This is a genomic window from Nonomuraea sp. NEAU-A123 (genome assembly GCF_018603905.1).
GTDB lineage: Bacteria > Actinomycetota > Actinomycetes > Streptosporangiales > Streptosporangiaceae > Nonomuraea.
On the sequence record NZ_JAHFZZ010000019.1, the window covers coordinates 1 to 54,938 of the forward strand.

60 protein-coding genes and 1 pseudogene (1 of these 61 running past the window's edge) are annotated in these 54,938 nt (G+C 69.9%); 31 read left to right on the plus strand and 30 right to left on the minus strand.

The genetic code is table 11. The features are described from left to right. Window positions 1–86: 86 nt before the first annotated feature. Window positions 87–377, minus strand: a complete 291-nt coding sequence (locus KLK06_RS60590) for a hypothetical protein (protein ID WP_250906873.1) — start codon at window positions 375–377, stop codon at window positions 87–89. Here KLK06_RS60590 and KLK06_RS63280 point away from each other — a divergent pair. From KLK06_RS63280 to KLK06_RS42405, 5 genes and pseudogenes are all read left to right on the plus strand, one after another. Beyond that, a pseudogene (locus tag KLK06_RS63280) lies at window positions 325–837 on the plus strand (serine hydrolase domain-containing protein); the annotation flags it as partial. The gene KLK06_RS60590 and the pseudogene KLK06_RS63280 sit on opposite strands and share 53 nt — an antisense overlap. Before the next feature lie 124 nt (window positions 838–961). Further along, a complete protein-coding gene (locus KLK06_RS60595) occupies window positions 962–1,255 on the plus strand; it encodes a hypothetical protein (RefSeq protein WP_250906874.1) in 294 nt (97 codons plus the stop codon). A 152-nt stretch (window positions 1,256–1,407) separates the two neighbouring features. Continuing rightward, on the plus strand, window positions 1,408–2,250 hold the full coding sequence (locus KLK06_RS42395; protein WP_214641371.1) for a hypothetical protein: 843 nt from the start codon (window positions 1,408–1,410) through the stop codon (window positions 2,248–2,250). Window positions 2,251–2,703: 453 nt separating this feature from the next. Next, on the plus strand, window positions 2,704–2,994 hold the full coding sequence (locus tag KLK06_RS42400) for a hypothetical protein (RefSeq protein ID WP_214641372.1): 291 nt from the start codon (window positions 2,704–2,706) through the stop codon (window positions 2,992–2,994). Then, window positions 2,994–4,844, plus strand: coding sequence for a tetratricopeptide repeat protein (locus KLK06_RS42405; RefSeq protein ID WP_214641373.1), 1,851 nt, complete (start codon window positions 2,994–2,996; stop codon window positions 4,842–4,844). Before KLK06_RS42400 ends, KLK06_RS42405 begins: the two co-directional genes overlap by 1 nt. A gap of 238 nt (window positions 4,845–5,082) precedes the next feature. Here the strand turns inward: KLK06_RS42405 and KLK06_RS42410 are convergent, their stop codons facing one another. From KLK06_RS42410 to KLK06_RS42420, 3 genes are all read right to left on the minus strand, one after another. Then, window positions 5,083–5,949, minus strand: coding sequence for a hypothetical protein (locus KLK06_RS42410; protein WP_214641374.1), 867 nt, complete (start codon window positions 5,947–5,949; stop codon window positions 5,083–5,085). A 39-nt stretch (window positions 5,950–5,988) separates the two neighbouring features. Then, window positions 5,989–6,258, minus strand: a complete 270-nt coding sequence (locus tag KLK06_RS42415; RefSeq protein WP_214641375.1) for a hypothetical protein — start codon at window positions 6,256–6,258, stop codon at window positions 5,989–5,991. A gap of 777 nt (window positions 6,259–7,035) precedes the next feature. Continuing rightward, window positions 7,036–7,278, minus strand: a complete 243-nt coding sequence (locus tag KLK06_RS42420; RefSeq protein WP_214641376.1) for a hypothetical protein — start codon at window positions 7,276–7,278, stop codon at window positions 7,036–7,038. 127 nt (window positions 7,279–7,405) lie between these two features. On the opposite strand from KLK06_RS42420, the gene KLK06_RS42425 reads away from it, so the two are divergent. After that, window positions 7,406–7,678: a hypothetical protein gene (locus tag KLK06_RS42425; protein WP_214641377.1), complete on the plus strand. Its 273-nt coding sequence runs from the start codon at window positions 7,406–7,408 to the stop codon at window positions 7,676–7,678. Window positions 7,679–7,690: 12 nt separating this feature from the next. Next, window positions 7,691–7,921 (plus strand): hypothetical protein, encoded by a 231-nt coding sequence (locus tag KLK06_RS42430; protein WP_214641378.1) that lies wholly within the window; start codon window positions 7,691–7,693, stop codon window positions 7,919–7,921. Between the two features lie 145 nt (window positions 7,922–8,066). Here the strand turns inward: KLK06_RS42430 and KLK06_RS42435 are convergent, their stop codons facing one another. Beyond that, entirely contained in the window at window positions 8,067–8,243 is a 177-nt protein-coding gene (locus tag KLK06_RS42435; RefSeq protein WP_214641379.1) for a hypothetical protein, read from the minus strand. Window positions 8,244–8,509: 266 nt separating this feature from the next. On the opposite strand from KLK06_RS42435, the gene KLK06_RS42440 reads away from it, so the two are divergent. From KLK06_RS42440 to KLK06_RS42465, 6 genes are all read left to right on the plus strand, one after another. Further along, window positions 8,510–8,809 carry a hypothetical protein gene (locus tag KLK06_RS42440; RefSeq protein ID WP_214641380.1) on the plus strand — a complete coding sequence of 100 codons (300 nt, stop codon included), beginning with the start codon at window positions 8,510–8,512 and terminating at the stop codon, window positions 8,807–8,809. Between the two features lie 40 nt (window positions 8,810–8,849). Further along, complete coding sequence (locus tag KLK06_RS42445; protein WP_214641381.1) at window positions 8,850–9,131, plus strand: hypothetical protein; 282 nt, start codon at window positions 8,850–8,852, stop codon at window positions 9,129–9,131. A 21-nt stretch (window positions 9,132–9,152) separates the two neighbouring features. Next, complete coding sequence (locus KLK06_RS42450; RefSeq protein ID WP_250906875.1) at window positions 9,153–9,536, plus strand: HIT family protein; 384 nt, start codon at window positions 9,153–9,155, stop codon at window positions 9,534–9,536. Next, window positions 9,533–10,048, plus strand: a complete 516-nt coding sequence (locus KLK06_RS42455) for a nucleoside 2-deoxyribosyltransferase domain-containing protein (RefSeq protein ID WP_214641382.1) — start codon at window positions 9,533–9,535, stop codon at window positions 10,046–10,048. The genes KLK06_RS42450 and KLK06_RS42455 overlap by 4 nt, the downstream gene beginning before the upstream one ends. Window positions 10,049–10,333: 285 nt before the next feature. Then, on the plus strand, window positions 10,334–10,924 hold the full coding sequence (locus KLK06_RS42460; protein ID WP_214641383.1) for a hypothetical protein: 591 nt from the start codon (window positions 10,334–10,336) through the stop codon (window positions 10,922–10,924). Between the two features lie 123 nt (window positions 10,925–11,047). Continuing rightward, window positions 11,048–11,569 carry a hypothetical protein gene (locus tag KLK06_RS42465; protein ID WP_214641384.1) on the plus strand — a complete coding sequence of 174 codons (522 nt, stop codon included), beginning with the start codon at window positions 11,048–11,050 and terminating at the stop codon, window positions 11,567–11,569. 854 nt (window positions 11,570–12,423) lie between these two features. Here KLK06_RS42465 and KLK06_RS42470 read toward each other — a convergent pair. Next, complete coding sequence (locus KLK06_RS42470; RefSeq protein ID WP_214641385.1) at window positions 12,424–12,975, minus strand: RICIN domain-containing protein; 552 nt, start codon at window positions 12,973–12,975, stop codon at window positions 12,424–12,426. A 140-nt stretch (window positions 12,976–13,115) separates the two neighbouring features. On the opposite strand from KLK06_RS42470, the gene KLK06_RS42475 reads away from it, so the two are divergent. Beyond that, entirely contained in the window at window positions 13,116–13,334 is a 219-nt protein-coding gene (locus KLK06_RS42475; protein ID WP_214641386.1) for a hypothetical protein, read from the plus strand. Window positions 13,335–13,919: 585 nt separating this feature from the next. Here the strand turns inward: KLK06_RS42475 and KLK06_RS42480 are convergent. The 11 genes from KLK06_RS42480 to KLK06_RS42530 form a co-directional block, all read right to left on the minus strand. After that, window positions 13,920–16,379, minus strand: a complete 2,460-nt coding sequence (locus KLK06_RS42480; protein ID WP_214641387.1) for a beta-glucosidase — start codon at window positions 16,377–16,379, stop codon at window positions 13,920–13,922. Between the two features lie 123 nt (window positions 16,380–16,502). Further along, a complete protein-coding gene (locus KLK06_RS42485) occupies window positions 16,503–16,760 on the minus strand; it encodes a hypothetical protein (RefSeq protein ID WP_214641388.1) in 258 nt (85 codons plus the stop codon). A 56-nt stretch (window positions 16,761–16,816) separates the two neighbouring features. Beyond that, window positions 16,817–17,800 carry a LacI family DNA-binding transcriptional regulator gene (locus tag KLK06_RS42490; protein ID WP_214641389.1) on the minus strand — a complete coding sequence of 328 codons (984 nt, stop codon included), beginning with the start codon at window positions 17,798–17,800 and terminating at the stop codon, window positions 16,817–16,819. A gap of 78 nt (window positions 17,801–17,878) precedes the next feature. After that, complete coding sequence (locus KLK06_RS42495; RefSeq protein ID WP_214641390.1) at window positions 17,879–18,265, minus strand: DUF2255 family protein; 387 nt, start codon at window positions 18,263–18,265, stop codon at window positions 17,879–17,881. Window positions 18,266–18,412: 147 nt separating this feature from the next. Then, window positions 18,413–19,432, minus strand: a complete 1,020-nt coding sequence (locus tag KLK06_RS42500) for a zinc-binding dehydrogenase (protein WP_214641548.1) — start codon at window positions 19,430–19,432, stop codon at window positions 18,413–18,415. A gap of 375 nt (window positions 19,433–19,807) precedes the next feature. Further along, entirely contained in the window at window positions 19,808–20,827 is a 1,020-nt protein-coding gene (locus KLK06_RS42505; protein ID WP_214641391.1) for an ABC transporter ATP-binding protein, read from the minus strand. Then, window positions 20,820–21,812: an ABC transporter ATP-binding protein gene (locus tag KLK06_RS42510; RefSeq protein WP_214641392.1), complete on the minus strand. Its 993-nt coding sequence runs from the start codon at window positions 21,810–21,812 to the stop codon at window positions 20,820–20,822. The genes KLK06_RS42505 and KLK06_RS42510 overlap by 8 nt, the downstream gene beginning before the upstream one ends. Then, a complete protein-coding gene (locus tag KLK06_RS42515; protein ID WP_214641393.1) occupies window positions 21,809–22,744 on the minus strand; it encodes an ABC transporter permease in 936 nt (311 codons plus the stop codon). Before KLK06_RS42515 ends, KLK06_RS42510 begins: the two co-directional genes overlap by 4 nt. Window positions 22,745–22,758: 14 nt before the next feature. Beyond that, window positions 22,759–23,685, minus strand: coding sequence for an ABC transporter permease (locus KLK06_RS42520; protein WP_214641394.1), 927 nt, complete (start codon window positions 23,683–23,685; stop codon window positions 22,759–22,761). 11 nt (window positions 23,686–23,696) lie between these two features. Beyond that, complete coding sequence (locus tag KLK06_RS42525) at window positions 23,697–25,256, minus strand: ABC transporter substrate-binding protein (protein ID WP_214641395.1); 1,560 nt, start codon at window positions 25,254–25,256, stop codon at window positions 23,697–23,699. A gap of 45 nt (window positions 25,257–25,301) precedes the next feature. After that, the gene (locus KLK06_RS42530; RefSeq protein ID WP_214641396.1) at window positions 25,302–26,234 is read right to left on the minus strand and encodes a 5-dehydro-4-deoxyglucarate dehydratase; all 933 of its coding nucleotides are present in this window, start codon (window positions 26,232–26,234) and stop codon (window positions 25,302–25,304) included. Window positions 26,235–26,328: 94 nt separating this feature from the next. Between KLK06_RS42530 and KLK06_RS42535 the strand changes: the two genes are divergently transcribed. Then, a complete protein-coding gene (locus tag KLK06_RS42535; protein ID WP_214641397.1) occupies window positions 26,329–26,940 on the plus strand; it encodes an IclR family transcriptional regulator in 612 nt (203 codons plus the stop codon). On the opposite strand, the gene KLK06_RS42540 is transcribed toward KLK06_RS42535, so the two are convergent. Continuing rightward, entirely contained in the window at window positions 26,941–27,612 is a 672-nt protein-coding gene (locus tag KLK06_RS42540; RefSeq protein WP_214641549.1) for an NADPH-dependent F420 reductase, read from the minus strand. A 17-nt stretch (window positions 27,613–27,629) separates the two neighbouring features. Between KLK06_RS42540 and KLK06_RS42545 the strand changes: the two genes are divergently transcribed. Beyond that, window positions 27,630–28,091 (plus strand): TetR/AcrR family transcriptional regulator, encoded by a 462-nt coding sequence (locus KLK06_RS42545; RefSeq protein ID WP_214641398.1) that lies wholly within the window; start codon window positions 27,630–27,632, stop codon window positions 28,089–28,091. Here the strand turns inward: KLK06_RS42545 and KLK06_RS42550 are convergent. Continuing rightward, on the minus strand, window positions 28,088–28,870 hold the full coding sequence (locus tag KLK06_RS42550; RefSeq protein WP_214641399.1) for a DeoR/GlpR family DNA-binding transcription regulator: 783 nt from the start codon (window positions 28,868–28,870) through the stop codon (window positions 28,088–28,090). The two genes, KLK06_RS42545 and KLK06_RS42550, sit on opposite strands and share 4 nt — an antisense overlap. 237 nt (window positions 28,871–29,107) lie before the next feature. On the opposite strand from KLK06_RS42550, the gene KLK06_RS42555 reads away from it, so the two are divergent. From KLK06_RS42555 to KLK06_RS42565, 3 genes are read left to right on the plus strand one after another with little or no spacing between them, the layout of a single operon-like run. Continuing rightward, a complete protein-coding gene (locus KLK06_RS42555) occupies window positions 29,108–30,412 on the plus strand; it encodes an extracellular solute-binding protein (RefSeq protein ID WP_214641400.1) in 1,305 nt (434 codons plus the stop codon). A gap of 8 nt (window positions 30,413–30,420) precedes the next feature. Next, window positions 30,421–31,341, plus strand: coding sequence for a carbohydrate ABC transporter permease (locus KLK06_RS42560; RefSeq protein ID WP_214641401.1), 921 nt, complete (start codon window positions 30,421–30,423; stop codon window positions 31,339–31,341). Beyond that, window positions 31,338–32,150, plus strand: a complete 813-nt coding sequence (locus KLK06_RS42565) for a carbohydrate ABC transporter permease (RefSeq protein ID WP_214641402.1) — start codon at window positions 31,338–31,340, stop codon at window positions 32,148–32,150. The genes KLK06_RS42560 and KLK06_RS42565 overlap by 4 nt, the downstream gene beginning before the upstream one ends. A 17-nt stretch (window positions 32,151–32,167) precedes the next feature. Here the strand turns inward: KLK06_RS42565 and KLK06_RS42570 are convergent, their stop codons facing one another. Genes KLK06_RS42570 through KLK06_RS42580 form a run of 3 tightly spaced genes read right to left on the minus strand, consistent with a single transcriptional unit; the run spans window position 32,168 to window position 35,226 of the window. Then, window positions 32,168–33,394, minus strand: coding sequence for an amidohydrolase family protein (locus tag KLK06_RS42570; RefSeq protein ID WP_214641403.1), 1,227 nt, complete (start codon window positions 33,392–33,394; stop codon window positions 32,168–32,170). Window positions 33,395–33,400: 6 nt separating this feature from the next. Continuing rightward, entirely contained in the window at window positions 33,401–33,838 is a 438-nt protein-coding gene (locus KLK06_RS42575) for a GAF domain-containing protein (protein WP_308168706.1), read from the minus strand. After that, window positions 33,835–35,226, minus strand: a complete 1,392-nt coding sequence (locus KLK06_RS42580) for an MFS transporter (protein ID WP_214641404.1) — start codon at window positions 35,224–35,226, stop codon at window positions 33,835–33,837. Before KLK06_RS42580 ends, KLK06_RS42575 begins: the two co-directional genes overlap by 4 nt. Before the next feature lie 143 nt (window positions 35,227–35,369). Here KLK06_RS42580 and KLK06_RS42585 point away from each other — a divergent pair, with 143 nt between their 5' ends. Beyond that, a complete protein-coding gene (locus KLK06_RS42585; protein ID WP_214641405.1) occupies window positions 35,370–36,266 on the plus strand; it encodes a MurR/RpiR family transcriptional regulator in 897 nt (298 codons plus the stop codon). A gap of 6 nt (window positions 36,267–36,272) precedes the next feature. Here the strand turns inward: KLK06_RS42585 and KLK06_RS42590 are convergent, their stop codons facing one another. Continuing rightward, the gene (locus KLK06_RS42590; RefSeq protein WP_214641406.1) at window positions 36,273–38,309 is read right to left on the minus strand and encodes a spermidine synthase; all 2,037 of its coding nucleotides are present in this window, start codon (window positions 38,307–38,309) and stop codon (window positions 36,273–36,275) included. 183 nt (window positions 38,310–38,492) lie between these two features. Between KLK06_RS42590 and KLK06_RS42595 the strand changes: the two genes are divergently transcribed. Next, entirely contained in the window at window positions 38,493–39,857 is a 1,365-nt protein-coding gene (locus KLK06_RS42595) for a S8 family serine peptidase (RefSeq protein WP_214641407.1), read from the plus strand. Window positions 39,858–39,911: 54 nt separating this feature from the next. Here the strand turns inward: KLK06_RS42595 and KLK06_RS42600 are convergent, their stop codons facing one another. Next, the gene (locus KLK06_RS42600; protein WP_214641408.1) at window positions 39,912–40,637 is read right to left on the minus strand and encodes an ABC transporter permease; all 726 of its coding nucleotides are present in this window, start codon (window positions 40,635–40,637) and stop codon (window positions 39,912–39,914) included. Further along, a complete protein-coding gene (locus KLK06_RS42605) occupies window positions 40,637–41,377 on the minus strand; it encodes an ABC transporter ATP-binding protein (protein WP_214641409.1) in 741 nt (246 codons plus the stop codon). Before KLK06_RS42605 ends, KLK06_RS42600 begins: the two co-directional genes overlap by 1 nt. Window positions 41,378–41,444: 67 nt before the next feature. On the opposite strand from KLK06_RS42605, the gene KLK06_RS42610 reads away from it, so the two are divergent. Continuing rightward, window positions 41,445–42,143: a TetR/AcrR family transcriptional regulator gene (locus KLK06_RS42610; protein ID WP_214641410.1), complete on the plus strand. Its 699-nt coding sequence runs from the start codon at window positions 41,445–41,447 to the stop codon at window positions 42,141–42,143. Here the strand turns inward: KLK06_RS42610 and KLK06_RS42615 are convergent. After that, the gene (locus KLK06_RS42615; RefSeq protein ID WP_214641411.1) at window positions 42,078–42,383 is read right to left on the minus strand and encodes a DUF4190 domain-containing protein; all 306 of its coding nucleotides are present in this window, start codon (window positions 42,381–42,383) and stop codon (window positions 42,078–42,080) included. The two genes, KLK06_RS42610 and KLK06_RS42615, sit on opposite strands and share 66 nt — an antisense overlap. Before the next feature lie 92 nt (window positions 42,384–42,475). Here KLK06_RS42615 and KLK06_RS42620 point away from each other — a divergent pair, with 92 nt between their 5' ends. Beyond that, on the plus strand, window positions 42,476–42,952 hold the full coding sequence (locus KLK06_RS42620; RefSeq protein ID WP_214641412.1) for a nitroreductase family deazaflavin-dependent oxidoreductase: 477 nt from the start codon (window positions 42,476–42,478) through the stop codon (window positions 42,950–42,952). 53 nt (window positions 42,953–43,005) lie between these two features. Next, entirely contained in the window at window positions 43,006–43,797 is a 792-nt protein-coding gene (locus KLK06_RS42625) for an ion transporter (protein WP_214641413.1), read from the plus strand. Between the two features lie 86 nt (window positions 43,798–43,883). On the opposite strand, the gene KLK06_RS42630 is transcribed toward KLK06_RS42625, so the two are convergent. Together KLK06_RS42630 and rpsD are read right to left on the minus strand one after the other, a co-directional pair. Continuing rightward, on the minus strand, window positions 43,884–45,104 hold the full coding sequence (locus tag KLK06_RS42630; protein ID WP_214641414.1) for a low temperature requirement protein A: 1,221 nt from the start codon (window positions 45,102–45,104) through the stop codon (window positions 43,884–43,886). 2 nt (window positions 45,105–45,106) lie between these two features. After that, window positions 45,107–45,721 (minus strand): 30S ribosomal protein S4, encoded by a 615-nt coding sequence (gene rpsD / locus KLK06_RS42635; RefSeq protein ID WP_214641551.1) that lies wholly within the window; start codon window positions 45,719–45,721, stop codon window positions 45,107–45,109. A 76-nt stretch (window positions 45,722–45,797) separates the two neighbouring features. On the opposite strand from rpsD, the gene KLK06_RS42640 reads away from it, so the two are divergent. After that, complete coding sequence (locus KLK06_RS42640) at window positions 45,798–46,499, plus strand: DUF2470 domain-containing protein (protein ID WP_214641415.1); 702 nt, start codon at window positions 45,798–45,800, stop codon at window positions 46,497–46,499. 89 nt (window positions 46,500–46,588) lie between these two features. Next, window positions 46,589–47,101, plus strand: a complete 513-nt coding sequence (locus KLK06_RS42645; protein WP_214641416.1) for a hypothetical protein — start codon at window positions 46,589–46,591, stop codon at window positions 47,099–47,101. A 65-nt stretch (window positions 47,102–47,166) separates the two neighbouring features. On the opposite strand, the gene KLK06_RS42650 is transcribed toward KLK06_RS42645, so the two are convergent. Next, window positions 47,167–48,357: an ROK family transcriptional regulator gene (locus tag KLK06_RS42650; protein ID WP_214641417.1), complete on the minus strand. Its 1,191-nt coding sequence runs from the start codon at window positions 48,355–48,357 to the stop codon at window positions 47,167–47,169. A gap of 142 nt (window positions 48,358–48,499) precedes the next feature. Here KLK06_RS42650 and zwf point away from each other — a divergent pair, with 142 nt between their 5' ends. The 5 genes from zwf (at window position 48,500) to KLK06_RS42675 (ending at window position 54,119) form a co-directional block, all read left to right on the plus strand. Then, entirely contained in the window at window positions 48,500–49,975 is a 1,476-nt protein-coding gene (gene zwf, locus KLK06_RS42655; RefSeq protein WP_214641418.1) for a glucose-6-phosphate dehydrogenase, read from the plus strand. Between the two features lie 58 nt (window positions 49,976–50,033). Continuing rightward, window positions 50,034–51,974, plus strand: a complete 1,941-nt coding sequence (edd, locus tag KLK06_RS42660; RefSeq protein WP_214641419.1) for a phosphogluconate dehydratase — start codon at window positions 50,034–50,036, stop codon at window positions 51,972–51,974. Window positions 51,975–52,023: 49 nt separating this feature from the next. After that, window positions 52,024–53,034, plus strand: coding sequence for a glucokinase (gene glk / locus KLK06_RS42665; RefSeq protein ID WP_214641420.1), 1,011 nt, complete (start codon window positions 52,024–52,026; stop codon window positions 53,032–53,034). Beyond that, on the plus strand, window positions 53,031–53,642 hold the full coding sequence (gene eda / locus KLK06_RS42670) for a bifunctional 4-hydroxy-2-oxoglutarate aldolase/2-dehydro-3-deoxy-phosphogluconate aldolase (RefSeq protein WP_214641421.1): 612 nt from the start codon (window positions 53,031–53,033) through the stop codon (window positions 53,640–53,642). Before glk ends, eda begins: the two co-directional genes overlap by 4 nt. 96 nt (window positions 53,643–53,738) lie before the next feature. Then, window positions 53,739–54,119, plus strand: coding sequence for a hypothetical protein (locus KLK06_RS42675; RefSeq protein WP_214641422.1), 381 nt, complete (start codon window positions 53,739–53,741; stop codon window positions 54,117–54,119). A 12-nt stretch (window positions 54,120–54,131) separates the two neighbouring features. Here KLK06_RS42675 and KLK06_RS42680 read toward each other — a convergent pair whose 3' ends face one another. Further along, on the minus strand, window positions 54,132–54,938 hold the 3' portion of the coding sequence (locus KLK06_RS42680) for an RtcB family protein (RefSeq protein ID WP_214641423.1). The gene runs 348 nt beyond the window's last position; 807 of the gene's 1,155 nt are visible here — the last part of the coding sequence; its start codon lies beyond the right edge, outside the window — the gene reads right to left on this strand; it ends in the stop codon at window positions 54,132–54,134.

Genomic DNA, 54,938 nt, shown 5'->3' on the forward strand with positions numbered 1-54,938 from the left:
GCGAGTCCTTCCGCATGAAACAGGCACGAACCCGGACAGGCAGACGCCTCACCAAGAAATAGTCAACTACGAAGACGTGGGGACCTTTACTTGGCCACCAGCGGCGACACGCACCCGACCATTGACACTGCTGCTGTCGCCTGTTCCCTGGTCCTCACCCTCGTCGCCCCCGCCTTCGCCGCCGCAACGCCCGCGCCGCAGTCCCGCCTTGACCTGCTCACCACCGGGGACGGCATGGCGGGCGCGTTGAGCCAGGTGCGGAGTCCGGGCGGCGCGAGCGTGACCCGGCGTTCCGGCACCGCGGAGCGGGGCACCGGGAAGGCGATGATCGGCCCCCAGGGTCGGTTCAGGATTGCCAGCGGGAGCAAGCCGATCATTGCCGCCACGGTGCTGCGGCTGGTCGATCAGAGGGAGATCGACTTGGACGCGAGGGTGGAGCGTTACCTGCCCGGGGTGCTGCGTGGCACCGGCGACGGGGCCGAGATCGACGGTCGAGAGATCACCGTACGGATGCTGCTGCAGCAGACCAGCGGCCTGCCCGAGTTCCTCAACGCGATCAAGTGGAAGGAACCCTTCCCGGACTTCCTGAAGGTGGCGCTGACGCTCAAGCCCACGCCCCGCGGCTCCTTCGCCTATGCCAACACCAACTACCTGGTCCTCGGCATGATCGTGACCGCGGTGACCGGTAAGGACTTCCGCCAGGCGAGCCGGGATCTGATCCTCAAGCCGTACGGGATGCTGGACACGTACTGGCCGGCCAAGGGCGACTACGGCATCCGCGGGCCGCACGCCCACACCTACGGGGTGCACCCCGGCCAGCCGCGGGGCGGTGAGGTGGACCTGACCGACCAGTTGCCCACCTACGAGTTCGGTCCCAGCGGCGGCCTGGTGTCCACCCGCCACCGACCCCGACCGCGCCCGACGAGACCCTGCCCGGCGCCGGATCTTCGTCACCCGCTACATGCGCGCCGGTCACGGCGACGAGTTCAGCGCCCGCGACGCCATGGCCGCCGCCCGAGCGGCGATGACCTCGGTCAAGGACATGCACCGCGCCACGACGTTCGAGGCCGCCAACCCCCGCTCGATCGCCCGCGGGGAGTTCGCCACCATGGCCCAAGCCGCCGACGAGTGCATCACCAAGGTCGTCGGCATCGACAAACTCGGCCCGCAAGCGGTCCGGCACGAGAACACCAGCCTGCTCACCCAGATGATCGCCGACCTGGAAGCCCGGCTCACCGAGACGGCGGCGGGCTGACGATGGGTCCAGCACCGGCGATGAGAAGAACCTGCCACAGGCTGATTTTCGGGGCGTTTGTGCTGGTGGGACTTCTCGACTGATAACCGTCAAGATGGGAGGAACCTTCGAGAGGGCCCTCGGCCTGGCGGGGCGAACCTACAATCACGCGAATGGGACGCCCCCGGAACCTTCTGGCGCTGGCCGTCATCTTCCTCGCCAGCGCACGCGCAGCCCAGCGCCGCAAGTCCACGCAGCCCACCGATCAAGCGGCGCACCGGCCGGGCAGCACGTCGGCGACGCAGACCGCACCGACCGGCAGCACCGACGCCACCGGCCGCGTGGTCTCCCTCTGGACGATGATCGGCACCGTGCTCGCGGGCGTCGCCGCCCTGGCCGCCCTCGTGGTCTCCGTCATGACCTTCATCCTTCAGCAGCAGCAGAACGACGACCAGCGGCAGCGCAGACTCGCCGGCTTCGCCTCCAAGGTCACCTGGTGGACCGAGCACACCGCCCAGGACCAGGTCATCCTCGCGATCCAGAACAGCGGCTACGAACCCATGCCCGCATCCGTCGGGCTCAGCAGCAGCCTCGTGTTCACTGATCCTGGGACCAATCTCATGCTGCTAATGCGCCGCTCCTCCTTCCCGTCCAGCATGTCGGTATCCGGCGCAACGTCGAGCATGTCGAGCGTGATGGACATCGGCGCACTTCCTCCTTGCAGTATCAGCAGGCTGAGGCTGACTTTCCGAGACAAGGGCGCCGGCCCCGGAGTGGTTCCGGCCGTCGACTACGTCACCGTCGTTGATCCCGCTGGCATGGCATGGTCTCGCATGCCCTCTGGCCTGCTCGTTCGAGGTGAAGTCACCCCCAGAGATAGTTTCGAGACCATATTAAGTTTCGAGACCATGTTAAGGAGTGCCGGGATTCGCATCAAAGCTAATGAGCGCTCCGTGACGCTGACCAACGAACTCGAGCGCACTACCGCGCCCTCCTGCTCCGGGTCCGCCGACTAACCCCGGTGCTACTCCGGCATCCCTGACGCGGGGTCTCGTCGTCGAATATTGCAAGTCAACTTGCCTAACGTGGCTTACAGACCTTCACGCGGATGACCAGCTAGTTCGCTTGACAACCCCAGATAATCCCGGTTATCTACGGCGCGGCCTGGGTCGTCTGGCACGTCAGGCACAGGGGCGGATTGGAACGTGCCTGACCGATATCCAGGGGTCGTAAGGCATGTTGGCCATGTACGGAAGCGTCGACCGGGAGACCTCCACGCCTTTGCTGAATGGTGGACTCGGACAGGTTGTCCGCGAATGCCCCGCAGTTGTGCGGGCTTGGGTCCGGAACGCCGCACTCCTTCCCCACTCCCATGTCCTGCAGCGGCTGGTCTGCAGTGCAGGCCGTAGCCTGAGGCCCTGGCGTGGCGGCTGATCCCGGCGAACAATACCTTTCAGGGACGGGGAGGGATGATGGTGAAGCGGAGTGTCGCCGCCGCGCTAACGGTTGTGATGGCCGCGGCTGTCAACGTGACCACCGGGATGCTGACCCAGCGCTGGGGCTGGGCATGGCTGGCGGCCACGATCGTGCTGGTCACTGTGGGCGCGGTCAGCCAGGTCTGGCTGACCCTGGCAGACCGCGCAGACCGCACAGGCGGGGCCGAACCGAGTGAGGGTGTCACCGTGACCGGCGACGTCTCGGGCATCCTCTCGACCGGAGCCGACGCGACCAACATCCAGATCAACCCGCCCGGTGCCTGATGGCGGGGAAGATCTGGGTCTGGACCAACAGGGGCAACATCTCTTCCGGGCCGGACGCCATCAACATCGTCAACAACACCGTCCAGGCTCCGCCGCCGGTTCCGGCCGCCAGCGTGGAGAGCCCGCCTGGCATCGTGCGGCTGCGTTCGACGCCAGCGGCCACGCGCCTGTTCGTCGGGCGCGAGAAGGAGTTTGCGGCGCTGGCCAAGACCCTCAGAAGGCGCTCCGGCGGGAACGCCCAGGTTCTGACGGGGCTCGGTGGGATCGGGAAGTCCACGCTCGCTGCGCAGTACGCGATGACACAGCGCGGCAAGCGCAACCCCATCTGGTGGATCGACGCAGAGGATCCGGCCCAGATCGACCTCGGTCTGGAAGCACTCGCCAGGCAACTGTATCCGGGGAACTCGCCGGAGCGGCCCGTCGAGTGGGCCAAGGAGTGGCTGGCCGGTCACAAGGACTGGCTGGTGATCCTCGACAACGTGACCCAGCCGTCGGTGGTCGCGGAGCTGATCGGCTCGCTTCCCAGCGGGCGGTTCCTGGTGACCAGCCGCCAGACCGTCGGCTGGGAGGGCGTCGCCCCTCCCATCCAGCTGGGCGTGCTGTCCACCCACGAAGCCGTGCAGATGATGGCCAGGCGCGTAGCCGACCGCGACCTCCTCGACGGCGCCGAGGAGGTCTGCCTGGCACTGGGCGGGCTGCCGCTCGCCATCGAGATGGCCGGCCACTACATCTCTCAGAACCGCGTCCCCGCGCGGACCTACCTGAGGCGCCTTTCCGACGACGACGGCGCGGTGCTGGACTGGACGCATGCGGGCGGGGAGCTCGACCGGACTGTGAGGTGGACCTGGCAGGTCACCTTGGACCGCCTTACCGCTCAGCACGGGCCGTTACCAAGGCGGCTCCTGGGAATCCTGGCCTGGGTCGCTCCCGACGACATCCCGATCAGCCTGCTCCCCGGAGAAGCCGAGATCGCCGTCGGCCACCTCGCCGCATACGGGCTGGTCACCCGGTCGGAAAACACGCTCTCGGTGCACCGGCTGGTGCAGGCGGTCAGCCGGAACCCCGAGTCCCGGCGCGCGGCGGGCCAGGCCCTGCGGACCGCGTGGAAGGACGGACCGGAGCCGTCGAGCCGGCTGGCTCCACACCTCGCCGCGTACATCGCGGCAGGCGGCCTCGCCGAGCTCGACGACGCTTCGGCCTGGCTCGCTGACGCCTTCGGCTTCCACCTGGAGCGCACGGTGTCGGCGCAGGAGGCCATCGCCTTCTTCGAGAAGGCGATGGCCGAGCACGTGGGATCTGACCACCCGGCCCTGCTGTCGATGCGGACGAGCCGGGCCATCCTACGTACGCCACTCGATCCACTCGATGTCACGATCGGCGAGTTCGAGCGGATCGTCGCGGACAAGCAGCGGGTACTCGGCCCCGATGATCTCGACACCTTGGAGACCCGGCTCGAACTCGGCAGCCTCTTAGAACGGCGAAAGCAGTACCGCCAAGCCTTCGCCCACTACAGGCAGCTCATCACAGACGCGGAACGAGCCCTGGGCAGGCACCACTCCCTCACCCTGCTGGCCAAGTGGAACCTTGCCGAGGCCTACGTGAACGCGGAAGACCTCAAGTGGCACGTCGGCCACACGTTCCTGGTGCTCTTGCTCTGGTGGGAGGTCCTCACCGGCCTCGCGGAATCCCGCGGCCCCCATGACGAGACGACGCGCGACTTCGGCATGAGGATCAGGAGGTACGTGACCATGCTCGCGCACGACGATGACCCGAAGACCAGGTGGATCGTCCGCATGTTCAACGCCGGGGCGCACCTCCCCTCTCGCGTGCGGAAGGTGTTGAAAGGGTAGCCGCCGAACATCATCCGCGAGGACCGAGATCCGCTCGGAGTTCAGCCGATAGCAGTCAGAACTCCGCGCTTTCGCCGACCGTCTCGCCACAACGTGCCTCACGTGCCGGACAAGATCATCCTCCTTTGACCTGGGGAAAGAGGTCAACAGCCCAAGATAACGATCGAAGACCCTGCGACATGCCACGAGACCACGGGCAGTCCGTGGTCCCGTGGCATCTGGCCAGGAACGTCACGCCTCAGGCCTGGTCGCCGTCGCCGCTGAGCACCGCGGTCAGGCGTGCGCCGAACTGCACCTCCGCCTGCTTCCGCTCGTGCGGTCCGAGCCGGGCGTCCACCCCCACCGCGCCGTCCACCTGCAGCGCCGTGCTGAGTGCCTTCTCAGCGGCCCACAGACGCGCGTTCAGGTGGGGCCCGCCGTGCGCTGGGTCGTCGGCCAGAGCGCGCAGGTCAATGGCGACCGCACGGGTGCCGTCCACATCCCACTGGTAGCCGCTCGCGCCCTGCTGGACGACCTGCTCCAGGATGTCGGCGGCCAGGCGCAGCAGCTCCGGCTCCGGGCGTTCTTCGGCGCGGTGTGCCTGGTTCACCAGGTCCTGCGCGTCCCGGGTGACCTGCTGGCGATGGTCGTGCACCATCACCCGGTCGCCAACGGTCGCGGTGTCGTCGCCGGCGACGTGCTCGAGCAGGGCCATGGCCCGCCGCCAGCGCCGGGCCAGCCGGGCGTGCATCGGCTCGACCGGGTCGGCGAGCCGCGGCGGGATCTCCTCCAGGACGTCGACGATCTCCACAGCCGCGTCCGGCACGAAACCGGTGAGGTCAATGTCGCTGCTCGTCTGCCAGGTGCTCGTGTCGATCGGCCACCCCTCGCGGCCGGACTGCTGCAGGGTCAGCACCTTGCCCGCGCGGCGGTGGGTCGGCCGGTCGACGTACGGGCTGCCCGTGGTCACATCCTGGGCCAGGCGCACCATGGCGTACCGCCACCAGTCGCGCTCGGCGATCTCCGGGCCGTGCTCGCCGTGCTCGATGGCCAGCTCGCCGAACTGGTCGACGTCGGCGGCCGGGGCGAGCTCGGCCGTGGCGGTGACGACGGGGCGGCCGCGCATCACCCCTTCCGGGGCCGGGCGACCGCTCTGATGCGACGCTCACCGGCCGTCTTCGGTGCGATGGGCCATCATGGCGGCCAACCAAGCCCGGTCAGCGGCGACCGAGGCGTCGTCGGACGGGTCGGCGAGAGCGCGACCGCCCAGTTCGGACGTGATGCCGGTGTGCGCCGCCGCGCCGGGCCGCCGGTGCCGATCGAGCACCTCCCGCTGGAAGACCTCTTCGGGCTCTGTAGCGCTGACTAGCGGTGCGTAGGGGACCTCGTGACGGCGTACAACCTCCCGCTGGAAAACCTCTTCAGGCTCGGTCATGATCCGGCCCGGCACGACGGGCGCTGAGCGGGCCCCCGCTGGCCGCTGGGGTCCGCTCCCGGCCTTCTTGGACTGACGGGGCGTGGATTGATCGGCTTTGGCGGCCGCTGAGGCGCTGTCATTGGGGTCTTCCCCAGAACGACTGTCGATCATGAGCTTCGAGCCCCTACTTCACGTCGCTCAATGAGTCACTTCCAGGTTGGAGAATACCGACGTCTCGGTTCGCCGCACGCGGAGCCGCCGCCGCTTGGTGGGCGAGTTCACCGACGCCCTCTCGGTCTTCGTCGACATCGGGCGAGACCTCGACGTCGACAACGCAACCTGATCGACATGGCCCGGCGCCGCGGCGTCGCCTGGGCGGAGATTGCCCCCCGCCTCGGTCTCCGCGACGGGGCCGCCACCGCCAGTTCGTCGACGAAGGTACACCGGGACTTGGCCCGTCGTTCGGCGCGACCGCTCAGGCAGCCCTTTGATTTTTGATGACGGACGGGCGAAGCCCGTGCCTTTGTGATCCTTTGGATACGATCTTGTCTTAATCGACGCCCTTTACAAAGTAGATTTCCTAGGGGGAGGGAGCGGGCGGCTATGCCGCCCGCTCCCTCAAACACCTCAAGAAGGAACGGGCTTCGCCCGTACGTCTTAACCCCAGCCGAGCCCCGCCGCAAACCCGCTCACCGATGCGGACGTTCCCGCCTCACACCGCTGTCGCGATGTTGCCGCCGTTCATCATGGCCGAGGTCGCAGTCCGCACCATCTGGATCGAGCCGTGGCCGATGTTCATGACCGGTACGGCCGGGCCTGCCAAGTCCGATCGCTGTCGATCGGCTCGAGGACGTAGTCGGTGCCCTCCACCAGATCGATCGCGGTCGGCCCGGCCACCTTGGAGACGACCACGTCGGTGACCCGCTGGTAGCCGATCTCATAGTCGCTACGGCCGCCGGGCAGGTTCATCCGGAACTGCTCGCCGAAGTCTTCCAGGGCGTTGCGGACCCGTACGGTCAGAGCGGACATATCAGCCATACAACAATCATCAGATCATGACGCTCAAAAGTGGTAAGGTCCAGGTCCCCCGGCCGCGAGGAACGGTCCATGAACAACTCCGGTCAGTACAACGGGGACGGGCTTCGACTCGAGCTGGGAGCACCGCGTGAGCGGGCTCGGCGAGTACCAGGACGACCGCTACGACCATGGCCACCACCACGGGCACCACACCAGCTGGGTCGACTACCGCAGCCGCCGACTGGCCGATGAGGCGATCGAGATGCAGATCCTGCGAGCCATGGACGACGGCATTTACCCCGAGCGGCAGCGCACCACCTCCAAGGAGATCAAGGCGATCCTCATCACAGCCGCCGTGATCTTCACCCCGTTCGTGATCCTCGGCACCCTCAGCTGGCTGGGTGTCCTCAGGGCCTACTGACAAGGAGCCACCTTGTCCCACAGGGATGACCCGTACGACCGAATGCATGACGCCTTCTACGACGCGCTGGAAGATCGCGACATCGCGCGCGAGATGGAGCGCCTGGAGGCCGAGGGCCGCTTGCCGGACCCGAGCGAATACCCCAAGCGCCGTGTGACCCTGGCGGGCGCCATCGGCTACGGGCTGTTCTTCGGCTTCATCGGCCTGTTCATCGCGATCTTCCTGATCAAGTACTTCGACTGACGGCGCGACAAGGCCCCCGCACGAGACCCGATGACAAGTCAGTATGGTGCGGAGGCCTCGCCATAACCATCCCGGTGGTAGCGAGGGACCGGGTAGATCGTCAGCCCATCGACAGGGTCAGCTTGTTCTGACCCATTTGCAGGGCCTAGCCGTTGACAGCCTGCTCGGCACCAGCGAGACCGGCGATCCAGGCGGGCCGGTTGGCGGTGACATTGTCCGGAAGGTAGTCGCTGACGACATTGACCGGCAGGCCGATCACGATGCCGAGCATCACGAGCGTGGCCGTCCCCAGGGCCGGTGCGAGTGTCCTGCGGCGCGCCATGGGTCACCCCCGCTTACCTTAACGCCATGCTGCGCCGCACAGGTCATCCAAGTGCTAGCCCTCTGGAAGGAGAAGGCGGGGGATGAGTAGGGGGTACAGAGTTACGAAGGTGAGTGTCGGCGCTAGGTAGCAGCTGGAGACGCCTTCGATGGGACTCACTCGAGACCGAGTCCAAGCTGGGCCAGGACCTGACGATCTACCTCCACCGCGGCATCGCCTCGGCGGCATGACCTTCAGCACCCCGTCAGAGTGACACGTTCGGTCAGGTGGAGATCGGGATGGTCTCGCGCATCACCGGCGCCGCGCGCGACTGGCTGCGCGCCACGCTGCAGGCAGTTCAGGCCCCGATGGGCGACGACATGGGCTCCCTCTTCCTGCCGAGCGCCACGTACACCTGGTGGGCGGTCGGACTGCACCTGGCGCCCGCGCCGAGCCTGTGCGACGCCTACCGGCTGACCTACAGCGGCGCCTACACCACCATTCACGAGCCCGGCTACCGAGCTAGCGTTGCCGTCTTGACGCTGCCCGCGGGCTGGCGAGCCGACCATGGCGGCGAATACCGATAGCCCCCACAGAGAGGGCGCGCCCAGGAAGGCACGATTCCCCATGACGACACTGAAACTGATCTCGTTCGGCTACCTTCACCTCGACGGCGGCCCGTCGCTGGAGGCCAGCCGGACCAAGGACGTACGAGACCGGCTGAGCAACCCCGCGGCCGCCCGCGACATCCTCGGTCCGGACGGTCGGCACCCGCGCGGCCAGCGAGTCGTGCTCGGCACTGCCGGTGTCCCCGAGCTCACCGACAATCTCGTGAGGTACAAGATGCCCCCCTGCGGGCCGACACACCATCGCGATCAGGTGCGCTGGCAGCAAGCACCGAGCCATTGACCGCACCAAGGAGTCCTGACGATGGCTGCCCAGCCTTTAACCTGCGTGTTCTGCGCCATCGCGGTCGGAGAGGCCCCGGCCACCGTCGTTCGGCGGTGGGACGATCGCGGAGTGATCGCCATCCGCCCACGCGGCGGCGTCAACGACGGGCACGTCCTGGTCATCCCCACCACGCACGTAGCGGACGCCGGAGTCGACCCCGACGTGTCCGCCCGCACCATGGCCTGCGCCGCCGAACTGATGGCCGAGCATCCAGACGCCAACATCATCACCTCCAAAGGCAGCAAGGCCACCCAGACCGTCTTCCACCTCCACATCCATGTCGTCCCCCGCGAGCAGGGTGACAAGCTCCCGCTGCCCTGGACCCCGCAGCAGACCGCCGCGAAGACCGGAGGCACCCGATGACACACACCATGACCGTGGTCTACGCCCGCGAGCCGATCCCGGCCTGCGGCCCCAAGGTCTTCCTGGCCGGGCCGACCCCTCGGGCCGGCGGCGACGTCGAATCCTGGCGCCCCGCCGCCATCGAGGAGCTGGCCGCCCAGTGGACTGGCCAGAAGCTCACCGTCCTCACACCCGAATCGCGAGGCGGCAAGCGCGCCGAGCACTACGACGACCAGGTCGGCTGGGAGACCGACGCCCGCGCCGCCGCCGACGCCATCCTCTTCTGGATCCCGCGCGACCTGCGCACCCTGCCCGGTTTCACGACCAACGTTGAATTCGGCCTCGATGTCGCGACCGGCCGCGCCGTCCTCGGCTGCCCGCCTGACTGCCCGAATCCCGAGCGGAACCGGTACCTGATCTATGTAGCCCGCCGCCACGGTGTGCCCGTGCGCGCGACGCTGCATGAAACCGTGGCCGCGGCCCTGGCCATCGTCGCCACGCCGACCCGCCCGCAGCACTCAGTAGTCCGGTAAAGCGCGGTCGGCCTAGTGGAAATCCCGGATGGCCGCGCTCGAGCGCCGTCGAGCACCGCCACGTGCGCCTGCCCCCAGCGTCTCGAATAGGACGTCCGGGACCAAGGGCCAGAGGCTCCCTGTGCCGATCTCACCTCGGGACTGTTGGCACCGTCGGCCGCGGCCGAAGCTGCTGAGCCTGGATGAACACTGGCCAAACTATCCGGGGTTGCCGTGCTTCCCGGCACGTCACCGACCTCTTGAGCGAAAGGACGCCATGGCGGACTCTGGACGCAGGAGGCCACGATGCCGAACAAGCGCCCCCGCGGGCCGCAGCCGCATTGGCGGCCCAAGCGGGAAACCCTCCGGGTGCTGGCGGCGGTCGACGCCGTCCTCGATCGCTACCGCGACCACCGACCCGTCTCCCTCCGCCAGCTGTTCTACGTGCTCCTCAGCGACGGCATGCTGGCGAAAACCGAACGCGAATACAAGCGCCTGTGCGAATACGTCGGCATGGCCCGCCGCTCCGGCCGCATCACCTGGGACGTGATCCGCGACGACACCCAGATCGCCGTGCAGGCCCCGCCCGCCTTCACCGGCCCCGAAGACTTCTGGACGGCCGTGGAGACGACGGTCGACGACTACCGCGTTGACCGGCAGGCCGGCCAACCCGTCCGGCTGGAGCTGTGGTGCGAGACCGCGGGCATGGTCCCTCAACTCGTGCGAATCGGAGAGGAGTACGGCATCTCCTGCTTACTCCGGCGGCGGATTCGACGGACTATCCGGCAAACACGACGCGGCCGCGCGAGCAACCGCCGACGGCACCAAACCCGTATCCTCCACCTCGTTCTCCCCGGTGCACAAGAGTGTCGTGGGACGTTGCACACCGCGGGTTGACCTGGGGTTCTGCTACGCATCTCTGAGGCTGTCACCTTCTGTAGTGGCATGTTGCAGACGAGATCGGAGCGGAGCTTGTGAGCTTTCCCAGTTCGACTGCCGTCGGGGGTCGGGTACTGGACGGTGCTAGATGACGAGCTGGCGGTAGTGCCGGAGGCGGACGCGTTCCTTCGCCACGTACGGTTCGGCCGGGACCAGGCGGAGCTGACGACCCATGCGTACGCCGGGCACATCGCGTTCTACCTGCGCTGGTGCGTCCGGACGGGCCGGGACTGGCGTACGGCGGCCGCCGACCTGGCGCTGTTCGTGACCTGGCTGAGATACGGGTCGAAGGAGACCACGGGCATTGAGCCGTCGTCGTCGGGGCTGGTGCTGGCCGTGCCCGGCGCCGGGCACGCCCGCGGGGCGGCCCGGATCGAGAACGTGCTGACCGACGTACGGCAGTTCCTCTGCCATGGGATCACGGTCAAGACGGTTCCGGGGGAAGTGCTCGCCCCCGGCCTGCTGCGAAGCCGACTCAACGATGCGATCGAGACCCTGGTCGACGACGTCCGGCAGTGGAACATCCAGTCCAGGACCGAAGAGGCCGAGCGGAAACTGCTGCACTCCCTGCAAGCAGCAGTGAAGAAGAGGCGACGAGTCTGAGTGGCCCGCTTCTCCGCTGGCGAGGAGCGCACCGGTCCCCGGCGCTTGGCTGAGCAGATAATTGAGCCACCTTCGAGGGGGTCGATCAGGTTATTGAGCCAGGTCACGACTTGTGCGTGTCGCCTGGACTTGGTTCTCGGTGTCCATGATCCTTCTGCTGGTCCCTTCAAGGGGTTTCGGGGGGATGCCGATGATGGCGCGAAGGTCGTTCCACGTGATCGATTGTGACGTGCCACGGTTGATGTCGCTGTTTCTGCCGCGCTCTTGTCGTGGCGGTTCGGCAGCTGGTTGGTGACTGGTGGGCGTTATGAAGGCCGCTGCCCGGCTCCTGAGGACACTCGGGGCGGGTGTGACGCTTTCACGTGACGGCTGTGCGGTCTGCCCTGCGGTACGTCGGCGCGCCCGCCAGTAGGCGGAACGGCAGGCATGGGTGTCGCAAACGGTCGCGCCGACGCCCGAACGTCCCCGGGATGACCAACGCCCGCAGCCCCGGCAGCCCACCGCTCGTCCCGCTTGCAGGGGACGTCGGAAGTCGTTGATGTCGAGCGCCTTCGTGCCGGGCGCGAGGTGGTAGACGACGGTCACGTCCCCGAACTCCGTGCGCGGGGCGGCGTTCAGGGTGGCCGACGTGAACCGGTCCTCTGTGATCGTCTGCCCCACGGCCGACCCGATTGGGCTGTAGGCCTGTTTCGCGGTGGCGGCCCAAGTAGCACGCCCGGGCCGCGTCGAAAACCCGGTGCACGGCGTCGGAGACGTGCTCGGCGGCGTCGGCGCTCAGCCGCGCGGTGATCGCAGGGCACGTCGGAGGGGGCCTGGTGCTGGATGCCGCGCTGCAGGAACGCCTGTTTCGATTCTCAGTCGCGGATGAGTTCGAGCCTCCAGCGCTGGGCGGCGGATCCGTCTGCGCCGCGCAGCCTCACATCGCCTCGCGGGATCACCGGGGGCTCGGCGTTCCAGAGCAGGTCATCATTCGGCACCTTGATGACGAAGGTGCCGCCACCAGCCGGTCTGATGGACCAGGTCGTCGGCGCGCTGCCGGTGACGACCGGCTCACCCTGCTCTGTCTGCCGTGCCGAGGCGTTGGCGGGGGGCCCGTTGAGACTGAGACCGACGTTCTTGATCGTGTATCCGTCCTCGGCCTGGGCGATCTCCCACAGCTCGAAGGGGCCCGGGTTCTCCAGGGTGCTGGAGACGAAGATCGTCCCGCCCGATTTGTAGGCCCGCAACGCAGTGCCGGACGCCGCATTGACGATCCGGTAGACGCCAGGTCCCTGAGCTGGGGCCTGGGCGCTGTCGGCGGTGGCTGTGGCGGCTAGGCAGCCCATTGCCGAGAAACTGAGCAGCAGGACCGCCATCATCGCGAGGCCGCGCATACTGCGGCGCGGCCCCTGGTGTGTCTTCCTCAAACCACTCTCCCCTGTAATCGATTGACTTCGGAGAGTGACATTCTTTCGGATGGCCAAGCAGCGACAACATGCCTTCGGAGGTAGGTGGCCGATGGCCCCCGGAGAGGTACGCCTTACCTCTCCGGGCATCCTTTCGTGCTGTGTACCGAGTCAGGCGTCTCGCCAGCCCCTCGCCGTTCGCGCCGCTGCGCGGCGACCTGCACACCCTCACCTCATGGACCACGACGGGGGGCGTCCCCGTCGTCGCGGTGTTCGCCGCGTTCGCGCTGCGGCGCGCGGCCAGGGCAGGCCGGTGGGCGACGGTCCTGACGCTGATCGCGTTCGTCGGGCCCCGCCCGGCTCCTGGCGCTCGCACTTGATGTCATACGCGATTGGTGCGAGTCAACCAGTCCTGTAGCTCGCGGTGTCGGAACTGGTAGCTCGCCCCGGCGACACGCAGCAGACCGGCGTCACATGCCCACCGGCAAAGTGCCGCAAAGCGCCAAGGTAACCGCCGTCGCAGTGCCGCGCAGACCAGCCCGCACGCGTATCTTGCTCCACTATTTCCGATGCCAAGACCGACGCCAAGGCCAATGCCAAGCCCAATGCCAAGCACCTGCGTGGACTCGATTACAGAGCCGAGCGTAATGCTGATCACTAGGCTAACCGTTAGGCTGGCTATGAGTGCACCCGCCAGGCCGAACGCGAGATCACCCCGTACGGCGCGCTGCGGGGAGCGAAGACCGACTGCGAAGTCCCGCCCCCGCTCACTCCCCTTTACGCCGAATGCGATGGCTCGGTCATGCTTCTCCCCATTGGGTGTGTGAGGTCACCCGGCCGAGGTGGGCCGGGGCACATCCCCGCGAGCGCGGGGAGAAGACCTGCCGAGTGTACTTGTTGGCCCACGCGGTTGCGGAGGCCTCCAGCCGACGGCCTCTTCCTGATCACGCACGTGCGCCGGTACGTCAGAAGGTGAGACCCGGCGCCTCGGAAAGGGTCTTCGCCGCCGAGGAGGAGCCGACCTCCAGCCGGAAGGTGCCCGGCTCGACGGCCCAGCGGCCCGCCGCGACGTCCCAGTGCTCGACGGCCCGCCGCCGGACGGTCACCGTCACCGCGACCTCCTCGCCTGACGCGGCATCGACCGTGGCGAACCCGGCCAGCCAGCGCGGAGAACGCTCGATGGCGCTGTCGGGGCGGCTCGCGTACACCTGCACGACCTCGCGTCCGGGCCGGTCACCGGTGTTCCGCACCAGGACGGTGACCTCGGCCGTCGCACCGTCTTGGCGAACCTTCGCGGGGCCGTACTCCCAGGTCGTGTAGCCGAGGCCATGACCGAAGGGGTAGAGGGCCTCGACCTGGCCGCGGTAGCCGATCGCCGGCCCCTCGTCGTAGGTGAGCACGCCGTCGACCGGCTGCGTGGCGGCGTGGTCCCCCTCCCGGAGCGGCCACGAGGTGGGCAGCCGCCCGCCGGGCTCCACTCGTCCGAACAGCACGTCGGCCAGCGCGTTGCCGTACTCCTGCCCCGGGAACCAGGTGAGCAGGACCGCGGCGACCTCGTCGTGCCAGGGCAGCAGGACGGGGGCGCCGGAGTTGACCACGACGATGGTGCGCGGGTTCGCGGCGGCGACGCGGCGGACGAGCTCGTCCTGCCGCCCCGGCAGGGCCAGGCTCGTCCGGTCGAACCCCTCGCTCTCGACCTCCTCGTTGGTGCCCACGACCACCACGGCGACATCGGCATCGCGGGCCAGCGCGACGGCCCGCTCGATCTCCTCGTCGTCCGTGCCGTGGGGCGTCTCCAGGTTGAGCTGAAGCGTGAGGCCGGGCAGCATGCCTTCCGCCCGGACGAGATCATGTACCAGCGTGACCTCGATGCTCTCCCCCGCCGCCAGCCGTACGGGGTGGGTCCGCTGCGGCGGCGTCAGCATGGCCTCGACGATGTCGGCGCCCGGCGGCAGCGTGAGCACGACGTCATAGACCTCCTGGCCGGCGACGATCAGCCGGTGACGGCCGAGCCCCGAGGAGCCGATCAGGTACGTGCCCGCCTCCGTGGCCCTGATCAGGGCGCGGACCTCGATCGTGGCGAGCCGCTCGCGCGCGACGGCCTCGGGGAAGGAGCCCATCACCCAGTTGAACGCGCCTCCGTCGCGCGGCTCCACGGCGAGCACGGACCCGTCGCCGTCGAGGTACCGCACCTCGGCGCAGTGGCCCGACCCGTCGGTGCCACCGCCCGATCCGTCGGGCAGGGCGAGCCAGGGAGGCCGCGCGATCGGCGTGCGGGTGTGTGCGACGACGCCGATGGCGTGCGTCACCTCGACACCGTCGCCGACCGCGGCCCGCAGACCGTCCAGCGGGGAGACCGTGTACGGCGGGAACACGGTGGCGCTCCCACCCCCCAGAGTCCTGGCGACCTCCGCATTGGGTCCCAGGACGGCGACCCTGCGCAGCCCGGAGTGCCCGAGCGGCAGCACGCCACCCTCGTTACGGACCAGCACGAACCCAGCCGCGGCGGCAGCACGCACCTCCGCCGCAACCCGCTGCTCCGTGTACGCCTCGCCACCCAAGGCGGTGTCGGCGGTGTCCAGGGCGCCGACCCTCGCGGCCAGGCGGAGGATTCGCAGCACCTTTTCGTCGACGGCCGCCTCCGGCACCGCGCCCGCCCGCACCGACGCCACCAGCGCCTCACCCCACGGACCCGACGGCCCGGGCATGACCAGGTCAAGCGCGGCGTTGGCGGCCGCCTCCGTGGAGCCGGTGGCGAACCAGTCGGACATCACGACCCCGTCGAACCCCCACTCGTCCCGCAGGACGTCACGCAGCAGCGGGTTCTCGGTCATGGTCGCGCCGTTCACACCGTTGTACGCGGCCATCACCGCCCACACCTCGCCCTCCCGGACAATGGCCTCGAAAGGCGCCAGGTAGAGCTCGCGGAGCGTCCGCTCGTCCACCCGGGCGTCGAGAGTCATCCGCTGAGTCTCGGAGTCGTTGGCGACGAAGTGCTTGACCGTCGCGCCCACCCCCCCGCCCTGCACGCCCCGCACGTACGCGACGCCGATCCTGGCGGTCAGCAGCGGGTCCTCGCTGAAGCACTCGAAGTGGCGCCCGCCGTACGGGGACCTGTGCAGGTTGACGGTGGGGGCGAGCAGGACGTCCACGCCCTTGCGCCGCGCCTCGGCCGCCAGCAGGCGGCCGATCGCCTCGACCCGGGCCTCGTCCCAGGTGGCGGCGAGCGCGGTGGGCGAGGGCACGTTGACGGAGGTGTCGCGTTCGTCCCAGATCTCGCCACGGACGCCGGCGGGCCCGTCCGAGACGACCAACCGGCGCAGACCCACGGCCGGTTCGGGGTGGAGCGACCAGAAATCGGCGCCGGTGAGCAGCCTCACCTTCTGCTGCAGGGAGAGCGCGGCGACAAGGCTTTCCAGGTTCATGAGGGGGTTCCTGAGCTCGGGGGTGCCAGCTAACTGATACGTAGAAGTAAGACGTTTCGGTAAACGTAGCCGCACCCCCGAGGCGAGCACAAGCGACGATTGAAACGATTTACACCGACACCTTCAGCGTCCGAGCAGCGGACCATACTCGCCCCACACCCGGGCGTCGATCGAGGCATGCCTCGGGGCGTCGCGGGTGTAGAACTCCTTGCCGCACTCCAGGTCCTCCAGATCCAGGTACGGCTTGGCCTGCGCCTGAGTGAGATCCGGCGCCTCATTTCCGGCCTTCTCGCCGCTCAAAGCGAGCAACTCGTCCCAGAAGGCCGCGGATCTGCTGACCTTTTCGCGGGAACGGGGGCGGCGGCCGGTTAAGCGGCCCACCCCGATACGAGGGCAAGCGAAAGCAACCACGTGACACGACGCATGAGATCTCCAGATCAGGCGGACTCGCGGATCACCAGGCTCGCGGTCTCGGTCCGCGGGGACTGCGGCGACCGTGCGCCGTCAGCCCGCAGGATCATCTCCGTCAGGTGCCCGGCCACGGTCTGGGTGTGCTGGTCGACCGTGGTCAGGGGCGGCATGGCGAAGGGCGCCAGCGGGATGTCGTCCACGCCGATCACCGCGAGGTCGCCGGGAGCGGTCAGGCCGGCGGCCCGCATCCCGGCCAGCAGCGCGAACGCGGTCTCGTCGTTGTAAGCGCACACGCCGTCGACGCCCGCGGCGTGCCAGGCCCGCACCGCCCCGGCGGCCGTGGCCGCGTCCAGCGGGACATCCCGTACGTCCGGCGGCTCCAGCCCCAGCTCGGCACAGGCTTGGCGGACCCCGCCGAGACGCAGGTCGTAGAACTCGCGTACGCGTGGATCGTCCGGCGCCGCGTAGCCGATGCGACGGCGACCGGTGGCGGCCAGGTGTCCGGCCTGCAGGCGGCCGATCTCGGTCTGCGGGACGGTCAGGATGTTCTCCCCGCCACCGTCGAGCCGGGTGCTGACGACCCGGATGCCGGCCGCCCGCAGGCTCGCCTGGTCTTCCGCGGAGATGGGCGTGAACGAGACGATGGCCACCGGTTCCAGCTCGCGGGCCAGCGCCGTCACGGGCAGCCGGCGTTCGCGGCGGGTGATCGCGGTCAGGCCGTGCCGTTCGAGGTCGTCGGTGAGGTGCTCGACGATCTGGGAAAGCGCGACGCCGAGCGGTACGTCGGACAGGACGACCAGCACGAGGTCGCTGCGGCCCCGGCGCAGGGTGCGCGCGGCGGCGGAGGGGGCGTAGCCGAGCTTGTCGACCGCCGCGAAGATCCGGCGCCGCGTCTCCTCGGAGATCTTCTGGTGTGACACGTTGTTGAGCACGTAGCTGACCGTGGTCTGCGAGACCCCGGCCTCCCGGGCCACATCGATCGAGGTGATCCGGCGCGGCCTGGCTGCCATCGACCCCCCAGGCGTCCCGTACGTATCCGGGGTGAATCGTAACAGTCGGGTGATGAGCCCAGAAGGGGCGCCGGCCGGCTACGAGCTTGGCGAGCGGGGCACGAGCTTGATCGTCGCGGCGCGCGCATCGGGGTTGACGACGCCGCCGACGATGTTCGCGCCGTAGCGGCGGTACTTGCCACGGTAGGCGTCGTCGAGCCGGCCGTGAACGTCGGGATCGGCGTCGGCGAAGGTGACGTCCTTGTCGACGCCACCGGCCGAGATGTGGCCTTCGCGGCGCGTCTGGGTGCCGCGGTACCAGGTGCCGTCGCGGCCGTGCATGGAGCGGACGTACAGGTCGTCGCCGTTGCGGACGACCCACATCGTCACCGGGTCGCGCAGGCTGCCGTCACCTCTCAGGGACGCGAGCTCCAGTTCTTCCGCGTTTCCGATCTTGGTGAGCTCATCGCTCGTCCAGGCGGCCATCGGCTCATCTCCTTCGTCGGGTCATGACTGGCGTACGGTCTCGACGTCTTTGCGGGCCCGGCCGACGAGTTCCTCATACAGTCGATGCTCCTGTTCTCGGATGCTCGGGGCCGCCCGGCGCCGGGTTGACCGCGCGGCGCATGGCGCTCAGGGCTGGATGAGCACCTTCAGCGCCTTGCGGTCGGCCATCGCGCGGTAGCCGTCGGACACTTCGTCCAGGCCGACGGTGCGGTCGAAGACGCGGCCCGGCTCGATCTTGCCGTCGAGGACGTCGGGCAGCAGCTCCTCGATGTAGGCGCGGGCCGGTGCCGCGCCACCCGTGAGGGTGATGTTGCGCATGAGCGTGTCGAACCCCATCGGGACCTCGGTGTACTGCGACACGCCGAGCCGGCTCACCACGCCACCGTCGCGGACCACGCCGAGGGCCGTCTCCAGCGACTGCCTGGTGCCGACGCACTCCACGACCGCGTGGGTGCCGTCGCCGCCGGTCAGCTCGCGTACCCGCTCGATGCCTTCCTCGCCGCGCTCGGCGACCACGTCGGTGGCGCCGAAGTCGCGGCCCAGGTCGGTACGGTCGGTGTGGCGGCCCATCAGGATGATCCGCTCGGCGCCGAGCCGCTCGGCGGCCAGCACCGCCGACAGGCCGACCGCGCCGTCGCCGATCACCGTCACCGACCTGCCCGGCGCGACCCGGGACGTCACCACGCCGTGGTGGCCGGTGCACAGCACATCCGACAGCGTCAGCAGCGACGGCAGCAGCTCCGAGTCCTCGCCGACCAGCAGCTTCACCAGCGTGCCTTGGGCCTGCGGCACCCGTACAGCCTCGCCCTGGCCGCCGTCCACGCCGTTCAGGCCCCACTGGCCACCGTGGCGGCAGGACGTCTGCAGGCCCTCGCGGCAGAAGTCGCAGGTGTTGTCCGCCCACACGAACGGCGCCACCACGACATCACCCCGCTTCAGCCCGGACACCCGCGAGCCAACGTCCGCCACGACGCCGAGGAACTCGTGCCCCATGCGCCGGCCCTGCTCCGAAGCCGGCATCGCTCCGTACGGCCACAGATCACTGCCGCAGACGCACGAGCGCAGCACCCGCACCACCGCGTCGGCCGGTTCCCGCAGCACCGGGTCGGGCACGTCCTCCACGCGCACGTCGCCGGCACCGTACATCAAAGTTGCTCGCACGAGGCCCTCCCATGGTCCTTGTCGTTGCCTGCGGATGTCGAACGGCGTGGCGCGATGCGGACGGACCACAGCAGGACCGCGACCAGCCGTCCACCACCCGCTGCGGCCCCGTCATGCCACCGCCCGACCCCCGCCGACGGCCTGCGTCCACTGTGCCGTCACCGCCCGCCGCGCGGCAGGGTGAGCTGTACCGGGGAACGCTGTTCAGGGGTCTGACAGGGCCCCCCACCGCGCGGGTCCGCGGTCACCAGGCGCGTGTAGGGCGACAGATCAAGGGACCTGACGCGCTCTCGATACGACAGCACGCCGCGTTCGGTGCCGCCAGGATGCGCCGACGCTTGGCGGCGCACCCTGGGCGCTTCACCGGGCGGCCGCCTCCTGGAGGGGGAAGTGGCAGGCGGCCGCGTGCCGCTGTTCGTCGCCGGACGGCTCCAGGGGCGGCGGCTCCTGGGCGCAGATGTCCTGCGCCTTCCAGCAGCGGGTACGGAAGCGGCACCCCGACGGCGGGTCGAGCGGGGAGGGCACCTCGCCCTTGAGCAGGATCCGGTCGCGCCGCGCTCCGGGGGTGACGTCGAGCACCGGCGCCGCCGACATCAGCGCGGCGGTGTAGGGGTGCCGTGGCTGATCGAACACCTGCTTCGTCGGGCCCGTCTCGACGATCTTGCCGAGGTACATGACCGAGACCCGGTCGGCGACGTGGCGGACGACGGACAGGTCATGGGAGATGAACACGTACGACACGCCCAGCCTGGCCTGCAGGTCGGTGAGGAGGTTGAGCACCTGCGCCTGGACCGACAGGTCGAGCGCCGACACCGGCTCGTCGCACACGATGACGTCCGGTTCGAGGGCGAGCGCGCGGGCGATGCCCAGCCGCTGACGCTGGCCGCCGGAGAACTCCTGCGGGTAACGGCGGACGTCACTCGCCCGCAGCCCGACCATCTCGAGCAGTTCGGCCACCCGCTTGCCGCGCTCCTTCGCCGGCACCAGGTCACGGTGCGTGCGCCATGGCTCGGCGACGATGTCCTCGGCGCACAGGCGGGCGTTCAGTGACGCGAACGGGTCCTGGAAGACCATCTGGACCCGGCGGCGCCACTTGAGCAGCTCCTTGCCGCGCAGCGCGAACGGGTCCGTGCCCTCGAACCTGACGTGCCCCTGGTCCGGGCGCTCCAGCATGAGCAGCACCCGGGCGAGGGTCGACTTGCCGCAGCCAGACTCCCCGACCAGGCCCAGCGTCTCGCCGCGCTCCAGCCGCAGGTCGACTCCGTCGAGCGCGCGCAGACGGTTGCGGCCGGACGGGCCGCGCGCCACGTGGAAGCTCTTGCTCAGCCCCGCCACGTCCAGCAGGGGAGCCTCCATCGTGGATGTGGCGGGCTCAGTCATCGGTCAGCTCCCTCCAATGGTGACAGGCGGACATGCGCCCGGGTCCGGCCTCGACGAGGACGGGGCGCTGCTCCGCGCACACGTCGCGGGCCATCGGACAGCGCGCGCGGAAGGCGCAGCCCGAGGGCACCGAGTGCAGGTCGGGCGGGCTGCCCGGGATGGACTTCAGGGTGGTTCCGCGCGCCACCTCGGCCGGCACCGAGTCGAGCAGCCCTCGGGTGTACGGGTGGCGCGGCCGGGCGAACACGTCCGCCACCCGGCCGGTCTCGACGATGTTGCCCGCGTACATGACGGCTACATGGTCGGCCTGCTCGGCCACGACCGCGAGGTCATGGGTGATCAGGATCAGCGCGGCCTGCTGCTCGGTGCGCAGCTCGCGCAGCAGCTTCATGATCTGGGCCTGCACGGTGACGTCGAGGGCGGTGGTGGGCTCGTCGGCGAGCAGCACCTTGGGGTGGAGCGCCATCGCCAGCGCGATGAGCAGCCGCTGGCGCATGCCGCCGGAGAACTGGTGCGGATAGGCGCCGACGCGGGCGGCGGGCTCGGGGATGCCGACCCGTTCCATCAGCTCGACGGCTCGCTTTCGCGCCGCGCGGCGCGAAAGTCGCTCGTGGATCCTGAACGGCTCGGCGAGCTGGGCGCCGACCGTCTGGACGGGGTTCAGCGCGGTGAGCGCGTCCTGGAAGACGATGGCCAGGCCGGGACCGGCCAGCCGCCTGCGCTGTGACGGCGACAGGGTGAGGACGTCGGTCCCGTCCAGGCGTACGGCGCCGCCGGCCACATGGGCCACCGGGTCGAGGAGGCCGACGATGGCCTGCGCCGTCATGCTCTTGCCGCAGCCCGACTCGCCCAGGAGCGCCAGTGTCTCGCCGGAGCGTACGGAGAAGCTGACCTCGCGCACGGCGCGTACCGTCCCGGAGGGAGTTCGGATGTCGACCGACAGCCGATCCACCTCCAGCACCGGGGACCCGTTCGACTCGCTCACGCCCGCACCTCCTTGTTCTTGTGGCGGGCTTCGCGGCGCGAGCGGGGCAAGGTGAGCCGCCACCGCTGGCCGGGGTCCATGGCCAGGCGTGCCCAGGACGCGAGGACGGTCGCCGAGACGGTGGTCACCACGATGGCGAGTCCCGGGAAGACGGCGATCCACCAGGCGCTCTGCAGCACCTGCCGTCCCTGGGCGACCATCAGGCCCCAGCTCATGTCCGGCGGCTGGATGCCGATGCCCAGAAAGCTCAGCGACGATTCGGTCAGCATCACGAAACAGAAGTCCAGGGTCGCGACGGTGAACAGAGTGGGCAGTACGGTCGGTGCCACGTGCCTGCCGATGATCGCCCAGCTCTTGGCGCCGAAGGTGCGCGCCGCGTCGACGAACAGCCGGCTCTGCAGCTCGGCCGACTCCGCCCGGGCGGCGCGCAGGTAGATCGGGATCCGCGCGATCGCCAGGACCAGGACGATGTTCCCGGCGCTGGGGGAGAAGACGTACAGCACGACCACGGCCAGCAGCAGCGAGGGGAAGCTGAGGATGACGTCGGCGACGCGCATGGAGACGTTCTCCCGCCAGCCGCGGTGGTAGCCCGCCCACATCCCCCAGATCGACCCGACGACGAGGGAGACCACGACCGCCGGGACGGCGACGGAGAGCGTCGTGCGGCTCGCCACGATGAGCCTGGCGAGCAGGCTGCGGCCGAGGGAGTCGCTGCCGAGCAGGAACGCCCAGCCGTCGTCGAGGCTGAACGGCGGCCGGTTGACCGCCCGCAGGTTCTGCTTCACGGCCAGATCGCCGAGCAGGATCGGCCCGATGAGGGCGGAGGCGGCCACGACCAGCAGGATCACCACCGCCACGCAGGCGAACCGGTCCCGGAGCAGCAGCCGCCACCAAGTAGCCCGCGAGGCGGCAGGAGCGTCACCGGGAGTCATGAGGTCTCCGTTCGTCACGTCGTCACCCCCTGGCGGACCCGCGAGTCCAGGAGCGCGTAACAGGCGTCGATGACGATGTTGAGCGCGAAGATGGTGATCGCGGTCACCAGGACCGCGGCCTGCAGCACCGCGAAGTCGCGCTGCAGGATCGAGGTGATCATCAGCTTGCCGATGCCCGGCCAGCCGAAGATGGTCTCGACGACCACGGCCCCGTTGACCAGCCCGACCGTCAGGTCGCCGGCCACGGTGAGCGCCGGCGGCGCGGCGTTGCGCAACGCGTGGCCGAAGACCACCCGCAGCTCCCCCGCGCCCTTGCTCCGGGCCACCTTGATGTACGGCGCGGACAGCGCCGTGACCATCGCGCCACGCACCACCTGCACGAGCACGCCGAACGGCCGGATCAGCAGGGTGAGCACCGGCAGCACCCAGGCCGCCGCGCTCTCCGTGCCCGAGGTGGGCAGCCAGCCGAGTGCCACGGCGAAGACCAGGACGCCCATGATGGCGAACCAGAAGTCCGGCATGCTGGCCGCGGTCGTCGAGGTGAAGCTGGCGACCCGATCGGCCAGGGAGTTCGGCCGGTAGGCCGCCCAGCTCCCGACGACGATCGCGCCGAGGATCGCCAGGATCATCGTGGCGCCCGCCAGTTGCAGCGTCGCGGGGAACGCCCGCAGCACCGCGTCGGCGGCGGGTTCGGCGGTCCGCAGCGACTCGCCGAAGTCCAGCCGGAACACCTGCGCCAGATAGTCACCGAACTGGACGAGCAGCGGCTGGTCGAACCCGTGCCGGGCGGCGAACTCCGCCCGCATCTCCGGAGTGGCGCTGAGGGGCAGATAGAGATTCGACGGGTCGCCGGTGAGGCGCGCCAGGTAGAACACGCCCAGGATCACGACGACCAGCGGGATCGCACTGGAGGCGATGCGACGCCGCAGGAAGGTCAGCACACCTGTTCCTTTCAGCCGGCCGGGTGCATGTCGGCGAGGCGCATCTCGTCGTTCGTGGCGGCGTTGGGCTTGTAGGTGACCTTCTTCGACAGCGCGAGGATGCCCGTCATGTGCGCCATGACCGCGTCCCGTACGACATCCTTGTTCTGGTAGTCCAGCGCCTTGGCGAACGCCGTCTGGCGCGCCTCGCCCGAGGCCTGCTCGCCGGCGGTGATGAGGTCGTCCAGTTCGGGGGTGCCGAAGCTGCTCTGCGCGCCCTTGCTGCCGTAGATCTGGCCCATGGTGAAGGCCGCGTCACCGGCCTGGTTGCCGTGCTGGGCCTGCAGCAGGGTGGGGCCGGCGTTCTTGGGGAACGGGCGCAGCAGGTACTCCAGCCAGGCGTTCACGTCGAGCATCTGGATCTTCACCGAGAGCCCGGCCTCGTTCAGCGAGTTCTGCACGACCTCCATCGCCTCGGCGGCCTTGGGGTAGATCCCGTTCCGGCCGATGATCGTGATGGGGGTGTCCGTGGGGACGCCGGCCGCCTTGGCCTCCGCGATCAGCTTCTTGGCCTGCGCCGCGTCGTACGGCCAGGGCTGGATCGCGGCGCTATGACCGGTCACGCCTTCGGGAACGAGCTGGCCCGCCGGCTTGCCGAGCCCGGCGAAGACCGAGGCGACGAGCCCGTCCTTGTCGATGGCGTAGTTGATCGCCTGGCGCACGCGGAGGTCGTCGAGCGGCGGCTTGGCGGCGTCGATGCGCAGGTAGGAGGTCTCGTTGTTGGGGAACTGCACGGCGGAGTCGCCGGCGCCGTCCTCGGGGGCGAGGCCGACGGCGAGGTCCGCCTCGTCGCTCTTGACCATGGCCGCGCGGATGCTGCCTTCGCCACGCCAGACGTATTCCGCCGCGGCGAACTCCGGCGCCTTGCCCCAATACCCGGAGAACCGCTCCAGGCGCAGGCTACGGCCGGCGTCCCACTTGGCGATCTTGTAAGGGCCGGTGCCGATGGGCTCGCGGACCTTGCCGGTCGCGCTCGTGGTGGCCGGCACGATCTCGACGAAGGACAGCCGCAGCGGGAGGATCGGGTCCGGCTTGGCCGTCGTCACCTTGAGGGTCGCGTCGTCCACGGCCGTCACCGTGAGCTTGATGCCGCCGAAGACGTAACCGTTCACGTTGCAGTCGATCTTGGAGCCGACGGCGCGGTCGATGGCGAAGGCGGCCGCCTTGGCGTCGAAGGCGGTGCCGTCGTGGAACTTCACGCCCTTGCGCAGGGTGAAGGTCCACTCGGTCGGCGCGCCCTGCTTCCACTCTGTGGCCAGCGCCGGCTGGAGCTGCCCGGTGCTCGGGTCACGCTCGGTGAGCGCCTCGGTGATGTTCGCCCGGGTGACGCGCCCGGTCGCGGTGAGGGAGGCGTCGCACGGCTCCAGCGTCGGGGGCTCTTCGGGCAACACGATACGGACGGTGTTCGCCGCGCCGGAGCCGGACGAGGGCTCCGGACCACTGTTCGCGACCGAGCAGGCGCCGGCTGACAGCAGCGTGCCGAGGGCCAAGAGGGCGGACGCCGCCTGGCGGCGGCGAGGGGTGGTGATCATGGTTCCTCCGAAATCGCCTGCTCCGGGTGGCGGGCAGGCGACGTGCTATGCGACAGGCGTCGCGCTGAGAGCGGCAAGGCCGCGGTCGATGATGTGGGCGAGCTGCTCGCGGTGCTCCGGGGTGACCTGCGCCAGTGGCGAGCGGACGGGCCCGGCGGAGCGGCCGCGGATGTCCAGGCCGGCCTTGACGAGGGAGACGGCGTAGCCGGGAGTCGTATTGCGCAGTTCGGTGAGAGGGGCGTAGAACTCGCGCAGCAGGAGCTGCTGGGTCGCGTCGTCGCCGCTCTCGAACGCCTCGAAGAACGCGACGGCGACCTCCGGGACGAAGGCCAGCGTCGCCGAGGAGTAGGCGCGGGCGCCGAGGCCGGCGTAGGAGCGGGCGAAGACCTCGGCGGTCGGCATGCCGTTCAGCAGGGGGAGCCGTCCGCCGGTCGCGGTCTGAATGAGCTGGAGCAGCTCCATGTCACCGTACCCGTCCTTCAGGGCGACGATGTTGTCCACCTCGGCGAGCTCGGCCACCGCCGCGGGGGTGAAGACGGCCGTGCCACGCTGGTAGAGGATCACGTCCAGATCCGTGGCGGCGGCCACCTCACGGTAGTGCGACACGAGCCCGGCAGACGGTCCGACCTGCAGGTACGGCGGCAGCACCAGCAGGCCGTCGGCCCCGGCGGCCCGCGCGGCACGAGCGAATTCCACTGCTGTCCGCGTGCCGCCGCCGACCCCGGCGAGCACCGGGACCGCCCCGGCCACGTGCTCGGCGGCGGCCCTGACCACCGCCTGGTGCTCGGTGCCCGTCAACGACGCCAGCTCCCCGGTCCCGCAGGCGACGAAGATCGCGGCGGGCTTCGCGGCGAGCACGTCGGTCAGGTGCGTCCTGAAGCGGGACAGGTCCACGTCCCCCGATTCCGTGAACGGCGTGACGGGGAAGGCGAGCAAGCCGGACAGGGAGGCGGCGACTCGCGTGGGAGTGGGGGACATCAACAGCAAACCTCTTGTCTACATATGGAGACGGCGTCTATATTTGTAGCCGAGACATTAAGTGTGTGTTTCCGTACCCGTCAAGAGGTGGTCGATGACGCAACACGTCCTGGAGTCATCGCAGCCGTCCGCCGAGACCGGCGGCGCCGGCAGCTACCGCCTCGGCATCCGCGCGCTCCGCGCCGGGGCCTCGTACGTCGAACGGGACGACGTCGTCCAGCAGGCGCAGCCGGTGATGAACGAGCTGAACGACCAGCTCGGCGAGACCGTCCACCTGGCCCGCCTCGACGGCGCGGAGATCGTCTACCTGGCCACCAACATCTCCCGCCGCTCCCTCACCGTCGTCAGCCGGCCCGGCCGCCGCCTGCCGTCATGGGCGACCGGGCTCGGCAAGGCGATCCTCGCCGCGCGCCCCTGGGAGGAGGTCGACGCGCTCCTGCCGGAGACCCTGGAGGCGCGCACCGTCCACACCTTCACCGACCGGCCGGCCCTGCGCGCCGAGCTCGAGGAGATCCGGCGGCGCGGCTACGCCATCGACGAACAGGAGTCGACCATCGGCCTGCGCTGTTTCGCCGTCGCCCTCGACTTCGCCGCGCCCCCGAACGAGGCCCTCAGCTGCTCCATCCCCATGGTCCGCCTCGACCCGGACCGCGAGGAGGCGATCGTGGCCGCCCTGCTCCGGGCCCGGGCGCGGATCATCCGCTGATCAGGCGCGGACGGCCGTGTCGGCCAGTTCCTTGACCCGGCCGGCGGGCACCGGGACTCCTGGGGTGTCCAAGAACCAGCGGTACGCCTCTTCTTGGCTCGTCCCCTCGGGCCGTTGCGCCGGGAAGTAGGGCTGGACGTAGACCGGCGTGCCGGGTTCGCTGCGCCAACTGTCGGCGAGCGTGCCGATGTCCACCGCGTCGTAGCCGAGGATGTCCAGCAGTCGCGCCACCCGCGCCTTGGCGGCTTCGTCGTCGCCGGCGATGGGCAGGGCGGCGCGGTCGGGGGCGCCGGAGGGGCGGGCGAGGGTGAACAGGCGGTGGAAGTCGATGTTGTTGAACGCCTTGACCACATGAGAGCCGACCAGGTGCCGCTGCACCAGGGCACTGGAGGTCAGCGTCCCGGCGTCCAACTCGGCGAGGTGGCCGTCGCGGTCCGGATAGTAGTTCATCGTGTCGATGACGGTCTTGCCCGCCAGGGCCGTGGCGGGCAGCCGGTCGTAAGCCTTCAGCGGGATGGTCGCCACCACCAGGTCACCCGCCTGCGCGGCTTCGGCGGGCGTGGCCGCCCGTGCGTGCTCGCCGAGTTCGGCGACCAGTCCGGACAGGGCCTCGAGGCCGCGGGAGTTGCTCAGGACGACGTTCAGGCCGGCGGCGACGGCGAGGCGGGCCAGCGCGCCCGGCCGCCGGGGTGTCGCGCAGCACGTTCCTGCGCTACTTCGGCAGCAAGGAGGAAGCCGTCCTCGGCGCTTTCGACACCCAGGCCGAACAGGTCGCCGACGCGCTGCGCGCCCGCCCCGCCGACGAGGACGACTGGACGGCGCTACGGCGCGCGCTCGACACGGTCATCGAGCATTACCACCAGGACCGAGGCGGCGCTCTGGCGTTGACACACCTCGTCCGGGGCACCCCCGCCCTGTGCTCGCGGCAGTTGGAGAAGCAGCACGGCTGGTGCCCCGCCCTGGCCCAGGCCCTCGCCGAGCGCGGCGACTCCTCGCGACCCGTGACCCTGGCCCAGTCCGTACGAGCCGCCGCCGCGCTCGACTGCCTGAACGTCGCCCTCGACCACTGGACCGCCTCCGACGGTCAGCTGGACCTGGTCGACCTCCTGGACGAAGCCTTCGCCGCACTGAGCGACAGCGGACCCCGCTAGCCGGCCACCTCGACGTTGTACTGCCGCTCGCGCAGGCGTTTGACGGCCTCGGCCGGCGCCTGCGCGTCGACCACGATGACGTCGAACTTCTCCAGCGGCGCCACCCGGTGCAGGGCCACCCGGTCGAGCTTGGTGTGGTCGACGGCGAGGATGCACCGCGTCCCCGCGGCCACCATGGCCCGCTTGACCAGCACGATCTCCTGCTCCTGGTGGAAGGCGTGCCGGTCGGAGATGGCCGAGGTGGAGACGATCACCGTGTCGGTGTTCATCGCCTCGACCGCGTCGACGCAGCCGACGCCCAGGAACGAGTCGTGCGTCGGATGGTATTCGCCGCCCAGCGCCATGAGCCGGATGCCGGGCACCGGGGCGAGCAGCTTGATCGCCTCCAGGAAGTTCGTCACCACGGTCAGCGGCGCCACCTCGGCGAGATGCCGGGCGACGGCCAGCGCGGTCGTGGAGTCGTCGATCATGACCGAGCTACCCGGCTCGATCAGCCCCACCACATACCGGGCGATCGCCTCCTTCTCCGTGTTCTGGGCCGTCAGCCGGTAGGCGATGTTGCTCTCGAAGACGCTCGACGCCTGAGCGCTGGCGCCGCCGCGGTACTTGCGCACCATGCCCTGGAGCTCGAGCTCGTCGAGATCGCGGTGCACGGTCATCACACTCACGCGGAAGACCTCCGCGAGCTCGCTCACCGAGGCGGAGCCGTGCCGCATGAGATGCTCCGCCATCGCCTGGCGCCTGGCGACTCCCCTGTCCGCGTGCTGACGTGACTTCACCTGCGCTCTCCCAGTTTCGACGCCAGCGCATCGTAGCGCGGCCCACACCCTTGACACCCCTGCGGAACGACTCGTAGTCTCCTCGCACCTTCACAACTTCACACGATTTAACGTTAGATATAACGTACTTCACGACGACCGTTATTAAAACGTTCGCATTCGAGTCCGGCGAGCAGATCCACCCCGCCGGTGCCCTCGGGGGACCCCCCATTTCGAGTTAGACCGAGGAGACAGAGCATGACCGAGCTGCGCGATGCCAGGCTGAGCCGCGTCCAGTTCTTCCGCATGATGGGCGGTCTCGCGGTCGCCGCCGCGGCGACCGCGTGTTCGACCAAGACGCAGTCCACCGGCTCCACCGGTCAGGGGCAGGCGTCCGCCGTCGAGCTGAGATTCGTCGGCGTGGCCGACCAGAAGGCACCGATGGACGAGCTGGTCGCGGCCTACAAGCAGGCCAAGCCCGGCGTGACGCTGGCCACCTCGTTCGCCCCTACCGACCAGGTGCAGACCTCACTGCGTACGCAGCTCGGCGCGGGCAACGCGCCCGACGTGCACGTGGTCTACCCGGGCAGCGGCAGCGCGATGTCGATGACCCAGATCGCCGGGGCCGGGCTGCTGGCCGACCTGTCCGACCAGGCGTGGACGCAGACGATCCCGACCGGTTTCAAGCCCGCCTTCCAGAAGGACGGCAAGACCTACATCTACTCGGCCGGCTCCTCGGTCATCGGCGCGATCTACAACAAGAAGGTGTTCCAGGAGGCCGGCATCGACGCGCCGCCGACCACCTGGACGGAGTTCCTGGCGGTCTGCGACAAGCTGAAGAAGGCCGGCAAGACGCCGATCGCACTGGGCGCGCAGACGCCGTGGGTCACCCAGCTCATCACCTACGCCCTCGTCCCCTCGACCGTGTACGCCAAGGACCCCACCTTCGACGACAAGCAGGCGGCGGGCCAGACCAGCTTCGCCAAGTCCGGCTGGCGCGAGGCGATGGAGATGTACCTGGAGCTGCAGAAGCGCGGCTTCTTCAACGACAAGCCCAACGGCACCACCTTCGAGCAGCAGATCTCGATGGTGGCCACCGGCAAGGCGGCCATGGCCATCCAGGTGTCCGCGGTGCTGCCGGACTTCCGCAAGTCGGCGGGCAACCCCGACGACCTGTCGATGTTCCCGGTCCCCGGCGCGGACGACGCGGCCCAGGTGTGGATCCCGGCCGGCGTGGTGGTCGGCCTCGGCGCCGCCGCCAAGGGCAAGAACCTGGCCGAGGCCAAGGCGTTCATCGACTTCCTCGGCAAGCAGGAGAACATCAACCGCTGGGCCAAGGCGATCGCGGCCATCCCGCTCACCCAGGACGCCTCCTCCAGCATCGACCCCGCGGTGCAGTCGTTCCTGCCGTTCACCAAGGACAAGGCAGTGCCGTTCATGGACCAGCGCTGGCCGAACGCCGAGGTGCAGCCGGTCCACTTCGCGGTCATCCAGGACCTGCTCGCCGGCAAGATCAAGATCGACGAGGCGTTGCAGAAGATGGACGAGGCCTACGCCAAATGACCCGGCAGATGACCACGACAGCGACGCCTGTCGGACGACCCACCGCCGCGGCCGGCCGGCCGCGGCGGCGGTTCGCCGCGCTCTCGCCCTCGTGGCTGTTCGCGGCGCCCGCCCTGGTGGTGTACGCCGCCGTCGTGCTCTACCCGAGCCTGGCGGGCATGCTCTACGCCTTCACCGACTGGAGCGGCATCGGCGCGGACAAGTCGTTCGTCGGGCTGGCGAACTTCCAGACGCTGCTGCACGACGAGCAGGCCATGGACTCGATCGGCAACACGCTGCTGCTGACCGTGGCGATCGTCGTCGTGCAGAACGGCGTGGGGCTGCTGCTCGCGCTCGGCGTGCACGCCAAGCTGAAGAGCAGGGCGCTGCTGCGGGTGATCTTCTTCGCGCCGGTCGTCGTCAGCCCGGTCATGGTGGCCTTCCTGTGGAAGTACATCTACAACCCCGACCCGTCCGCCGGGCTCAATGGGCTGCTCGGCCTGCAGATCGACTGGCTGGGCGACCCGTCGCTCGCACTGTGGTCGATCGCGGCCACGGTCGTGTGGCAGTACGCCGGCTACTCGATGGTCATCTTCCTGGCCGGGCTCGAGGGCGTGCCGCGTGAGCTGCACGAGGCGGCGATGATCGACGGCGCGGGAACGCTGCAACGCTTCCGCTACGTCACCTGGCCGCTGCTCGCCCCGGCCCTGACGATCAACCTGATGCTCTCCACGATCGGCGGTCTCAAGCTGTTCGACCAGGTCTTCGCGGCGACCAACGGCGGCCCCGGCTACGCCACCGAGACGCTGTCGACCGTGCTGTACAAGCAGGCGTTCGTGTTCGGCAAGTTCGGCTACAGCACGGCGATCGCCCTGGTGCTCGCCCTGTTCGTGGCCGCGGTGTCGCTCGTGCAGGTCTATTACCTGCGCGGCCGGGAGGTGGCCCAATGAGGCGGACGTTCCTGCTGGAAATCGTCATGATCCTGGTGGCGGTGGCGTTCCTGTTCCCGGTGTACGCGCTGATCACGCTGTCGCTGAAGGACCCGGCGCAGATCTCCCAGACACCGCTGGCGCTGCCCGCCCCGCCCACGACGGACAACTTCACCAAGGCGTGGTCGGCCGCCGCGCTCGGCCCGTCCCTGATGAACAGCACCGTGATCACCGCGGTCAGCCTGGTCGCGCTGATCGCCCTCGGCTCCTTCGCCGCCTACTTCCTGGCCAGGGCCAAGAGCCGGCTCGGCTACGGGCTGTACGTGCTGTTCCTGCTCGGCATCGTGCTGCCCTTCCAGCTCGGGATGATCCCGCTCTACCAGCTCGTGACCGACCTGGGGCTGATCGGCACGCACGTGGGGATGATCCTGTTCTACACGGGGATCCAGTTGCCGTTCACGGTGTTCCTCTACACCGGGTTCATCCGCGCGCTGCCGCGGGACTACGCGCACGCCGCCCAGATCGACGGCGCCTCGCATCTGACCGCGTTCACCAGGGTCGTCTTCCCGCTGCTGCGGCCGATCACCGGCACGGTGCTGATCCTCAACGCCGTCTTCATCTGGAACGACTTCTTCACCCCCCTGCTCTACCTGGGCGGATCGGGATTCGAGACCGTGCCGGTGAGCGTGTTCGCCTTCGTCGGCCAGTACGTCTCCGACCACGGTCTCGTCTTCGCCGGGCTGGTGCTCGGGGCGCTGCCGATCGTGCTGATCTTCCTGCTGCTGCAGCGCTACGTGATCAAGGGCTTCTCCAGCGGGCTGAAGGGCTGAGCCTTCGGGAATTGAGCTCAGCCGGAGACGACCTGGCCGCTCTGGACGACGTGGCGGATGTGCTTGGGCTCGGCGAGCACCCCGAGGTCCCGCAGGGGGTCTCCGTCGAGCACGAGCAGGTCCGCCCGCGCGCCCACCGCGAGCGTGCCGATCTCGCCGGCCAGCCCGACCAGGTCGGCCGCGTTGACCGTGGCGGCGCGCAGCACGTCGATCGGCTGCTGCACCTCGCCGCGCAGCCGGAACTCCTGGTTCTGGTGCCGGTGCATGCCACCCAGGAGGTCGCTGCCGTAGGCCAGCCGCACGCCGGCGCGGGCGGCCCGCTCCAGCGCCTGGAGCCCGGCGCCGAGCACCTCGTCGACCTTCCGCCAGCTCGACTCCGACAGGCCGAAGCTCCGGCCCTCCTCCTTCAGCGCCCAGTACGTCACCAGTGTGGGCACCAGGTAGGCGTCGTGCCGCAGGAACAGCTCCACGCTGTGCTCGTCGAGCAGGTTGCCGTGCTCGATCGACCGTACCCCCGCCTCCAGGGCGCGGTTGATCGCGCGGGCCGTGTAGGCGTGCGCGGCGACGTAGCGGTTGGCGGCCTCGGCCTCCTCGACGATCGCGCGGAGCTCGTCCATGGAGTACTGGGTGGAGTCGACGCGGTCCGTGGGCGAGGCGACGCCGCCGGAGGCCATGACCTTGATGTGGTGGGCGCCCTTGCGCAGCTCGTCGCGCGCGGCGGCGCGCACGGCGTCCACGCCGTCGGCGACCCGGCCGACCCCGGCGCAGCACGGGTGGTCGTCGCGCCCGTTCTGGCCGCGTCCACGCTGGTCGCCGTGGCCGCCGGTCTGGCTCAGCCCCTTGCCGCAGAACAGCAGCCGCGGCCCGCGGATCAGCCCCTCCTGCTGGGCGTCGCACAGCCCGTAGTCCGCTCCGGAGGCGTCGCGGACCGTGGTGAAGCCGCGGTCCAGCATCTGCCCCATCAGGCGGGCGCTGTGCGCGGCGACGTACGAGGGCGACATGGCGGACAGGCTGCCCAGGTCGGCGGTGGAGGCGGTGACGTGTACGTGGGCGTCGATCAGCCCGGGAACGACCACACCGCCGCCCACATCGATCACCCGCCCGTCCGCGGGCCCGGCCAGCCCCGGCCCGGCCTCGACGACGCGACCCTCCGCACAGCGCAGGTCGCCTTCGGCGTACTCACCGGTGACAACGTCGAGCACCAGGGCATTACGCAGCAGCAGACTCACTTGATTCCTCTTCATTCGGCATCATTGGGCGGCTTCATGGACGGCGCGCAGGGCGGGCACCGCGAGCGGGGCCAAGGACGCGGCGACGGCGACCGACTCCTCGTCGTAACTGCCCTCGGCGTCCAGGATGTTCAGCACCCCGAGCACCTGGCCCCCATCCTTCACCGGCACGTTGATGATGGCCCCGCACCCCAGGCTCTCGATCAGCTCGTGGTCGGCGAAGATCTCCCGCACGGCGGCCCGGTCCGGGCCGAAGTACGGCTCCCCCGCCTCGATGCAGCGGGCCAGCCAGCCCCGGGCGACCTCGACGGTCTTCTCCCCGCCCACGGGATAGCGCTCGGGATCGCTGCTGTGGACACGGCGCAGCGCCTGCCGTTCGGGGATCCAGGCCAGAACCGTGAACAGCCGCACGCCCACCGACTCCCGGACCTTGTTCTCCAGCTCCGTCAGACCGGTCACTTCGCCATCTCCCCCGCGGTGTCGGCGGGATCGCCCCGCTCGGTCAGATCCTCCAGCGATCGTCCGGCCGTGGCCAGGCCGAAGACGACCACGCAGATCACCCCGACCACCAGCACGGCCGTGGTGAGGCCGAACACGCCGGCGAATCCCCAGCTCGCGGCCATCAGGCCGATGATCGTGGGCGCGAGGATGCTGCCGACGCGGCCGAACGCGCTGGACAGGCCGGTGCCGGTGGCCCGGATCCAGGTCGGGAACACCTCGGGCGTGTAGGAGTAGACGCCCGCGTACGTCCCGTTGAGGAAGAAGGACAGCACCGCGCCCGCGATCGTGATGGCGACCGGTGAGTCCATCTGGGACAGCCAGAACGCGCTGACCGCCGAGCCCGCGAGGTAGAGCGCGATGGTGTTCTTGCGGTCCAGCCGCTCCGACAGCCAGGCGGCGGAGAAGTAGCCGGGGATCTGCGCCAGATAGATGATGATCGAGAACTCGAAGCTCTTCGTCACCGTGATGCCGCGCCCCACGAGCAGGGTCGGGATCCAGGAGAAGAACCCGTAGTAGGAGAAGGTGATCACGAACCAGATCAGCCAGATGACGGCGGTCCGCTTGGCCATGGCCGGGCTCCACAGGAACCGCAGCGCGCTGCTCAGGTTCACCTTCGGCGTGGCCGTCGCGGGCCGCGCGGTGCCTTCGGGCACGGGCGGCAGGACCTGGCCGGTGGCCCGCTCGACGCGGCGTTCGAGATCGACGACCACCGCCTCGGCCTCCGCGTGGCGGCCCTGCTGGAGCAGGAAGCGCGGCGATTCGGGCAGCGAGCGCCGCCACCACAGCAGCATCACGACCGGCACTGCGGTGATCAGCTGCGCGACGCGGAAGCCGTCGTCCATCGTGGGCACCACGAAGCGGCCGATCAGCGCGGCCATGACGAAACCGAAGGAGAAGAACCCGGCCAGCGCGCCGATGAACCAGCCACGCCGCTTGGCCGGGACGAACTCTGACAGGAACGGCGCGATGATCGCGCTCTCGGCCCCGGCTCCGGCCCCGGCGAGGATCCTGGAGCCCAGGAACGCCTCATAGTTCGGCGCGAACGCGGCGACCACGGAGAAGACCGCGTAGAAGGCCAGCGCGTACATCATGACCTTCTTGCGGCCGATGCGGTCGCCGAGCATGCCCGCGATGGCCGCGCCGAACAGGAACCCGAACGGGCTCGCGGAGCCGATCAGCCCGAGCTGGCCGTCGTCGAGGCCCCATTCCGCCCGGGCGCTGGGCAGCAGGAAGGCGACCACGGCGGAGTCCATGCCGTCGAAGGTGTAGCCGAGCCCACCGATGAGAAGCAGGAGATAGTGCGGACGGCTCAGCGGGAGCCGGTCCAGACGGGCCAACAAGGTCATGCCAACGCACCTTCCCAAGGTCACAGCCCTGCAGAACGATTGCCTGGCAACGTATAGTGCAAATCACCAAAATTGCAATGTTCTTTGCACATTCTTCCTGTTACGGACGCGTAGCATGTCTGCCAGCCACGGGAGAGGGACAAGTGACAGAGCGCGCCACGGACAGCTTCCAGGACTGGCTGCGCGACCGGGCGCCCGAGCGCGGGCTGCGCCCCAAGGCCGCGGCGCTGCTGGAGGTGCTCCTGTCCCAGCCGCGCCGGGCGTCGTTCGGCTCGGCCGCCGAGCTCGCCCAGCTCGCCGGCGTGAACGTGGCGACCGTGACCCGCACCGCGCAGGCGCTGGGCTTCGCCGGGTGGCCCGCGCTCCAGCAGGAGTTGCGCGCCCGCTACCTGTCCTCGCTGAGCGCGCCCCAGGTCGCGGCCGAGCACAGCGGTGAGGGCTCGCCCAGCTCCCGATCGCTCCGGCGCGACCTGGACAGCCTCGCGCTGCTCAACAGGCGCCTGGACGAGAGCGTGCTCCGTACCATCGCCGAGGCCGTCGCCGCCGCGGGCCGCACGGTGATCGTCGCGGACGGCAGCTACGCGGCGGTCGGCATGGCGCTCGCGCACAACGCCCGGCTGGCCGGGTACCCCGTCGCGGCGGTGACGTCCGGCGACGCCGAGCTGGCCAACACCGTCTCGGTGATCGGCCCGGGTGACGTGCTGATCGCCATCAGCTTCTGGCGGTTGTACGAGAGCACCGTGCTGGCGGCCAACGAGGCGCGGGCCCGCGGCGCCCGCGTCTTCGCCTTGACGGACGCGGCCAGCCCCGCCCTGGCCGACGCGGCCGAGGAGGTGGTGATGGTCCCGGCCGAGGGGGTGGCGTTCTTCCCGTCACTGACCGCCGGCATGGCCGTCGCGCAGGCGCTGGTCACGCAGCTCGCCACCGTGGACCCGGCCCGGACGAGCGCGTCCATCGAGCGGGCCGAGGGCATGTGGTCGAAGTTCGGGCTCCTGCACCGGCGCCCCGCCCCGCACGCCCCCGGCGACGAACCCGGCTGACCGCCGTTACGTTGCCGCCGCCTTGCGCGGCAGCAGGAGGAAGGCGCCCAGGTAGAGGACGCCGGCCACGATGAGCAGGCCCTTGTAGCCGATCACCAGCGCCAGGTACTCCAGGCAGCCGCCCACCATGGCCCCCAGCAGGTTCGCGCCGAAGGACGTCGTGGCGTCCGCCGAGTCGGAGAAGCGTTTGGCGAAGACCACGTTCGCCGCGAAGATCGGCAGGAACGCCACCGTCACCGCCCCGACCGCCCGCAGGGGTAGCGGCAGCGACAGCAGCCAGCTGTTCGGCACCAGCCAGGCCAGCACCAGCCCGCCGAACAGCACCGCGTACATGACCGGCAGCGGCGGGGTGCGGAAGCGGCGGGTGACCTCGACCGCGGCGAGCACGGCGACGAGCACCCCGGCGAACACGATCGCGTTGACCACCCACGTCGTGCCGAACAGCAGCGCGAAGCCCGTCACGCTCTTGGTCTCCAGCAGCAGGAACGCCACCCCGAGCAGGAACAGGTCGGCGTACGGGCGCATCCGCCGGTAGGGGCCGGCGACCACGCGGACGGCGATCAGGCTGACCGCGAGGATCAGGCCGAGCGTGATGAGGTAGAGCGACGGGATGTCGCCGTCCTTCAGGTAGAGGAACGGCCGGTCGTCACCGGTCGGCGGCGGCGTGCCGGCCGCGGCGCCCGCCCACTCCCCCGCGCACCGCTGCGCGGACGGCGTCGCGCCCGCCGTGATCACGGCCTGCTGGCCCGCCGTGCTGACCACGTCGACGCACGGCTTGTGCCCGAAGGCCTGCTGCACGGTCGAGGCGAGCCGGTCGACGAGCCAGCTCTCGCGGTAGTAGTTGTACATCGAGAAGGTGCCGGTGGGCTTGAGGTGCGCGCGGGCGGCCCGCATGGCCTCCTCGGTGAACAGGTAGCTCTCCAGCCGCAGCGAGCTGGCCCCGGACACGAGCGTGAGCGAGTCGGGCAGGGCGAACAGGATCAGGTCGTACTTGTCGCCGGTGCGTTCCAGGAAGGCGCGCCCGTCGGTGACGTGGGTGGTCACCCGGGGGTCGTCGTAGGGCCGGTCGGGATGCAGTGAGCCGCCCAGTTCGCGAAGCTTGGGGTCGATCTCGACGGCGTCGACGTGGGCGGCGCCCTTGGACAGGGCGATCGCCACGTCCGTGCCGCTGCCCGCGCCGACGATGAGCACGTTCTTGGGCGGCGTGCTCGCCCGCTCGTACGGCAGGCCGTACTGGCGCTCCCACTGCAGCCGGGCGGCGGCGGGCACGGCCTGCTGGTGCGGGATGCCGTTCACGGAGATGTCGGTGACGGGCACGCCGAGCTGCTGGAACTGCTTGTAGGTGACCTTGTAGTACGGCGACCAGAACGCCCCGGCGGTCAGCGTCTCGGCCAGCAGCAGCCCCACGACCGCCAGCGACGGCACGGTGACCAGCCCGAGGTAGAGGACCCGCGGCCGGGGCACCAGCAGCACCCCGTAGGCGATGGCCGCGATCAGCCCCCAGAACACCGGCGGCGCGCTCAGGAACGACAGCGCGGTGAAGAGCGCGATCCCCGAGAGGCTGCCGATCAGGTCGTAGCGGTAGGCCTCCAGGCGGGGCAGCTCGGGAAAGCAGCGCCCGACCAGCTCGGCCGGGCCCATGAGCACGAGCGCGGCCGCGCAGAAGATCACCGGCAGGATCAGCCACGCGGGCGGTCCCGTGGTCGACAGGCTGGTCCAGTACAGGACGCCCTCGGTGTTGCGGTCGACGGTCACGGGGAAGGTCAGCACGACGAAGACCAGGCCGAACAGGATGACCGGCGAGTAGTACGGCTGCCGCCGCGCCCGCCCCACGCGCAGGAACCCCAGGCCGATGCCGAGGAACGAGCCGAGCAGCACGAAATTCGTGAAATAGCTGAGATGCACGATGTTCGATCCGGTCCACCGGATCAGCGCCAGCTCCAGGAAGAGCATGAACGCGCTGGCGAGAATGAGCCTCGGTCGTACCGCCAGCCAGTGGCCGCCGTCCTCGCCTGCGACCGTCTTGTGTGCCTGGAGCGTCATGCCGCCTCACGCTAGTGAACGAAAGCGGATCAAGGAAGCCTGACGACGAGAATGAATATCGTCCCCTTGGCCCTTTTTACGGCATTTCAGCAGGTCAAAGCCCCTGAGATGTGCTGGACACGCCCGGACAGATGAAGGAATCTTGGGAGGTTCAATTCCCTCCGAACATCCCGGTGGTGCCCCATGCGCGTTCTGATCCAGCTGCGCCCCTCCCCCGATCTGGTCACGGCCGTCGCCGATCCCGGCCAGACCGCCACCACTGCCGACGTCGCGGACGGCCTGCCCGGAGTCGAGCTCGACACCGCCTTCACCCCCGTGGCGCTGCCGCGGCCCGTCCCCGCGGCCGGCGGCGACCCGCTGTCGCTCAACCAGCCGCTGGACTTCTCCCTGGCCGCCGAGGACGCCTCGGTGCTGGTCCGCGGCACGATCTCGGACGACGAGCTGACGACCCGGGTGGCCCTGCTGCCCACCCTCCGGCCCGACGTCGTCGGCGTCTACTCCGATCCGGTCGTCGAGTCCTCGCTCACCTGCGGCGGCGACGCGCCGTTCGGCGACTGGCATGACGTCGAACGGCTGCTCAACGTCCCCGGACTGCACGCCGAGGGGCTCGACGGCACCGGGGTGACCCTGGCCGTGCTCGACACCGGCATCAACGCCGCCCACGTCGCCCGGCAGCTCGGCCGGGGCGTCACGCTCGACGCCCAGCGGAGCTGGAACCCCTCGGGCGTCGACGGCCGGCCGGGCGAGTTCGAGGTCGACCACGGCACGATGTGCGCCTTCGACACCCTGATCGGCGCGCCGCAGGTGTCCCTGATCGACATCCCGGTGCTGCGCTCCGCCCGTCCGGGCGGCACGGCGCTCGACGGGCTGCTGTCCGATGCCGTGGCCGCGCTCGCGCACCTGCGCATCGTGCTCGCCATGCAGCCCGAGGCGTCGAGAGCGCTGGTGATCAACAGCTCGTGGGGGTCGTTCTCCCCCGAATGGGACTTCCCCGTCGGCCATCCGGGCAACTACTCGGACAACGCGGCGCACCCGTTCAACCTGATGGTCTCGAGCCTCGACAACGCGGGCGCCGACGTGCTGTTCGCGGCGGGCAACTGCGGGCGCGAGTGCAGGGACGGCCGGTGCGCCTATCCGAATCGGCCGATCGCCGGCGCGAACTCCCACCCCCGGGTCCTGTCGATCGGCGGCGTCGACGTGAGCGGCAAACGGGTCGGCTACTCCTCACAGGGACCGGGCCGGCTGACCGCCCGCAAGCCCGACATCTGCGCCTATACCCACTTCGCCGGGTCCAAGGCGTTCGGCGATGCCGAGCCCGACTCGGGCACGTCGGCCGCGACTCCGGTCGCCGCCGGGCTGGTCGCGGCGATCCGTACGCTCTGGCCGGCCTCGCGGCTGCGGCCCGCGCAGCTTCGCGCCCTGCTCCGCCGTACGGGCGAGGACCGCAGCGAGGTGGGGTTCGACTACGACTACGGTTACGGGATCGTCGACACCGCCGGGATCATCGCCGCGCTCCAGCGCCGGGCCCGAGCGTGTCCTGACGCCTAGCGGATCGACGCGCGAGGCGGCGAGCACGGCTGCGGCCGCGCCCGCCGCCGGCGCCTAGGCGTTCTCCCTGTTGAAGACCCGCGTCCCGATCGTGACGCTGACCAGGGCGAAGACCACGGTCACCGCCACGCCGAGGCCGACCGTGCCGGTGGCGTAGTGCCCGGCGAACAGCTCGCGCAGCGCCTCCAGCACGTACCGGAACGGGCTGATGTGCGAAAGCGCGTCCAGCCAGCCGGGCGCCATCGACATGGGCAGGAACGCGCCCGACAGCAGGCTCAGCGGCACCACCACGGTGCTCATCACCGGCGCGAAGAGCTGGTCGTTGAGTGTCAGCGCGATCGCGTACGACAACGCCGCCAGGCTGAGCCCGAGCACGACCACCAGCACGAGCCCGGCCAGCACCCCGGCGGCCGGGGCGCGCAGGCCGAAGGCGTAGCCCACCGCGACCAGCAGCACGGTCTGGAGGATGAGCGTGACCGCGTTGTTGAGCACCCGGCCGAGCAGCAGGGCCAGGCGGCTGGCCGGGGTGACGCGCATCCGCTCCAGTACGCCCGAGCGTTTCTCGAAGACCACCCCGAACCCGGCCATGCCCGTGCTCATCAGGCCGAGCTGGACGATCAGGCCGGGTACCAGCGTCTCCCAGGTGCCGATCGTGGCGAAGATGGGCCCGAACAGCACGAGGAAGAGCAGCGGCTGGATGACCCCGAAGATGGGGCCGAACTTCTGCCGCAACGTGATGCGCAGATGGTGATGGAACAGCAGATAGGTGTCGCGCAGCATCAGACGCCCGCTTCCTCGCGCAGAGACCTGCCGGTGATGTCCAGGAACACGTCGTCGAGCGTGCGCCCGCCGGTCTTGAGCTCGGCCGGGGTGCCCTCGGCCACGATGCGGCCGTGGTCGATGATCAGCAGCCGGTCGCACAGGGCGTCGGCCTCGTCGAGGTAGTGCGTGGTCAGGAAGACCGTCACGCCGCGCTCGGCGCGCAGCGCCCGGATGTGCTCCCACAGGTTGGCCCGGCTCTGCGGGTCGAGCCCGGTCGTCGGCTCGTCCAGGAAGAGCAGCGCCGGCCGGTGCAGCAGGCCGAACGCGATGTCGAAGCGGCGGCGCTGACCGCCCGACAGGGCGGCCCCCGGCCGCGGCTCCAGGCCCTCCAGGTCGAGCTGGGCCAGCACCTCGGTCATCCGGGTTCTGGCCTCGGTCCGGGACAGGCCGTACAGCATGGCCTGGAGTTCGAGTTCGTCGCCGAGCGGGGCGGCCGGGTTGATCCCGCCGCCCTGCGACACGTAGCCGATGCGGCGCCGCACCTCGCGGGCGTCGGCCAGCAGGTCATGGCCCGCCACCGTGGCGGTGCCCGACGTGGGCCGGAGCAGTGTGGTCAGCATCCGCATGGTCGTGGTCTTGCCGGCGCCGTTCGGGCCGAGGAAGCCGACGATCTCGCCTGGCCCCACCGATATGTCCACGCCTTTGACGGCCGCCACGCCGCCTTCGAAGGTCTTGCTCAGACCTGCGGTCTTGATCATTTTCATCGCCTCCAAAAATAGAGTAGCCACAATTTTGGTGCGACTGCAATATTGGTACCATAGAGGCATGGAAGAGGGGCTGCGCGAGCGGAAGAAGCGTGAGACCAGGCTGCGCATCGCCGACGTGGCGATGGGGCTGTTCATGATCCACGGATTCGACAACGTCACCGTCGCGCAGGTGGCGCGGGCCGCCGACGTGTCGGTCAACACGGTGTTCAACTACTTCGGCACCAAGGAGGACCTGTTCGCCGACCGGCAGCAGGAGGTGGTGGACCTGTCGAGCAAGGTGGTGCGCGAGCGGCGGCCCGGCGAGAGCATCGTGGCCGCCTTCCGGCGCGACTTCTTCGACGCGCTCGAGACCGGCGACTGGCGCTACGGGATGGGCGAGGGCGCCGAGGTGTTCAGCCGGGTGGTCGGGGAGAGCGCGGCGCTGGTCGCCAGGATGCGCGAGGTGGAGCACCTGTCCGCCACCAACCTGGCGACCATCATCGCCGAGGAGACCGGCGCCGGGCCCGACGACCTCACTCCGCAGCTCGTGGCCGACCAGATCCTGAGCACGACGCGGCTGCTGGCCCGGCACGCGATACGGCGCAAGATGGCCGGCGAGCAGTGGCCGGAGATCTGGACGGACGTACGCACGCAGGCGGCAGGGGCGTTCGACCTGCTGGAGTCGGGGATCGGTGGCTACGGCCGCCGATCGCTAGCTGGAGAGGCTGGCGAGCAGAGCGAAGCCGCCGAAGATCACATAGATGGCGATCACGGCTAGCATCAGGCAGGTGCTGATGATGCCGCAGACCCGCCCGGCCGAGACCATGCCCCGGTTCTCATAGATGTAGCCGCTGTGGTCGATCTCCCGCAGCGCCTTGGTGCCCATCGACCACGCGAACGGGCCGAGGAACGAGCAGATGACCAGGCTGAGGATGCCTAACACCAGGATCGTGGTGCCATTGGGATGCGTCTGAGGTGGCGGTCCGTAATAGGAGGGACCGTAGTTGGGATAGGACATCGGCACTCGCCCCCGCTTATCGTTTCAGCCGCTTTTTATACCACAGGCCGACCTCGGGCCGCAGTTGACCAAACGCTTGCTACACTCGCCGCATGCTCCGGGTTCTGAGGCTCTTCCTACAACGGCTGGCGGCGGCCGAGTGGTTCATGAGAGCCGGCCCCAAGTTCATGCCGCAGCTCGATCGGACCGTGCACCGGCTCACCCGGGGACGACTGCTCAGCAACAACCCGGTCATCCCCACGCTGATCCTGGTCACCACGGGCGCCAAGTCCGGCCTGCCGCGCAGCTCGCCGCTCGCCTGCCTGCCCGAGCCCGACGGCACCCTCCTGGTGGTGGGCAGCAACTTCGGCCAAACCCACCACCCGGCGTGGAGCGGCAACCTGATCAAGACGCCCACGGCCACGGTGAGTTTCAGGGGCCACGAGTTCCCCGTCACCGCCGTGCTGCTGACCGGCGCCGACCGTACGGCCGCGTGGCCGTCCCTGATCGAGCGGTGGCCGCTCTTCGACCGCTACACGGAGAAGTCCGGACGGGAGCTGCGGGTCTTCCGCCTGACGCCAACGCGCTGATCTCCTGCGTCATCATGGTGGGGCAACTTTTCCATTTTGAGGAGCCCCATCCCGTGCGTGAACGCACCCGAGCCTTCATTGAGCACCCGCGCTTCCAGCGGTTCATCGTCGGCGTCATCGTGCTCAACGCGGCCACACTCGGCCTCGAAACCGTGCCCGCCGTGGTCGAGGACTACGGTCACCTGCTGACCGTGGTCGATCATGTGGCTCTCTACGTCTTCGTGGCCGAACTGCTCGCGAAGATCTACGTCGAGCGGTCGCGCTTCCCGCGCGATCCGTGGAACATCTTCGACACCGTGATCGTGGCGGTCGCCCTGGCCCCCTTCGCGGGCGGCCTGTCGGTCCTGCGCTCGCTGCGCATCCTGCGGGCGCTGCGCTTGCTGTCGGTGGTGCCCAGCCTGCGCCGCGTCGTCTCGGCCCTGCTGCGCGCGATGCCCGGCATGAGCTCGATCGTGCTGCTGCTCTCCCTGGTCCTGTACGTGGCCGCCGTCATGGCCACCAAGTTGTACGGGGCCACGGCGCCGACCCGCTTCGGCAGCCTGCCCACCTCGCTGTTCACCCTCTACCAGACGATGACGGGCGACGACTGGGGCAACATCGCGAGAGAGGTGATGCGGAGCCACCCCAGCGCCTGGGTCTTCTTCACGATCTTCATCCTGGTCTGCACGTTCGTCGTGCTCAACCTGTTCATGGCCGTCGTGGTGAGCGCGATGGAGGAGGAGTCGGCCGCCGAACGCGCGGAGCTGGAGGACGACAACACGGCCTCGACCCAGCTGATCCTGTCCGAGCTGACGGCGCTCCGCAAAGAGATCGCCGAGCTGCGCGAGCAGAAGGTGCTCGACTGACGGCTCAGCGTCGCCTGAACCCGGTGATCTCGCGGCCCCCCAACGGTGGCCAGCATCCCGTCCCGTAGCAACCGTCTCGCAGATGATCACACGCTATCGGTTCGGGCAGCCGCGACCGCCTTGGGCCTGTAGCCCACCCGCCAGAGGGTGACGGCCAGCAGCAGCGCCACCACGCTCCACGCCGGCACCAGCCCCGCGAGTCCGGCGATCGCCGGCGGCACCACGATCGAGGGCACGGCCCAGCCCCAGATCCACCGGCGCTCGGCGCCGTTGGCCAGGCCGAGCACGGTGGAGGCGGCGAAGTAGACGGCCAGGCCGCCGCACAGCACCCATTGGACGCCGCCGTGCAGGTGCTCGGCGGGCTTGGCGGCCACCGCGCCGAGCCCCGCCGCCGTCGCGGTGATGCCCGCCGTCATGGCGTAGTGCGCGGGCAGCGCGATGTACGGCTTGAGCCCCCGCTCGTGGATCTCGGGCACGGCGCTCAGGCCGTACTGGAGGGTGAGCCACCACAGCGACACGATCAGCCCGAACCCGGCCACGGCGGCCAGGCCGAGCGGCCAGTCCCAGTCGAGCCCGGAGGAGGCGATCACGACCTGCATGACCGCCTCGCCCAGCACGATGATGACGAACAGCCCGAGCCGCTCACCCAGGTGCGCGGGGTCGAGCACGGCGGCCTTCGGCTCCTCCAGGTAGCGCGCCTCCAAGAGCCTCCCGGCCCTGCCGGCCCGGCGCAGCTCGCGCGCCCTGAGCCGCTCCGCCTGCGCCTTGAGCTCGCTGACCAGGCGCTCCGGCTGCCGGCTCTGCGCGATGGAGAAGGCGAGGTCGAGCGCGACGCCGAGGCCCCACAGGTAGTAGCGCCACTCGTTCTGCATCATGGTCGAGGCGATCCACGGCCCGAGGCCCGCGCCGAGCTGGGCCGCGGGCCAGGAGGTCATCACCGTGCCGGCCGCCTGGATCGACCGGGAGGCGCTGACCCGGCAGATGATGTAGGCGGCGATGAACCACCCGTCGTGCGTGCCGACGCCGGGGATCGCGTGCGCGACGTCGGGGGCCGCCGCCGCCATCACCGCGATGCCGAACATCCCGACCAGCATGCTGCGCAGGTGCGTCTGCTCGGCGCGGACGTTCGAGTAGAGCGTCAGGGACGTCCAGATGCTCCACACCGCGTAGTAGAGGATGGCGAATAACGCCACATCGCCCCAGGTCGGGTGCTGGAGGCGGTGCGCCAGCTGCGCGACCGCCACCACCACGACGAGGTCGAAGAACAATTCCAGCCAGCTGGCGTGCCGCTCACCCGCATCACTCACGGCTAACGAGAATAGAACTCCACGACCAGCTGCTCGTCCACCGGGACGTTGATCTGCTCGCGCTGGGGCCTGCTGACCAGCGTGAACCGCAGATCAGCGTGGTCGACGGAGAGGTAGGGTGCGATCCGCTCGTCGGCGTGCACGCCCTCCTTGGCGGCCACGAACGGCTGCATCCCGCGCGAGCGCTCCCGCACGCTGATGACCTGGCCGGGCTTGACCAGATAGCTGGGAATGTCCACCTTGCGGCCGTCGACGGCGATGTGGCCGTGGTTGACGTACTGCCGGGCCGCGTAGATCGACGGCGCCAGCCCGGCGCGCAGCACCAGGGAGGCCAGGCGGCTCTCCAGCAGCGCGACCAGCTCGGCGCCCGACGCGCCCGGCTTGCGCAGGGCGAGGCCCCAGTAGCGGCGTAGCTGCCGCTCCGACACGTCGTAGTACCAGCGCAGCTTCTGCTTCTCCAGCAGCCGCAGCCCGTAGTCGCCGGTGGTGCGGCGGTTGGTCTTGCGGCCGTGCTCGCCCGGCGGGTAGGGGCGCTGCTCGAAATAGCGGACGGCCTTCTTGGTCAGCGGGACGCCCGCGCGACGTGACAGTCGCACCTTCGGACCGGTGTAGCGCACGTTCACCTCATGTGATTAGGTAGTCCTTACTTAGGCAAGGCTAACCTACTGTCGGCTGTGATCTCAAGGAGGCGCCATGCTCACGATCCCCGAGCGGATCCGCACCCTCGCCGTGTCGGCGAGCGTCGCCCGGCTGTCCATCGACGGCACCCCCGCGCCCGCCCGTGGCGGAGTCGACGAGCGGGGCCGCCCGGTGCTGCTGGTGCGGCCGGGCGAGGCGCTGCACGGGCTGCGCGACGACGCCGTCGTGGCGGTGAACCTGACCGCCATGCGCGTGCTCGGCCAGGTGGAGCATCCGCGCGGGCTGCTCGAGGTGCAGGGGTGGGCGCAGGCCGTACCCGAGAGTGACGCGCGTGAGGCCGCCGTCGCGGTCGCGGCGCACACGGCCGATGAGGCCCTGTTCGACGCGCTGGAGAGGTACGGCCGGCCGGACGCGCCCCGGCTGCTGCGGCTCGACATCGGCCAGGTGGTGTACCTGACCGGGCGCGACTCCGGGGTGCTGGACGCCGATGACTACCTCGAAGCCGCCCCCGATCCGCTGGCCGCCACCGCCGAGCGCGTGCTGGCCCACATCAACGAATCGCACCGGGCCCAGCTCGCCGGCGGAGTGTCCAAGCACCTCGGCGAGGACGCCGGTGACGTGTGGCTGTGGGAGCTGGACCGCTACGGGGCGACGGTCCGCGTGGACGACCAGCTCCTCCGCTTCCCCTGGCCGACGCCCGCGCACACCGCGCTCTGCCTGGAGACCGCGCTGCGCGGCCTGCTGTGCGCGTGCTGACCGTCACGGGTCCGCGCGCCGCGGGAACTTGATCACGATTCGCTGGGAGTCACCCGGGACGGGGCGCCGGATCACTATCATCGGCGCCTGTGGACCATACGGAGCGGCGCAGGCGGATTCTGATGGTCGCCGGATTACTGGCCGGCTGCCTGATGCTGGCCACCGCGGCGATCCTGGTCGGCGGTGCCTTCACCGGCACGCAGCTCACTCTGGTCAGCCTGCCCGACCATGATCGCCCCGGCCCGCGCCGGGGCGAGCCGGGGGCGATCGAGTCGAAGCTGGCCCGCTACCGCGTCCCGGTCACGCGTCCGGTCCACACCACGCAGCCCACCGCGGATCCCACGCCCACCCTCGGCGCCAGGAAGACCGCCAAGGCCACGCCAACGGCCACCCCCACCTCCACCCGGCCTGCCAGCACCCGGGTGAGCCCCAGCAGCGGCCTGTCACCGGCTCCGTCGCCCCACCGGGGGATCAGGCCCACACCGGGGCCCGTGCTGTCCGAGGCGGCCACGGGGCGCACTCCGCCGCCGAGGAGTACTCCCCAGAGCCAGAGCCCGCCGCCGCGCAAGACGAAGAATCCCTGGCCCGGCAAGCGCCCTTGACGCCGCGCGATGGGGTGGTCGAGGGCCTCGTCGCGGAGCTGCGGCAGCTCGTCCAGCGCTGACCGTCAGGAGCTGATCTTGAGGCGGGTGATCATGCTCTCGTCGACGGCGTCGGGCGAGAGCACGTGGTCGAGGATCATGACCGCGCACCCGCTGATGCCCGCCCCGGCCCCCAGCCTGCTGGGCTCGATGCGGAGCCGGCGGGTGGCCAGCGCGGTGGAGCGGCGGTAGACGACCTCGCGGATGCTCGACACCAGCGGCCCGAACGCCTCGGCCACGTCGCCGCCGAGCACCACGACGGACGGGTTGAGGATGTTGACGGCGACGGCCAGGACCTCGCCGATCTGGCGGCCCGCCTCGCGGACGATCGCCATCGTCTCGGCGTCTCCGGCGCGCACCAGCCTGGTCACGTCGGCGATGGTCTTGACGTCCTTGCCCGCGGCCCGCAGGTCGCGCAGCAGCGCGGTGCCGCTGGCGACGGAGTCGACGCAGTCGGTGTTGCCGCAGCGGCAGAGCACGCCGCCGCCGTCGCGTACCGGGATGTGCCCGATCTCGCCCGCCGCGCCGAGCGCGCCGCGCAGGATCTCGCCGCCCGCGATGACGCCCGCGCCGATCCGGGTGGACACCTTGACGAACATCAGGTCGCCGAGCTCGGGGTAGGCGCCCCGGTGCTCGCCTATGGCCAGCAGGTTGACGTCGTTGTCGATCAGTACGGGCACCGGGAAGCGCTCGTGGACCAGCGGCGGGATCACCACGCCCGTCCACGAGGCCATCACCCTGGCGCTCTCCGTGCGTCCCTGCGCGAACTCGACCGTCGCCGGCACGCCCATGCCCACACCGCGCAGCAGCGAGCGCGGCCGGTCGCCGAGCAGCTCGTCCCAGGTGTCCATGACGAGCGGCAGCACCACGTCGGGGCCCTGCTCGACGTCGATGGCGAAGTCGCGGCCCTCAAGCTCGCGGCCCGCGAGGTCGCAGACCGCCACCCGCGTACGGCTCGCGCCCAGGGCGGCCACCAGCACCACGCCGCCTGAGGCGTTGAACTCCAGCCGGACCGGCGGCCGGCCACCGGTGGACGGCGCGTCGGCCCGCTCCACGACCAGGCCGCGCTCGAGCAGCTCGCCGACGCGCAGTTGCACCGCGGGGCGGGACAGGCCGGTCACCCGGCCGAGGTCCGCCCGTGTCACGGCCTCACCGGTGCGGATGAGGCGGAGCACCTCGCCACTCGTGGCGAGGGTCGCGGCGGTACGTCGAGGCATCCGCCAAGTGAATCACAGGAGGTTAGGTAATGAAAAGTCACGACTTTTTCATCTCAAATAGCAAAACTCAGCTTGTGTAGGTACGTAACTCTGGCTAGTGTCCGTTCTGTCCCTGCTTGGTAAATCATCGGAGTTCCCAGCCGTGTCCCCCACCTCAGCTCCCACCGCCGCTTACACCGCCGACCTCGTCGTCTTCGGCGGCACCGGCGACCTGTCCATGCGCAAACTGCTCCCGGCGCTGTACCACAGCGACGTGGAGGGCCGCCTCTCCCCCGAGACGCGGATCATCGCCATGTCCAGAGGCGGGCTGACCGATGAGGACTTCCGCGGCAAGGTGGACGCCGAGGTACGCGACCAGGTCCCGGCCGACCCCAGCGCGTGGCAGCGCTTCCTCGGCCGCCTGCACCACGTGTCCGTCGACGTGGGCGGCGAGAACCGGTCCGGCTGGAGCGCGCTGACCGCGCTGCTGGGCGGGCACGAGCAGCGCGACCGGGTGTTCTACCTGGCCAGCCCGCCGATGACGTTCGGCCCGTTCTGCCGTGAGCTGGACAAGGCGGGCCTGGTGACGCCGCGCTCCCGGGTGGTGCTGGAGAAGCCGCTGGGTCGCGACCTGGCCAGCGCGCAGCGGATCAACGAGGAGGTCGGCGCCATCTTCGACGAGGCGCAGATCTTCCGTATCGACCACTACCTGGGCAAGGAGACCGTGCAGAACCTGCTCGTGCTCCGCTTCGCCAATGCCTTCCTCGAGCCGATCTGGAACTCCCTCTGGATCGACCACGTGCAGATCACCGCCGCCGAGACCGTAGGCACGCCGGGCCGGCGCGGCTACTACGACCACGCCGGCGCGCTGCGCGATATGGTGCAGAACCACCTGCTCCAGCTCCTCTGCATGACCGCGATGGAGCCGCCGGCCCGCAACGACCGCGAGGCGATCCGCGACGAGAAGGTGAAGGTGCTCCAGGCGCTGCGGCCCATCACCGGCACCGAGGTCGACCGCTTCACCGTGCGCGGCCAGTACACCGAGGCGGACGGGATGCCCGGTTATCTGGACGAGCCCGGGTCCACCGCGCCCACCGAGGCGTCGCGCCGGGTGGAGACGTTCACCGCGATCCGCGCCGAGGTCAAGAACTGGCGGTGGGCCGGGGTGCCGTTCTACCTGCGCACCGGCAAGCGGCTGCCGCGCCGGACCTCGGAGATCGTGGTGCAGTTCAAGGACGTGCCGCACTCCATCTTCCCCGGCGGCTCACCGAACCGCCTCGTCCTGCGGCTGCAGCCGGAAGAGGGCATCGAGCTGCACATCATGGCCAAGGAGCCGGGAGCGGGCGAGGTGGCGCTCAAGCCGGTGCCGCTGAGCCTCAGCTTCGGCAAGACGTTCACCACGCGCGTTCCCGAGGCCTACGAGCGGCTGCTCACGGACGTGCTGGCGGGCAACCCGACGCTGTTCATGCGGCGCGACGAGGTGGCAGCCGCCTGGCAGTGGATCGACCCGATCCTGGCCTCCTGGGAGTCGTCGGCCGAGCTGCCCGAGCCCTACCCCGCCGGGTCCACCGGCCCAGCGGGCGCCCACGAGCTGCTCGCCCGCAGCGGGCGCGTGTGGCACGAAGAGGACCAGGCGTGAGCGAGCGCACCACCGAACACCGCGATTTTGGGTTTGAGGACCCGACGAAGGAGGGTCTGTGAACCCCGTCATCCAGGAGATCACCGACAGGATCACCGAACGCAGCCAGGCCAGCCGCACCGTCTACCTGGCGCGGATCCGGCGCGACGGAGAAGCCGCCCGCGCCAAGGGCCCGGCGCGCGCGCACCTCGGCTGCGCGAACCTGGCCCACGGCTTCGCCGCCGCGCCCGCCGCCGACAAGCCCCTGCTGATGGGTTCGGCCAAGCCCGGCGTGGCGATCGTGACCAGCTACAACGACATGCTCTCGGCCCACCAGCCGTACGAGACGTACCCGGCCGAGTTGAAGGCGGCGGTGCGCGCGGCCGGCGGCGTCGCGCAGGTGGCGGGTGGCGTGCCCGCGATGTGCGACGGCATCACGCAGGGCCGCGCCGGCATGGAGCTGTCGCTCTACAGCCGCGACGTGATCGCCATGGCGGCCGCGATCGCGCTGTCGCATGACATGTTCGACGCGTCGCTGCTGCTGGGCGTCTGCGACAAGATCGTGCCGGGCCTGTTCATCGGGGCGCTGCATTTCGGGCACCTGCCCGCGATCTTCGTGCCCGCCGGCCCCATGACGTCGGGGCTGCCGAACAAGGTCAAGGCCCGCACCCGGCAGCTCTTCGCCGAGGGCAAGGTGGGCCGCGACGAGCTGCTCGACGCCGAGGCCAAGTCGTACCACTCCCCCGGCACCTGCACCTTCTACGGCACCGCCAACTCCAACCAGGCGCTGATGGAGGTCATGGGCCTGCATCTGCCCGGCTCGACGTTCGTCAACCCGCACACCGAGCTGCGGCACGCGCTGACCGAGGCGGCCGGGCGCCGGGCGGTGGAGATCACCGCGCACGGCCCCGAGTACACCCCGATCGGCGAGCTGGTCGACGAGAAGTCGATCGTGAACGCCTGCGTGGCGCTGCTGGCCACCGGCGGCTCCACCAACCACACGCTGCACCTGGTGGCCATGGCCGCCGCCGCGGGCATCGTGCTGACCTGGGACGACCTGGCCTGCCTGTCGAAGGCCGTGCCCTCGCTGACCAAGATCTACCCCAACGGCCAGGCGGACGTGAACCACTTCCGCGACGCCGGCGGCATGCAGGTGCTCATCGGCGACCTGCTGGACGAGGGCCTGCTGCACGCCGACGTGCTGACCGTGGCGGGGCGCGGCCTCGACCACTACCGTTCGGCTCCGTCGCTGTCCGACGGGAAGCTGACCTGGTCGGAGCTGTCCGACGGCAGCGCCGACCTCGACGTGCTACGGCCGGTGGCCGCGCCGTTCTCCGCCGACGGCGGCATCCACATGCTCGAGGGCAACCTGGGCCGGGCCGTCAGCAAGGTGTCGGCGGTCAAGGCCGAGCACCTGGTGATCGAGGCTCCGGCCAAGGTGTTCGACGACCAGCTCGACCTGCTGCGCGCGTTCGAGGCGGGCGAGCTGGACGGGCAGGACTTCGTGGCGGTCATCCGCTACCAGGGGCCGAGCGCCAATGGCATGCCCGAGCTGCACAAGCTCACGCCGCCGCTGGCCGTACTGCTCGATCGGGGGCAGCGGGTGGCGATCGTGACCGACGGCCGCATGTCCGGCGCGTCCGGCAAGGTGCCGGCGGCCATCCACCTGTCGCCCGAGGCGGCGGACGGGGGGCCGATCGCGCTGGTCCGCGAGGGCGACGTGATCAGGCTCGACTCGGCGGCGGGGACGCTGGAAGTGCTGGTCCCGGCCGAGGAGCTGGCCCGGCGCACGCCCGGCGGCCGGCCGCTGAGCGACGCGCAGTGGGTGGGGACGGGGCGCGAGCTGTTCGCGACGTTCCGGCGCATGGCGGGGCACGCGGAGCAGGGTGCGGGGATCTTCGGGATCAGCGGCGCCGAGTCCCCGGACCACGGCCCCGGCCTGGGCTTCCCCGCCGAGGCGGGCGCCTCCCACCTGGAGTCCGGCGCGCCTCTCGGGCAGCACGCGGGCGTCGCGGGATGACCGCGTTCCACACGCTGGATGACGTGTTCCGCTCGCTGGACAGTGCGCCGTGAGCGCGTTCGATCCGCCGTGGCTGGTCGCCGACATCGGTGGCACCAACGCCCGGTTCGGGCTGGTCACCTCGCCGGGAGCGCGGCCGTCGCACGTCGCGGTCCTGGCGGGGGCCGACTACGACACCCTCCCGGAAGCCGTAGCCGCCTACCTCGCGGAACACGCGGGCGGAGTGCGGCCGGGGGCGGCGTGCCTGGCCGTGGCGGGGCCCGTCGACGGTGACCGCTACACGCTGACGAACTCGGCCTGGAGCGGCTCGGCGAGCGACCTCGGCCTGCCGTACGCGGTGCTGCTGAACGACTTCGAGGCGCTGGCCGTCTCACTGCCCCATCTGGAGCCCGGCGACCTGGCGTCCCTGGGCGGCCCGGAACCCGCCCACGGCGTGAAGGCCGTGCTCGGCCCCGGCACCGGGCTCGGCGTCGCCGGGCTGGTGCCCGCCGACGGCGGCTGGACGCCGATCCCCGGCGAGGGCGGGCACGTCACGGTGCCGGTCTTCGACGACCGGGAGCGGGAGATCGTCCGGGCACTCCGCGCCGGGGGCCTGGACCACGTGGTGGCCGAGCACGTCCTGTCGGGACCGGGCCTGGTACGGCTGCACCGGGCACTCGCCCAGGTCAACGGCGTCAATCCGCCCAGCCTGTCGGTCTCCGACATCGTGGCGCGGCTGGACGACTCGCTGTGCGCGGAGACGGTCGAGGTGTTCTGCGGGATGCTGGGGAGTTTCGCCGGGAACGTGGCGCTGACCCTCGGCGCCAGGGGCGGCGTCTATCTCGGCGGCGGAGTACTGCCCCGTATCGTGGAGCGCGTGCGTACCAGCGACTTCCGCGCCAGATTCGCCGACAACCCGGACATGGCCGGCTACCTGTCGGCCATCGCGACCACGCTCATCGTCGCCCCGCAACCGGCGCTGACGGGCGCCGCCGCCTGGCTGGCGCAGCGCGCGGCAAGGGAGCTGGGGTCCCCGCACGAGCGCAGAGAGCTGTATCCGATGAGGAGAGACATTTCATGAGCCTGCTCGATCTCGCCCCCGTGATCCCGGTCGTGGTGATCGACGACGTGGAGACCGCCGTGCCGCTGGCGCGGGCGCTGGTCGCGGGCGGCCTGCCGGTCATCGAGGTGACCTTGCGTACGGCTGACGCGCTGGAGGCCATCGCCAGGATCGTCGCCGAGGTGCCGGAGGCCGTGGTCGGCGCCGGAACAATCCGGACTTCTGATGATATTGCGGCGTGCTTGGTGGCTGGGGCGAAGTTCCTGGTCTCGCCCGGGACGACGCTGTCGCTGGCCGACGCGATGGCGGCGAGCGGGCTCCCGTACCTGCCCGGCGCGGCCACCGCCACCGAGGTGATGGCGCTGGCCGAGCGGGGTCTGAAGGAGCTGAAGTTCTTCCCGGCCGAGCCCGCGGGCGGCATACCGTACCTGAAGGCACTGGCGGGACCGCTGCCGGACGTGCGGTTCTGCCCGACGGGCGGCATCAGGCCGGCCACCGCGCCCGACTATCTCGCGCTGCCGAACGTCGGCTGTGTCGGCGGCACCTGGCTGACCCCGGCCGACGCCCTGGCCGCGGGCGACTGGGGCCGCGTGGAGAAGCTGGCCGCCGAGGCGGCCGCTCTCCGTTAGCGCAACCCGCTGACGTCAATCAGGCCGGATGAGTACGGCCGATGCCGGGAAGGTCGTCGGTGATCAGGATGGACTTCACACCCCTTTGGGAGTCGCATGTCCCGTTCCGTCATCGTGTGGGCCCTGATCCTCGTCATCGCGGGATCCCTCGCCGTAGCCCTCTGTGTCGTCACCTCGCCCGTGGTCTCCGCCGACGCTCCCCGCGACTTCTTCGACTCGCCCTACCTGCTGCCCTCGTTCCTCGTCCTGGCGGTCCTGGCCGGTCTGGCCGGGTGGTTCGTCCCTCAGGTGGGCGTCCTGTGGGGGGTGCTGGCCGCCGCTCCGTTCTACGTCTCCTTCGCCCCCGCCGTGATCAAGGAGCTCCGGGAAGGCGGCCAGGGGCTGTGGCCGGTCGGGCTGCTGTTCCTGGTCGGCCTCACTCTCATCCCCTTGCTCGCGGCCCTGACGACCTCGCTGGTCGCCAGGGCGCGCGGATAAAAGGAGTGGGCCTCAACCCTTGTAATTGAAAATCTGGCGGAGAGTGTGCTGAATGGCCACCAGGTCCTTCTGGTCGGCCATTACCTGGTCGATGGACTTGTACGCCGCGGGATGCTCGTCCACCAGTGCGGCGGCCCTGTCCGCATTCCAGATTCGACCGCTCATGGCCGCGGTGAGAGAGGTCGCCGACAGTTCCCGCTTCGCCTTTGTGCGAGACATGCGGCGGCCCGCACCATGGGCGCAGGAATTGTACGACTCGGGGTTTCCACGACCGCGCACGATGTACGAGCACGTGCCCATCGAGCCGGGGATCACTCCTTCGTCTCCCGTGTCGGCCTTGATGGCTCCCTTGCGGGTGATCCAGAGGGACTTGCCGTAGTGGGACTCCTGCTGGGTGAAGTTGTGGTGGCAGTTGATCGTACGGACCCGCTCGCCCTGGCCCACGACCCGGAACAGGGCGTTGATCAGCACCTTGTCCATCCGGGCACGCGAGGCCATGGCGTAGCGCTGCGCCCACAGCATGTCCTCGATGTAGGCGGTGAACTCCGGCGTGCTCTGGACGAGGTACGCGAGGTCCGGGTCCTCCAGGCCGATGACCTGCTTCTTCATCAGCTTCTTGGCGCCGACGATGTGCATCGTGGCGAGCTGGTTGCCGACGCCGCGCGAACCCGAGTGCAGCACCGTCCACACCCGGTCACGCTCGTCGAGGCAGACCTCGACGAAGTGGTTGCCGGAGCCGAGGGTACCGAACTGGTCGGCCACCTTCTTGGTCTGCCTGGGGTTCAGGTCGGTGTAGGGGAGTCCGAGGTCGCCGAGGGC

Bases quoted from the DNA above. Each gene is read 5' to 3' on its own strand.
- KLK06_RS60590 (WP_250906873.1), bottom strand. From the start codon at position 377: ATGATCGGCTTGCTCCCGCTGGCAATCCTGAACCGACCCTGGGGGCCG.
- KLK06_RS60595 (WP_250906874.1), top strand. From the start codon at position 962: ATGCGCGCCGGTCACGGCGACGAGTTCAGCGCCCGCGACGCCATGGCC.
- KLK06_RS42395 (WP_214641371.1), top strand. From the start codon at position 1,408: ATGGGACGCCCCCGGAACCTTCTGGCGCTGGCCGTCATCTTCCTCGCC.
- KLK06_RS42400 (WP_214641372.1), top strand. From the start codon at position 2,704: ATGATGGTGAAGCGGAGTGTCGCCGCCGCGCTAACGGTTGTGATGGCC.
- KLK06_RS42405 (WP_214641373.1), top strand. From the start codon at position 2,994: ATGGCGGGGAAGATCTGGGTCTGGACCAACAGGGGCAACATCTCTTCC.
- KLK06_RS42410 (WP_214641374.1), bottom strand. From the start codon at position 5,949: ATGCGCGGCCGCCCCGTCGTCACCGCCACGGCCGAGCTCGCCCCGGCC.
- KLK06_RS42415 (WP_214641375.1), bottom strand. From the start codon at position 6,258: ATGACCGAGCCTGAAGAGGTTTTCCAGCGGGAGGTTGTACGCCGTCAC.
- KLK06_RS42420 (WP_214641376.1), bottom strand. From the start codon at position 7,278: ATGGCTGATATGTCCGCTCTGACCGTACGGGTCCGCAACGCCCTGGAA.
- KLK06_RS42435 (WP_214641379.1), bottom strand. From the start codon at position 8,243: ATGGCGCGCCGCAGGACACTCGCACCGGCCCTGGGGACGGCCACGCTC.
- KLK06_RS42445 (WP_214641381.1), top strand. From the start codon at position 8,850: ATGACGACACTGAAACTGATCTCGTTCGGCTACCTTCACCTCGACGGC.
- KLK06_RS42450 (WP_250906875.1), top strand. From the start codon at position 9,153: ATGGCTGCCCAGCCTTTAACCTGCGTGTTCTGCGCCATCGCGGTCGGA.
- KLK06_RS42455 (WP_214641382.1), top strand. From the start codon at position 9,533: ATGACACACACCATGACCGTGGTCTACGCCCGCGAGCCGATCCCGGCC.
- KLK06_RS42460 (WP_214641383.1), top strand. From the start codon at position 10,334: ATGCCGAACAAGCGCCCCCGCGGGCCGCAGCCGCATTGGCGGCCCAAG.
- KLK06_RS42480 (WP_214641387.1), bottom strand. From the start codon at position 16,379: ATGAACCTGGAAAGCCTTGTCGCCGCGCTCTCCCTGCAGCAGAAGGTG.
- KLK06_RS42490 (WP_214641389.1), bottom strand. From the start codon at position 17,800: ATGGCAGCCAGGCCGCGCCGGATCACCTCGATCGATGTGGCCCGGGAG.
- KLK06_RS42495 (WP_214641390.1), bottom strand. From the start codon at position 18,265: ATGGCCGCCTGGACGAGCGATGAGCTCACCAAGATCGGAAACGCGGAA.
- KLK06_RS42500 (WP_214641548.1), bottom strand. From the start codon at position 19,432: ATGTACGGTGCCGGCGACGTGCGCGTGGAGGACGTGCCCGACCCGGTG.
- KLK06_RS42505 (WP_214641391.1), bottom strand. From the start codon at position 20,827: ATGACTGAGCCCGCCACATCCACGATGGAGGCTCCCCTGCTGGACGTG.
- KLK06_RS42515 (WP_214641393.1), bottom strand. From the start codon at position 22,744: ATGACTCCCGGTGACGCTCCTGCCGCCTCGCGGGCTACTTGGTGGCGG.
- KLK06_RS42525 (WP_214641395.1), bottom strand. From the start codon at position 25,256: ATGATCACCACCCCTCGCCGCCGCCAGGCGGCGTCCGCCCTCTTGGCC.
- KLK06_RS42530 (WP_214641396.1), bottom strand. From the start codon at position 26,234: ATGTCCCCCACTCCCACGCGAGTCGCCGCCTCCCTGTCCGGCTTGCTC.
- KLK06_RS42535 (WP_214641397.1), top strand. From the start codon at position 26,329: ATGACGCAACACGTCCTGGAGTCATCGCAGCCGTCCGCCGAGACCGGC.
- KLK06_RS42555 (WP_214641400.1), top strand. From the start codon at position 29,108: ATGACCGAGCTGCGCGATGCCAGGCTGAGCCGCGTCCAGTTCTTCCGC.
- KLK06_RS42560 (WP_214641401.1), top strand. From the start codon at position 30,421: ATGACCACGACAGCGACGCCTGTCGGACGACCCACCGCCGCGGCCGGC.
- KLK06_RS42565 (WP_214641402.1), top strand. From the start codon at position 31,338: ATGAGGCGGACGTTCCTGCTGGAAATCGTCATGATCCTGGTGGCGGTG.
- KLK06_RS42570 (WP_214641403.1), bottom strand. From the start codon at position 33,394: ATGAAGAGGAATCAAGTGAGTCTGCTGCTGCGTAATGCCCTGGTGCTC.
- KLK06_RS42580 (WP_214641404.1), bottom strand. From the start codon at position 35,226: ATGACCTTGTTGGCCCGTCTGGACCGGCTCCCGCTGAGCCGTCCGCAC.
- KLK06_RS42590 (WP_214641406.1), bottom strand. From the start codon at position 38,309: ATGACGCTCCAGGCACACAAGACGGTCGCAGGCGAGGACGGCGGCCAC.
- KLK06_RS42595 (WP_214641407.1), top strand. From the start codon at position 38,493: ATGCGCGTTCTGATCCAGCTGCGCCCCTCCCCCGATCTGGTCACGGCC.
- KLK06_RS42600 (WP_214641408.1), bottom strand. From the start codon at position 40,637: ATGCTGCGCGACACCTATCTGCTGTTCCATCACCATCTGCGCATCACG.
- KLK06_RS42605 (WP_214641409.1), bottom strand. From the start codon at position 41,377: ATGATCAAGACCGCAGGTCTGAGCAAGACCTTCGAAGGCGGCGTGGCG.
- KLK06_RS42610 (WP_214641410.1), top strand. From the start codon at position 41,445: ATGGAAGAGGGGCTGCGCGAGCGGAAGAAGCGTGAGACCAGGCTGCGC.
- KLK06_RS42615 (WP_214641411.1), bottom strand. From the start codon at position 42,383: ATGTCCTATCCCAACTACGGTCCCTCCTATTACGGACCGCCACCTCAG.
- KLK06_RS42620 (WP_214641412.1), top strand. From the start codon at position 42,476: ATGCTCCGGGTTCTGAGGCTCTTCCTACAACGGCTGGCGGCGGCCGAG.
- KLK06_RS42640 (WP_214641415.1), top strand. From the start codon at position 45,798: ATGCTCACGATCCCCGAGCGGATCCGCACCCTCGCCGTGTCGGCGAGC.
- KLK06_RS42650 (WP_214641417.1), bottom strand. From the start codon at position 48,357: ATGCCTCGACGTACCGCCGCGACCCTCGCCACGAGTGGCGAGGTGCTC.
- eda (WP_214641421.1), top strand. From the start codon at position 53,031: ATGAGCCTGCTCGATCTCGCCCCCGTGATCCCGGTCGTGGTGATCGAC.
- KLK06_RS42675 (WP_214641422.1), top strand. From the start codon at position 53,739: ATGTCCCGTTCCGTCATCGTGTGGGCCCTGATCCTCGTCATCGCGGGA.